This window comes from Lentzea alba (genome assembly GCF_011067745.1).
In the GTDB taxonomy this organism is placed as follows: domain Bacteria; phylum Actinomycetota; class Actinomycetes; order Mycobacteriales; family Pseudonocardiaceae; genus Lentzea; species Lentzea alba.
Window position 1 is genome coordinate 1 of sequence record NZ_JAAMPJ010000005.1, and the last position, 57671, is coordinate 57671.

Below are 57671 nucleotides of genomic sequence, written 5' to 3' on the forward strand. Positions count from 1 at the left end.
GATCGCTCCAGACGGAATATGTCTGGCAATCTGGTATTACTCTCAAAGGAACTACCTCGACGAGGAGGTAATTCATATATTACTGGCTGTGTTTCGGCACGCTGTTGAGTTCTCAAAGAACACGCGCTCACCGCAGTCACATCAGCTTTACGCTGACTTACTTCCGGGGCTTGTGTTGCTGAAGCTTATTTGGTCTCGCTAGCCGGTGTCAAATCGGCCTCTAGGAGGCTCTTCTACTCCGGCTTTTTGCCAGGCCCGTTCCGGTTTGTATTTCCGGCCCGCTTCGCTCTGACATGGAGAACATTACACGGGCCTGTTTCGATCTCCAAATCGGGGGGTCCTGGTAGCCGCGAAACGTGCGGCCACCAGGACAAATGCCCGCGTCAGGGTGCGGAGACCCCGACATCCGACGGAGTCAGCGGCTTCCGGGAAGCCATCGAGCTGTACTCGTCCGCCCCCACATCAGGCTTGCCGACACGGGACTGCGGGTCGAAGTCCTTCGTCACGTACGAGTACGTACCCGCAGACGTCTCGATCGCCGGGCTACCGGAGGCGAGGCGCAGCAGACCGTTCGAGTCGCGCACCAGCTTCGGGTCGACCGAGCGGTAGCCGGACGAGATGCCGGCGGTGCCACCCCAGATGATGTTGCCCTCGTACTTCACCGTCGAGCCGCTCATCATGTCGATGAACTTCGACGACGAGCCCTTGATGATGTTGTTCGCGAACACGCAGTCCTTGGGCGCGTAGGTACTGGTGTCGCTCTCGACCACGGCTCCCGTTCCGACCAAGGTGTTGAACGCGACGGTCACGCGGTCCGGCCGGTCGTGCAGCTTCGAGGTGGGGCCGCTGTCGGTCTCGGAGCCCTTGCCGAACACGATCGCCCGGTCACCCGAGTTCTCCACGTAGTTGTTGAACACCTTGTGGTCGTTCCCGTGGAACCGGATGCCGCTGCCGAACAGCAGGTTGCCCTCGACGACGGAGCGGTGGCCGTGACGCAGGACGATGTAGCCCTTGCTGTTGCGGATGGTGTTGAAGCGGATCGTGTTGTCCGAGGCCTTCACCGAGATGGCCTCGGAATCGCCGTTGGCCTTGTCGAAGAGGTTGTTCTCGATGACCGCGTAGGCGGAGAGCTGTTGCTTGTAGCTGTAGCCGAGCCGGATCGACTCGCCGCCGTTCAACCCGCTGTAGCTGTGGTTGTAGAAGTAGTTGTGGTGGACCTTCGTCCGTTGGGCGATCTTGCCGTCCGGACCGGCGATCTGCAGGAACACGCCCTCGGTCGTGCGGTTCGAGAACGTGTTGTGGTCGACCTCGACGTCGTTGGCGCTCACCGTGAGCGAAGCACCACCCTTGTCGCCGTTGAACGTGGTGCGGGTGATGCGGGTCGCCTCCGCCGTCACGTCCAGCTTGCTCGTGCCGTCGAAGACGAAGCCCTCGATGGTCACGTTCCGGACCTTCCCGAACTCGAAGCCACCAGTGCTGAACACCGTGCGGCCGGCGTTCTTGGCCGCAATGGTGATCTTCGACTTGGTGATCTTGATCGGCTTGTCGGCGCGATGCACGCCGTTCGCCAGCTCGATGCGCTGACCATCGCGTGCCGAGTTGATCGCGGCCTGCAGAGAGGCGACGTTCGGCACGTTGACGACCGCCGCGTACGCGGTCGGCTGGACGAAGGACGACAGCAGGGCGGCCGCACCCACTGCGGCCAGTGATCGGATCATTCGCCAACTCCTGTGGTGGCCCGTGGCGGCGGTGGACCGAAAGTACGGCGGAGTTGCGCAGGACGGGGCAGTTCGGTCACCGCCACTTGCCCCGTCCTGCGGAAATGAGTCCGATGTCTGCCCTCAGGGGCTACGGCGCCGAGACGCCGACGTCGGCCTTGGTCAGCGGCTTGCGCGTCGCAGAAGTGCTGTGTTCGTCCGCACCGACGTCCGGCTTGCCCGAACGCGCCTGCGGGTCGAAGTCGCGCGTCACGTAGGAGTACGTGCCGGCCGACGCGTCGATCGCCGGGCTGCCCGACGCGAGGCGCAGCAGGCCGTTGGCGTCCCGCACGAGCTTCGGGTCCGCCGACTTGTAGCCGGACGACGGCATGCTGCCGCCGGTGCCGCCCCAGATGACGTTGCCCTCGTACTTCACCGTCGACCCGCTGTGCATGGAGACGACGCCACCCGACGAGCCGCGGATGATGTTGTTCGCGAGCACGCAGTCCTTCGGCTTGAAGTCGCCGCCATCGCTGTCGACCACCGCGCCGGTGCCGATCAGCGTGTTGAACGCGACCGTCACGCGGTCCGGGCGGTCGTGCAGCTTCGAGGTCGGACCGCTGTCCGCTTCCTTGCCGGAACCGAACACCATCGCGCGGTCGCGGGTGTTCTCCACGTAGTTGTTGTAGATCTTGTGGTCGTTGCCGTGGAAGCGGATGCCGCTCTGGAACAGCAGGTTGCCCTCGACCGTGGTGCGGTGGCCGTGGCGCAGGACGATGTAGCCCTTGCTGTTGCGGATCGTGTTGTAGCGGACGATGTTGTCGGACGACTTGACCGAGATCGCCTCCGCGTCGCCGTCCGCCTTCTCGAACAGGTTGTACTCGACGATCGCGTTCGCCGACTTCGACTGCTTGTGGCTGTAGCCGAGCCGGATCGACTCGCCGCCGTTCGCGCCGGAGAACTGGTGGTTGTAGAAGTAGTTGTGGTGGATGTGCGTCCGCTTGGCGATCTCGCTGCCGGGGCCGGTGATCTGCAGGTACACGCCCTCGTTGGTGCGGTTCTGGAACGTGTTGTGGTCGACCTGCACGTCGTCGGCGCTCACGCTGAGCGAGGCGCCGCTCTTGTTCCCCGAGTAGGTGTTGCGGGTGATGCGGGTGGCCTGCGCCTCGGCCGGCACGTCCAGCTTGCTCGTGCCGTCGAAGACGAAGCCCTCGATGGTCACGTTCTGGACGTTGCCGAGCTGAAAGCCACCGCTGGTGAACACCGTGCCGCCGACGCTCTGCGCGGCAACGGTGATACCTGACTTGGTGATCTTGACGGGCTGGTCCGCCCGGTGCACGCCATCAGCGAGGACGAGGCGTTGACCTGGCCGGGCGGAGTCGATCGCGGCCTGGAGGGAGGACACGTTCGAGACGCCGACGACAGCCGCTTGGGCGGGGACGTGGACGAAGGACGACAGCAGGGCAACCGCGCCGACTGCGGTCAGTGATCGGATCATTCGCCAACTCCAGTGAAGGGTCGTCGGCGGCGGCGAACCGTAAGTTACCGCAAAATCCCGGCAGCTGGCGCAGTTCGGTACAAACCCAGGGCCGTATCGAGTGAGGGCACGCGCTCCAGTTGTCCGATGTCTGTGACAGGGAACCACTGCGCCAGATCGGTCGTGCCGCCTACTTCGTTCCGCAGCTCGCCACCCACGATCCGCACCTCGTACATGATCCGGAGAGCGTGGTAGTCGCGGTCGGGTTCCTCTCGGAGCTCCGAGTCGATGCCGAGCAGCCGGACCACCTCGACGTCGAAGCCGGTCTCCTCCTCGAACTCGCGGATGACCCCGTCGTACGGGTGCTCGCCGTGGTCGATGCCGCCGCCGGGGAGGATCCAGCGCTTGCCCTTGGGACCGAGCCAGCGGGCCAACAGGATCTCGTCGTTGTCGTTGATGCACACCCCGTACGCGGCCACACGCTGCTTCTTCGCCCTCATGCGGATCAGCCTAGCTGGCGATCACTCCGAAAAAGTGATATCACTTAGCTAGTAATTCGATAGGGGGTTCCGATGAGCGCAACGATCGACACGACAGTGCACATGCCGGCGCCTGCCGTGCGCGAGAAGCACGCACGGGAGCTGCCCGGTCTGCCGATGTTCTTCGCAGGACTGGTGGTGGTCGCGGTGAGCGTGTGGGTGTTCGTGCAGGGGATCATGGCCGCGGAGGCGGGCAACACCGACCCGTCGGCGGGGGTCCTCATCACCGCGTTGCTGTTGTTCCTGGCAGCGGCGCTGATCATGAGAGGGCTGTTCACCGTGGCGCCGGGTGAGGCGCGGGTCCTGCAGTTCCTCGGCCGTTACGTGGGCACGGTGCGCACGGACGGTCTGCGGTGGGCGAACCCGTTCACCACACGACAGAAGATCTCGACCCGGATCCGCAACCACGAGACGGCGACGCTCAAGGTCAACGACGCGGACGGCAACCCGATCGACATCGCAGCCGTGGTCGTGTGGCATGTCGATGACACTGCGCGCGCACGGTTCGAGGTGGACGACTTCGTGCGGTTCGTCGGCATCCAGACCGAGACCGCCGTACGGCACATCGCGAACAGCTACCCGTACGACAACCACGAGGAAACCGGGTTGTCGTTGCGGGAGAACGCCGACGAGATCACTGAGACGCTCGCGATCGAGATCTCGGCACGGGTGCAGTCCGCGGGCGTGACGGTGATCGAGTCGCGCCTCACCCACCTCGCGTACGCACCCGAGATCGCGCACGCGATGTTGCAGCGGCAGCAGGCGAACGCGGTCGTGGCGGCGCGGACGCGGATCGTCGAGGGCGCCGTCGGCATGGTCGAGCTCGCGCTGCACCGGCTCGCCGAGCACGACGTCGTCGAACTCGACGAGGAGCGCAAGGCGGCGATGGTGTCGAACCTGCTCGTCGTCCTGTGTGGTGATCGATCCACCCAGCCCGTGGTGAACGCCGGTTCGCTCTACACCTGATGGCTGAGCGTAAAAGCGTTCTGCTCAGGCTCGATCCGGCCGTGCACGACGCGTTGAGCAGGTGGGCGAACGACGAGTTGCGCAGCACCAACGCGCAGATCGAGTTCCTGCTGCGGCGTGCGCTGGCGGAGGCGGGCCGGTTGCCCGGCGAGGCGAAGAAGATGCCTCGCCGCGGCCGGCCGCCGAAAAAGCCCGTAGACGAACCGGATGCGTCTTAGAGCTCCGGCGGTGCCTGCAGGTCATGGGCGCGGAAGAGCACGGCGTGCTCCACGCCCATGGCCTTGCCGCTCATCGCGAGGAACTGCGGGATGAAGTCCGCCGGGGCCGGGTGATCCGGAAGCGCGGCCAGGTACGCGGCGTGTGCTTCGAGCGAGGCGACGCCGCGGCGCAGCGGGTCACCCGTCACGTCGACGCCGTGGGTCGCGCCGGAGTCGGCCAGCGCGGGGGTGATGTACCAGCGCGGGGAATGCGGTTCGAGGCCCTCGTCGTCGATCTGCTCCGGGAAGACCCAGCGGTTGCCCGCGTCGCGCAGCGCGTCGAGGGTCGCGAGCCCGGTCGCGCGGTGATCGGCCTGGTCGAACCCGTAGGGCGTCTCGACCTCGAAGCCGCAGCCGAACACGACGTCGGGCTTGAACCGGCGGATCTCCCGGCAGATGTCCCTCCTCAGGTCGAGGCCGTAGACGAGCACGCCGTCGGGATGTTCGAGCACGGTCAGGTGCCCGACGCCGACGACGGCGCAGGCGGCCTGCTGTTCGGCGACGCGCAGGCGGGCCGTCTCCTCGGGATGGTTCGGCATCCCGGCCTCGCCGCGGGTGAGCAACAGGTAACCGACCTCGATGCCGCGTTCGGTCCACCGGGCGACGGCAGCGGACGTGCCGTACTCCATGTCATCGGGGTGCGCGACGACGCAGAGCACGCGGTGGAACGTCTCCTCGGGGAGAGCAGGCAATGTCATGCGGCCATCTTTCTCCGCTTCGGAGCATGCCGCAGCCAAGTGGCTGAACAGGCGTTTCACCAGCATGAAACCGCTTCCACGGAGTTCCTCCGTTCGGGGGTGTCTTCGTCCGACTCCTCCACGCGATCGTGTGCGGCGGGCGCACGGGAACGTGTGGAGGAGTCTTGTCTTTGTTTTCCCGCAGGCGCGCCGGGCTCGGCGTGCTGGGCGTTGCTGTGGTGATCGCGTCGCTGACACCGGCCGGTGGTGTGGCCGCCGGCAAAGAGATCTATCTGGACCCTCGTGCGTCGACCGAGCGGCGGGTCGAGGACCTGCTGCGGAGAATGACGGTCGAGGAGAAGATCGGGCAGATGGCCCAGATCCGCGTCGGGAAGCTGCGCGGTGACTGCAACAACGCCAACGGGCCGTTGGTCGAGACCTGCCTGAAGGCGGTGCTCTCGGACGCGCACGTGGGCTCGATCCTGTCCGGTGGCGGCGACGCGCCGGTGGAGAACACGCCCAGGGCGTGGGCCGAGATGAACAACGCGATCCAGCGGTATGCGTTGGAGCACAACAGGTTGAGGATCCCGATCATCTACGGCGCCGATGGCGTGCACGGGCACAACAACGTCATCTCCGCGACGATGTTCCCGCATCAGATCGGTCTTGGCGCGACGTGGAACCCCGCGTTGCAGGAGCAGATCGGTGTGTCCGCGTCGAAGGCGTTGCGCGCGACTGGTGTGTTCTGGAACTTCGCGCCGGTCTCGGACATCGCGCGTGACACGCGTTGGGGCCGTTACTACGAGACGTACAGCGAGGACTCGTTCCTGGCCGGGCAACTGGCGGCGGCGAACGTGCGCGGGCAGCAGTCCGAGGTGGACGACACCGCGCAGCTGGCCGCCACCGCCAAGCACTTCGCGGGGTACTCGGCGCCGGCGAACGGGCACGACCGCGCCGCCGCGCAGATTCCGATCCGGCAGCTGCAGGACGTCGTGCTGCCGTCGTTCCAGGCGCAGTTCGACGCTGGTGTGCGCACTGTGATGATCAACTCCGGCTCGGTCAACGGGGTGCCGGTGCACGCGTCGAAGTACATGCTGCAGAAGCAGCTTCGGGACCGCATGGGCTTCAAGGGCGTCGCGGTCTCGGACTGGCAGGACATGAAGTACCTGGTGGACCGGCACAAGGTGGCGCCGGACTACAAGACGGCGATCGCGATGAGCGTCAACGCCGGTGTCGACATGGCGATGGAACCGTCCAACGCGGCCGAGTTCACGTCGTTGCTGCTGGCGAACGTTCGCGATGGTTCCGTGTCGCGGGGGCGGATCGACCAGGCCGTGCGGCGGGTGCTCAAGCTCAAGTTCGACCTCGGGCTGTTCGAGAAGCCGTACGTGGACCCGGCGAAGGCCGACGGCGCCGTGGTGAACGCGGATCGCTCGCTCGCACGTCGGGCGGCCGCCGACGGCACCGTGCTGCTGAAGAACGACGGCGTGCTGCCGTTGCCCACGTCGGCCAAGAAGATCGTCGTGACCGGTGAGACCGCGGACGACGTGCGCCGCCAGCTCGGTGGCTGGACGGTCGAGTGGCAGGGCGTGCCGGACGACTCGCCGCTGCCGCCGACCGCGACCGTGCTGACCGGTGTTCGCGAAGCTGTTCCGGGTGCGTCCGTGGTGCACGCCGCGACTCCTGCTGCTGCGGTGGCGGACGCTGCCGATGCAGATGCGGTCGTCGTCGTCCTGGGTGAGAAGCCCGGTGCGGAGGGGCCTGCCGACACGGAGAACCCAGTGCTGACCGCGGAGCAGCAGGCGTGGGTCGACGCGGTGCAGGCGACCGGCAAGCCGGTGGTCGTGGTGCTGCTGACCGCGCGTCCGCAGGTGCTCGGTGCGGTGGCGGACGCGAACGCGCTGGTCGCGGGCTGGCTGCCAGGCAGTGAGGGTGGGCGGGCGATCGCGGACGTGCTGTTCGGCGCGGTGAACCCGAGCGGCAAGCTGCCGGTGTCGTGGCCTCGGACGTTGGGTGACCCGACGCTCACCTACGACCAGCTGCCCGGCGCGAACACGTCGGCTTCCGCCAAGTACGACCCGCTCTATCCGTTCGGGCACGGGCTGTCGTACACGTCGTTCACGACCTCTGGGACGTCCGTGTCCGTTGATCGTCGTGACGGCGTGGTGAAGTTCACGGTGGCGAACACCGGTGCGCGCGCTGGCACCGTCGTGGTGCCGGTGTACGTGCGTCAGCCGGCCTCTCCCGTGCTCACGCCCGACGCACGGCTGGTCGGTTTCACACGCGTAGAACTCGCTGCGGGACAGTCGAAGCAGGTCGAGGTGTCGTTCAAGCTCTCGCAGCTGGCGCTGACCGTCGGCGACGTGGACGGCGACGGACGGTGTGAGGTCGCGCGCGGCGGTTACGAGGCGGTGGTGGGCGCCGAGAAGGCCGCCTTCACGGTGCGCTGAGCTGGCCTGATATCCTTCGTCGTCGTGAACGCGCGGCGCTCCGCCGTGGAGGAGAGCCGGCCCCTGGCCGGTGCCGACGAAGCGCGTCACGAACTCCGGTTTCGACAAGAAGGGTGATGTCGCATGGCGAACATCAAGTCCCAGCTCAAGCGGATCAAGACCAACGAGAAGGCGCGCCTGCGCAACAAGTCGGTCAAGTCGTCCCTCAAGACGGCCATCCGCAAGTTCCGCGAGGCTGCCGAGGCCGGTGACAAGGCGAAGGCCCTGGAGCTGCTGCAGGACGCGTCCCGCAAGCTCGACAAGGCCGCCACCAAGGGCGTCATCCACGCCAACCAGGCCGCCAACAAGAAGTCGGCGATGGCCCTGCGCGCGAACGCCCTCGAGGGCTGATTCGCTCGTTCAGAGCTGCTGAGAAGGGCCCGCTCCCCGTTGAGTGGGCCCTTTTCGCTGTTCTGGTGGAGGTGCGCGGCCGCGCGTGACAGTTTCCGGGCATGAAGCTGCCCTTCCTCGGCGACACCTTCGACTACCTGAGCTCACCGGTCGAGTGGGCGCGGCACCGTTATGAACAGCACGGGCCCGTCTCCGTGCTGCCGATGTTCGCCGTGCGGCGGATGGCCGTGGTGCTCGGGCCAGACGCCGTCGAGGAAGTGCTGCTCGACCGCGACAGGGCGCTCTCGAGCGGGGAGGGATGGGGCAAGTTCGTCGGGCCGTTCTTCCACCGCGGCCTGTTGCTGCTCGACGGTGACGAGCACCGGCACCACCGGCGGATCATGCAGCACGCGTTCCTGCCCGCCCGGATCAGCGCCTACCTGGAGCGGATGGCCCCCGCCATCACCCGCGAGCTGGCCTCCTGGCCCGACGACGGGACGTTCGCGATCTCCCCCGCGATCCAGTCGATGATCTTCACCATGACCTCCGAGGTGCTCACCGGCTCCGGTCTCGGGACCGCGGCCGACGAGGTGCACCGGATGTTCGAGGCCTGCCTGCAGGCGTCGTACTCACCGCTGCGGGTGCCCGTTCCAGGACTGCCCTGGTCCCGTGGCCTCGCCGCCCGCCGCCGCCTGGAGGAGATCTTCGGTGCGTGGGTGGCGGAACGGCGTGCGTCGGACGGGCCGGCCGACAACCTGCTCAGCATGCTCTGCGCGGCCGTGACCGACGACGGTGAGCAGTTCACGACCACTGACGTCGTGAACCACATGATCCTTCTGCTGCTGGCCGCCCGGGACACGTCGGCGAGCGCGCTGACCTCGATCATCTACCACCTGGCCAAGCACCCGGAATGGCAGCAGCGGTGCCGCGAGGACAGCACCGCACTGGATCTGGTGCGCAAGGAGTCGCTGCGCCTCATGCCGCCGTTGCCGCAGCTGTCCCGCCGCGTGGTGAAGCCGACCACGGTGCTGGGACATCCGCTCGACGTCGGCACGTACGTGATGCCCGTCCTGCAGTTCAACCACCACATGCCCGAACTGTGGTCCCGGCCGTCGATGTTCGACCCGCTGCGGTTCGCCCCCGACCGCGCCGAGGACAAGGTGCACCGGTACGCCTGGGTGCCGTTCGGCGGAGGTGTCCACCACTGCATCGGCATGCACTTCTCCACCGCCGTGGTGAACGAGGTCATGCGACAGCTGTTGGAGCGCAACGAGTGGTCCGTCGAACTCGGCTACGAGGTGCCGTGGAACCGCAGGGGTGTGCCCGCTCCGGCGGATGGACTGCCGGTCCGGTTGACCAGTAGGCATAGGAGTCATGGAATCGCTTCCGCGCATTGACTTCGTCGAGCTGCACGACCTCGACCGCACGCCGGCCGTGTTGCGGACCCTGCACACCGAGTCCATCGCGTTCATCTACCGACTCACGGACGCCGCGCGGGAGTACTCGCAGCCGCTGGCGCTGGCTCTGCGTTCGGGCGCCGACCACCGAATCGTCGATCTTTGCGCGGGGTCGGGCGGGCCGGTGCCGTTGATCCAGCGGCGGCTGCACCGCGACGGCGTCCACACCCAGGTGACGCTGACGGACCTGGTGCCGAACGTGCGCGCGTTCCAGCGCGTCCAAGCCGCGAATCGGCGCACGCTGCCCTCCGACTGCTGTTCCGTGGACTACGTGTCGTCGTCTGTGGACGCCACGGACTGCACGGTCGAAGGCACGCGGACGATCTACGGCGCGTTCCACCACTTCCCGCCGCCGCTGGCCCGGCAGATGTTGCAGAACGCGGTCGACACCCGGCAGCCGATGGTCGTCGTGGACACCAAACGGTCGTGGCTCTACGTCTTGCTGTTCCCGTTCTTCACCACGCTGGCCGTGCTGCTGTCGGCACCGTTCCAGCGCAATCCGCTGCCGCGCTACCTGTTGCGGCTGGCGTTGACCTACGTGGTGCCGGTGCTGCCGTTCATGATGTTCTTCGACAGCGTCGTGTCGTTCCTGCGCATGTACGGGCGCGCGGAACTGCGGCGGATGGTCGACGGACTGGCCGGCACCGAGACGTTCGCCTGGACGATCGGCGTCGTGCCCGGCTTCACAGGAGCCCAGTACCTGATCGGGATCCCCCGCCCTGACGCGACCTAGCGGCGGCCGTGCGCGGCCACGATCCTGAGCACCGCGCGCTCCAGCGCGTAGTCGGCGTCGGCCGCCACGCCCTTCACGTCCGCGTTCAGCCCCGCGACGACCTGCATCGCGTCGGCGAGACCGGACTGGTCCCAGCCGCGGGACTGGGCCTGCGCCTTCTTGATCTTCCACGGCGGCATGCCCAGCGGACCGGCCAGGCTGAACGGGTCGGCCCGGCCCACGGCGGACACCCGCGCGACCGTGCGCACCGCGTCCGCCAGCGCGTCCGCGACCAGCACGTGCGGCACGCCCAACTGCATGGCCCAGCGCAACGCCTCCATCGCGCCCGCCCGGTCACCGGTCACGGCCTTCTCGGCGACGGCGAACCCGGTCACCTCGGCCTTGCCCTGGTGGTAGCGGCGGATCTCCTCGACCGTCACCTTGCCGTCGGTGTCCGACACGAGCTGCGACGCCGCGGCGGCGAGCTCGCGCAGGTTCGTGCCCACGGCGTCGATGAGCGTGACGACGGCCTCGGCGTCGATCTTGCCGCCCGCCTGCCGCACCTCGTTGCGCACGAACGCCTCGCGATCACCGGCCTTGGTGACCTTGGCGCACTCGGTGACCGCGGCACCGGCCTTCTTCAGTTGTCCGGGCAGGTCCTTGGCCGCCTTGCTGCGGCCGCCGCCCTTGTGCACGACGACGAGCGTGACGCCGTCCGCAGGCACCTTGAGGTAGGAGAGCACCGTGTCGGCGACCTCTTTGCCGATGTCCTGCGCGTTCTCCAGGACGATCACGCGGCCCTCCGCGAACAACGACGGGCTCACCAGTTCGGCCAGCTCCGGAGGGGTGAGATCAGTCACCTGCACGCGGGTCAGGTCGGCGGTCGGATCGGCCTTTCGTGCCGCGTCGAGAGCCGCCCGAACAGCACGTTCGACCAGCAACTCCTCCTCGCCGACGACGAGGTGCAGTGACTCCGGTGCGCTCACGCTCCGCATCCTCCCACGTCCCGGATCGTGGACGTTGGTGGCTGAGAAACGGACAGGTGCCGTAGCTTGGTGGCCACAACTGAACACCGCTCATCCAGAGGGGCAGAGGGAACGGCCCGAAGAAGCCCCGGCAACCGGCGTCAACGCTATGTGCAGAGCTATGCGCAGACGATCACGGTGCCAATTCCGACCCGTTCGATTTCGCGGGAAAGATGAGGAGATACCTCGCGATGACTGCTGTCACTGTGCCCACGAGCACCAAGTTCGACCTCGGCCCCGCCCGTGCACTGCTGTGCCGGGAATGTGGGAATGAAACTCCTCTCGCTCCTGAGTACGCCTGTCTGGAGTGTTTCGGGCCGCTGGAAGTGGCCTACGACTTCGGGAAGATCCGGCGCGAGGACATCGAAGCCGGCCCCAGGTCGATCTGGCGCTACCGCGGCCTTCTCCCCGTTCCGTCCACTGTGGAACAGCACCCGAACACCGACCCCGGCGGCACCCGCCTGGTCGAGGCCCACAACCTCGCCAAGGCCCTGGGCGTCCGCAAGGTCTGGGTGAAGGACGACACCGGCAACCCCACCCACTCCTTCAAGGACCGCGTGGTCGGCGTCGCGCTCGCCGCGGCCCGCGAGCTCGGCTTCAAGGTGCTGGCCTGCCCGTCCACCGGCAACCTGGCGAACGCCGTCGCCGCGGCCGCCGCCCGCGCGGGCTGGCAGTCGGTCGTTCTCGTGCCCTCCAATCTCGAGCGCGCCAAGATCCTGATGAGCGCCGTCTACGAAGGCGCCCTGATCGCCGTCGACGGCAACTACGACGACGTGAACCGCCTCGCCCAGGAGCTCGCCGCGGAGAACGAGGACTGGGCGTTCGTGAACGTCAACGTCCGCCCGTACTACGCGGAGGGCTCGAAGACGCTCGGCTACGAGGTCGCCGAACAGCTCGGCTGGCGCCTGCCCGACCAGATCGTGGTGCCGATCGCGTCCGGCTCGCAGCTCACCAAGGTCGACAAGGCGTTCCGCGAGCTCGGCCAGCTCGACCTGGTCGAGGCCACCCCGTACAAGGTGTTCGGCGCCCAGGCCACCGGCTGCTCCCCGATCTCCGCCGCGTTCAAGGCGGGCCACGACGTCATCCGCCCGGTCCGCCCGGACACCATCGCCCGCTCACTGGCGATCGGCGCCCCGGCCGACGGCCCCTACGTGCTCGACGCGGTGCGCCGCACCAACGGCGCGATCGAGGACGTGACCGATGAAGAGGTTGTCGAGGGCATCAAGCTCCTCGCCCGCACCGAGGGCATCTTCGCCGAGACCGCCGGTGGCGTGACCGTGGCGACGGCGAAGAAGCTGATCGAGTCGGGCCAGCTCGACCCGGACGGCGAGACCGTGCTGCTAATCACCGGCGACGGCCTCAAGACCCTCGACGCGCTCGGCGACACGATCGGCCCGCGCGCGACGGTCCCGCCGTCGGCCGAGGCCGTCATCAAGGCGCTGGGTTAGTGGTGCGGTCCGGGAAGGTTGCCGGGGGAATTCGCGGTCAGACGGGTGCGAGGCGCCCTGCTGAGCGTGGATTACCTCGCCAACGTTCCGGGCCGCACCACTGGTCACCTGCTTCCGGCAGACGCGATCTCCTTGTCGCACAAGGAGATCGCGTCCGTCTTGAGCCAGCCGGTGCGCGGGAAGCGTTGCAGTCCCTCCAGCACGTGCGGCCCGACCGGTTCGATGTTCGCGCGCCACGCCACGATCCGTTGCGGCCACGGGGCTTCCGCCTTGAACATGTTGTAGTGGTAATCGTTCCAGACGTGCGGGGCGATCCGCAGGTCATCGTCGAACACGTACTCCGAGACGAGCGCGAAAGCCTCCTCCGGCGTCGTGGCCTTGGTCGGTAGCAGCACGTGCGTCGCCGTCGCCTTGTAGGTGAGAGCGCGGGTGCCGTCTTCGAGCGTTTCGCAGATGTAGTAACCGAAATCGGGTTTGAGCTCGTCGTGCGGCCAAGGTGCAGGCGCGTAGTTCATCTGCCACAGCGCCCACGCGAGTCCTGGCGTGCCACCGGGAATCGGGTAGCGCGCGTTGAACAGCCTGATCCAGACGTGGTCCATCTCTTCTCCTCCGTACGATTCGGTTGCCCGGCAACACCGCCAGGTCTCCGTCCAGGTCCGTGCGCAACACCAGCGCACCTCCCGCCCGCAACATGTCGATCACGTGCGGGCTCGGGTGCCCGTACTTGTTGTCCTTACCCACGCTCACCAGCGCCACTCTCGGCCGCACGGCCTTGAGGAACACGGGCAGCGAGTACCGCGAGCCGTGGTGCGGCACCTTGAGCACCTCGGCCGTCAGGTCCCGCTCCCCCAGCAACGCCGACTGGCCGGCCAGTTCGACATCGCCGGTGAGCAACACCCGACCTGCTCTCGTGTACGCCCTGAGCACGAGCGAGTAGTCGTTCACCGTCGTGTTCTCGGCTCCAGGAGCCGGTGGCCGTCGTGGGCCCAGCACCTCCAACTCCAGTCCTGGCAAGGCGAACCGTTCGCCTGCCTTCGGTTCCGTGACACGCACGCCGTTCCGGCGCGCTTGCTCGTTCACTTCCCTCCACGCCCACGAGGGCTCCTTGAGCGGGCCAGTCGCCACCGCACCCACCGCACGCCCGGTGAGCACCGCCGCGAGGCCGCCGACGTGATCCGCGTGCAGGTGCGTCAGCACCACCAGCGGAATCCTCTTGATTCCCAACGTCTTCAAGCACCGGTCGACCGCACCGGGATCGGGCCCGGTGTCGACCACGACGGCGCTGCCGGCGTCGTCCGTCGCGAGGACCAGCGCATCGCCCTGCCCGACGTCACAGCTGACGACCTTCCAGCCGTCCGGCGGCCAGGCCGGCGCCGCGATCTTGAGCGGCACCAGCACCACGAACCCGCCGACGAGCACCGCGACCACCAACGTCCGCGTCTTCTTGAGCCGCAGCAACAACACCGTCGCCGCCACCGCCGCGGTCAACGCGATCGCACCGACCCAGCCGTCGGGCCAGCCGACCGCCGCGCCGGGCACGGCCGCTGCCTGCCGCCCCACCTGGATCAGCCAGGTGATCGCGGGCCCCGCGACGTGGGTGAGCACTTCGGCCGCGCTGGGCCACAACGGCGCGACCACCGCCGCGAGCACGCCCAGCACCGTCGCCGGCGCGACCACCGGCCCGGCAACCAGGTTGGCGACCACCGAGACCAGGCTCACCTGCCCGGACAGCCCCGCCACCACCGGAGCCGTGGCCAGACTCGCGGCCGTCGGCACCACGATCGCCTCGGCCACCCCGCTCGGCACGCCCCGTTGTTTGAGCGCCCGCGCCCACCTCGGCGCGACGAGCACCAACGCCGCCGTCGCCACCACCGACAACGCGAAGCCCGGATCGCCACCCAGTGCCGGGTCGATCAGGACCAGCACGAGCACGGCGGCCGCGAGGCTCGGCACGGCGGACCGTTCCCGCCCCAGCACCAACGCCAGCAGCGCGACGGCACCCATGACCGCAGCCCGCAGGACACTGGGCTCCGGTCCGGCCAGAACTACGAAGCCAACCAGCGCCACCATCGCCGCGATGGCTGCCTGGCGTGGCCCGAGCCGCCGTAGCAGCAGGTAGACCGCGCCGCAGACGATGGCGAGGTTCGCGCCGCTCACCGTCAGCAGGTGGGCAAGACCCGCGGTCCGGAACTCGTCCACGATGCGCGGCACCATCTGCTCGGTGTCGCCCACCACGAGTGCCGGCAGCAGTCCGGCCTCTTCGTCGTCGAGGACCGCACTGGCTTTGGCCAGACCGTCACGGTGCCCGTCGGCCCAGCTCTGCCAGGTCGGGGGTGGCTGAGGGTCGATCGGCGGGCCGCGGACCCTCAGCAACGCCGACGCCAGGTCGCCGCCTCGGGGTGGCGCGAGCGTGCCTTTCACCGTGACCTTCTGGCCTGGCAACAGGTTTCGCCACTTGTCCGCCGGTGCCAGCAGCACGAGCTGGGCGCCGTTCACCTTGGCGGTGATCACGACGTTGTCGACGCCTGCTTGGTGGCCGCCGAAGCCCGCGGCCCGGATGCCCTTGGGCCTGGTGGTGAGTTCGACGGTCAGGGTGGTGGTCTTGCCTTCGTTGGCGGCCAGGCGAAGGGGGTGGGTCTCGGCTCTCAGGACGTGGCCGCCCACCCAGGCGGCCGCCACCGGGCCGGAGATCAGGAGGGCTATCGCGCAGGTTCTGGTCCACCACGCTCTTCGCCAGGCCACAAGACCGATGGCTCCCGCCGCCAGGCCGGCGAGGACTGCTGCCTGCCAGCTCAGGAAGAGGCCGGCGAGGGCGGTCGTCCAGACCGCGGCCGCGGCTGGGACGAGGCGGAAGTCCTGGGTCAGCGAGTGTTTGCGGACCACCGCGACCTCCCCTGCTCGGTGGGAGGCCGGGGTTCACTGGTGGGGCTGCCTTGGCGAGGACGGGGCAGCCTGGAACTCGCGGCGGGGTGCCGGAGGGCAGTCGACTCTGGACGGACGAGTGGCCACCGGGTCGCGGGGTCGTGCCGGGCGATGTCGACACGAGGCCGATGTGCTTCACGGGTGATGCGGACTGATCGCACGGGTTCCTCCACGACTGGACGGTGACTGCGGTGAGGGGTGGACGACTGCCGCGCACAGGCGGCAGGGCGGCTTCTTCGCCACCGGTGGCGAAGGCGTTTGTGGCGCTGGTGCGCGGTCGGCCAGCAGGCGGCGGATGGCCGTGGTCAGCAGGCGTGGGCGCGGCCGGCGTCGAGGGGCCTGACTGCGGTGGACGGCGAAGACCACGTGCAGGGGGCGTTGGTGGTGGTTGTGGTCGGCGGCGAGGGCGGCCGCGGGGTTGGTCAGGACGCGGTACTGGGCTTTGGCACGGTGGTAGAGGGCCAGGGCCGCGGTGGTGAAGGTCATGTGCGCACCAGGTCGGCCAGCTTGGCGAGCTTGGCGTCGCCGATGCCTTCCACCTGGCGGAGTTGGTCGACCGAGGCGAAGGGGCCCTTGCGGGTGCGGTGGTCGACGATGCGCTGGGCGGTCACCGGGCCCACGCCGGGCAGGGCGTCCAGCTCCCCGGCCGTGGCGGAGTTCAGGTCCAGTTTGGACGGAACGGCGCCGGCAGCGGCCGGGGGCGGGATGCCCACGGCTATCTGTTCGCCGTCGGAGACCTTGCGGGCCAGATTCAGGTTCTGGAGGTCGGTGTTCGGCTGCACGCCACCGGCCAGGCGCAGCGCGTCGGCCACGCGGGCACCGGACGTCACCGTCACCAGGCCGGGGGTCGCCACCGCGCCGACGACGTTCACGACCAGTTCGGGGGCCGGCGCCGAGGTGCTCACCAGCGCGAGGTCGACGGCGGGTTCGGCGGCCGGGCTCTGCCACCAGCTGCCCAGGCCGATCACCGTGCACGCGACGGCGATGCCGAGGGCCAGCAGACCTCGGCGCGGAAGCCGGGGCAGGCGGAACCGGCGGCGGGGCGGACCGTGTTCGTCCGAGTCCTCTGATCGCGCGTAGACCAGGGTCGGATCGGCTCGCACCTTCTCGGCCAGGGCGGCCAGGCGTTCGCTCGGGCGGTCGTCCGGATGGGGGCGGGGGAACATGCGGGCGACGTTACGGAGCGGGGCGGGTGGGGAGGTGGGGTGAACTCCGGGGCTGTGGATTACTCGCGGGTTGTGGACAGGTCGCGATCACTCGCGCCTCGGAGACCGGGAATTGTCGGGGGTCTATGGGAGACTGTCGGGTCCTCCCGGCAGCACCACAACGCCCAGCACGCCTGGGCCCGTGTGCGCGCCGATCACCGCGCCCACCTCCGAGATCACGCATCCCGTCGAGCCGGGCAGGCGTTCGTCCAGGCGGGTCGCCAGTTCAGCGGCCCGTTCCGGAGCTGCCAGGTGGTGCACGGCAAGACCGACGGGGCCGTCGCCCGCCGCGGCCGCCGCCAGGTCGACCAGACGGCCCACGGCACGGCTCATCGTGCGCACCTTCTCCAACGGCACGATCCGGCCGTCGTCCATGTGCAGCAACGGCTTCACAGCCAGCGCGGTCCCCACCAGCGCCGCCGCCGTACCGATCCGGCCGCCCCGGCGCAGGTGCTCCAGCGTCTCCAGGCAGAAGAACATCCGGGTCTGCTGAGCGGCGGACGTGGCGGCGTCCTCCACTTCGGTGTGTGAGCGTCCGGCCGCAACGGCCGCGCACGCGCGCAACACCGCGAACCCGAGCCCCATCCCCGTCGAGCGCGAGTCCACCACGCGAATGCGAGAAGGATCGATCTCCTCGGCCGCCAGCCGTGCCGCCTCCCACGTGCCGGACAGCTCGCGAGAGAGGTGCACGGACACGACCGCGTCCGACGACGACAGCACGTCCTGGTAGACAGCGGCCATCTCGCCAGGTGTGGGGCGAGACGTGGTCACCCGGCGGTGCTCGGCGAGGGCACCGGCGAGTTCGAAAGGACCGAAGTCGACGCCGTCGAGGCGTCCGGCACCGTCCACCGCGACGTGCAACGGCACCACGGTGATCGAATGGCGCTTCGCGAACCCCTCGGGCAGATATGCCGTGGAGTCGGTGACGATGGTGATGCGCACGAGCGACGAGCCTACGGGGCTCACTCCTCCGAGGGACTCAACGCCACGGACGAGATCACTGAGGCCATCGCCTCAGCCACCAGCTCGTGGCCCTCCCAGCCCCAATGCATCCCGTCCGGATTTCCGGCCCCGGACCGCACGTGTTCCCCGATCACAGTCGGCAGGTCCACCAACGGCACCTCCGCACCTGAGGCCCAGCCACGCACAGCGGCAACCGCAGCCGCGTGTCCGCCGTGCACGAACCCGTACGAAGGTGCCCGATGCACAGACGGCACGATCCCGACCGCCGGCATCGTGTACTGAAGATTGCGCACAGACTGCAACGAGTCGCGCAGGTATCGCGCTGTCAACGCAGGAGGCAGCGCCACACGCGCGTAGGGCGCCAACCGCGGTTGAGCCGCCGTGTAGCCCTTGCGCACCCACCGCCGTAGCCAGTCCGGCCGCACATAACGCAGCCCCTCACGCAGATACGTGGGCAACGGCGAGGGCAACGTGTCCATGCTGCCCACGGCGAACACCAGCACGTCCGTACGAGGCAGCAACGACCAGATCCGAGGGTCTCCGGTCAACGCCCACCAGGCGTCCCGGGCGGTCCACCCGAACCCGGCCGCCAGCTCCGCCGAACCACCCAACGAGGCAGCACAGAGGTTGTGCCACAGCCGCGGGTTGTCAGCGGGCAACGGCCCTTCCGGACCGAAGAACGACAGCGAGTCCCCGAGGACGAGCAGTCTCAACGCGTAGTGCCCGCGTTGTACGACGTCAGCCGCCACCGGTCGTTGCGCCGTGTGAACACGGTCCAGTGGCAGTTCGAGATGCCGCCGAGCTGCGACCAGCTCTGCACCGGCAGGTCGAGCAGCCGCCCGGTCAACGCGCTGATCAGGCCACCGTGCGCACACAACATGACGGTCCCGGAGAACTCCGCGTCCACCTCGCGCACGACCTCGATGGCCCGCTCGGCCACCTCGACCCGCGACTCGCCGTCCGGCGGCGTGTAGGTCGGATCGGTGCGCCACACGGTGACCGCACCGGGCCACTCCTGGTCGACCTCGGCCGTGGTCAGACCCTGCCACTTGCCGAGATGCGTCTCGCGCAGCCGTTCGTCGATCCGCAACGGGATGTCCGTCGACGACGTGAACACGCCGGCGGTGTTGCGCGCGCGTTGCAGGTCGGAGGCGACCACGATCTCCGGTTCGAACCCGGCGAGCACCGGTACGGCGAACCTGGCCTGGTTCAAGCCGGTCTCGGTGAGCGCCGAGTCGAGATGACCCTGCAGACGACCTGTCGCGTTGTAGTCGGTCTCACCGTGCCGCCACAGCACGAGCCGGCTCAGGGCCATCGCTACCTCATTCAGCCGTGGAGTCGGCGGGGACGTCCGCTTCGAACTCGATGCGCGGGCAGTCCTTCCACAACCGCTCCAGGCCGTAGAAGCTGCGCTCCTCGACGTGCTGCACGTGCACCACGACGTCGACGAAGTCCAGCAGCACCCACCGGCCCTCACGGGCTCCCTCGCGGCGCACCGGCTTCGTGCCGGCCTCCCGCAGCTTCTCCTCGATGTTGTCGACGATCGCGCCGACCTGCCGCTCGTTGGGAGCGGACGCGATCACGAACACGTCCGTGATCACGAGCTGGTCGGAGACGTCGAGCACCATCACGTCGTGCGCCTTCTTGTCGGCCGCTGCGTTCGCCGCGACCAGCGCCAGCCGTCGTGCCTCGTCGGTGGCTGCCACGTCACTCCTCTGACTTCCGGCGGGCGTCGATACGCCCACACGAGTTACTGAGGGTACCGGCGCGCGCCAACGGGTACTTCGCGTGCTTGCATGACGAAGGCCACCTCAGCGCCCTGAGGTGGCCTTCACCTGCGCCGAAGCTTAAAGCGGGCGGACCTGCTGGGCCTGCGGCCCCTTCTGGCCCTGACCGACCTCGAACTCGACCTTCTGGTTTTCCTCGAGCGAGCGGAAACCCTTGGACTGGATCTCCGAGTAGTGCACGAAGACGTCAGCCGAGCCGTCGTCGGGCGCGATGAAGCCGAAGCCCTTCTCGGCGTTGAACCACTTCACGGTGCCTGTAGCCAAAGTCTTGCCTTCCACGAACCAGCAACAACCCGATGATTGTTGCTCCCCGCGCCCACGGATGCACGCAAAATCCACTCGAACGTGGTTACGACTCGGAGTACAAGCCTGTTTTCGCGATGTACTGGACCACCCCGTCGGGGACGAGGTACCAAACCGGCTGACCGGATGCCGTCCTGTCGCGGCACCCGGTGGACGAGATGGCCATGGCCGGGACCTCGACGAGCGACACCACCCCTGGCGGCAGGTGATGATCATCAAGCGTGTAGCCCGGACGGGTGACCCCGATGAAGTGGGCCAGCTCGAACGCGTCCGCGGCGCGCTTCCAGGACAGGATCTGCTCCAGCGCGTCGGCGCCGGTGATGAAGAACAGGTCGGCGTCCGGGTACTGCTTCTTCAGGTCGGTGAGCGTGTCCACGGTGTAGGTGGGGCCGTCCCGGTCGATGTCGACGCGGCTGACCGAGAACCGCGGGTTCGACGCGGTGGCTATGACCGTCATCAGATAGCGGTCCTCCGCGGGTGAGACCTCCCGCGACGCCTTCTGCCAGGGCTGACCCGTCGGCACGAAGATCACGCGGTCCAGGTCGAACCTGGCCTGCACCTCGCTGGCGGCCACGAGGTGGCCGTGGTGGACGGGGTCGAACGTGCCACCCATGACGCCGATGCGCATCGAAACAGCGTAGACCGGCGTCGGGCCGCTCCCGTGGCCTGACGCCGGTCGTGCTGATCACACCGCACGGCCCAGGGGGAGGACGGGCCGTTCGGGTCGCGGCCCACCCCGAAGCAGAGCCGCGTACTGGAGGAACGCACGCGCGCGTCCCCCGTGACGCGGTTCCGTGAAGATTTTTCTCACCAGGCGACGACGAGCTTCAAAGGTCCCCTGACCAGCGATCCCTTGCGGAACTCGACGGGTTCCGCCAGCCGCAGACCCGGCATCCGGCGCAGCAACGTCCCCAGCGCGACCTGCAGCTCCATTCGCGCGAGCTGCGAGCCGAGGCAGAAGTGGATGCCGTGCCCGAACTGCAGGTGCTGGCCCACCTCGCGGTCGAGGTCCAGCTCTGCGCTGTTCGGGTACACCGACTCGTCGTGGTTCGCCGACGACACGACCACCAGCACGGCGTCACCTTCCTTCACCAGCGCATTTCCGACCTGGACGTCCTCGGTCGCGATGCGGGTGAAGCCGGCGCCGCTGCCCAGCGGGACGAACCGCAGCAGCTCCTCGATGGCGTTCGGCAGCGTCTCGGGGTGGTCCTGCAGCCGTTTCATGGCGTCCGGGTGCTCGAACAGCGTGACGACGCTGTTCGCGAGCATGTTCGCCGTCGTCTCGTGTCCCGCGACCAACAACGTGATGCCGAACCGCACGAGCTCGTCTTCACTCAGCCGGTCGTCGTTGTCACGGGCGGCGACGAGCGCGCCCATCAGATCGTCCGTGGGATGCGCACGGCGGTTCGCCACGAGTTCGGTGAAGTAGGCGAACAGCTTCAACATGCCGTTCATCGCCTCTTCAGGCGTGTAGCCACCAACGGTGGACAGCACCTGGTTCGACCACATGCGGAACTCGTCGCGGTCCTCGAACGGGACGCCGAGCAGCTCGCAGATGACCGTGATCGGGAACGGCATGGTGAAGCCCTCGACCAGGTCACCTGGGTTGTCCAGGCGGTCGAGCAGCTCGTCGGTGATCTGCTGGGCGCGCGGCCGCAGTTCCTCGATGCGGCGCACCGTGAACGCCTTGGACACCAGGCGGCGCATGCGCGAGTGGTCCTCGCCGTCGTGCGTGAGGATGGACCCGCCCGGTGCGATCAGGGGCTGCATCCTCGGCACGTCCTGCTCGACCGTTCGCGCTCGGCTGAACCTCGGGTCACCCAGGACGAACTTCGTCTCTTCGTAGGAAGTGACGAGCCAGCCCTCGCCGCCGTACGGGTACGTCACGCGCGTGACGGGCTCTTCACGCCGTAGACGTTCGTAGGTCGGATCGAGGGCCAGGCCGTCAGGTTCGGAGAACGGGTAGGTGGGAGCCATGTCTCCGAAGGTAGAGCTACGACTTCGGGCGCGTGTGACCTTCGCCCCAGACGACCCATTTAGAGGAAGTCAGCTCGGAAAGGCCCATCGGTCCGCGGGCGTGCAGCTTCTGCGTGGAGATGCCGATCTCCGCACCCATGCCGAACTCGGCACCGTCGGTGAACGCCGTGGAAGCGTTCACGAACACCGCCGCCGCGTCCACGCGCGTGGTGAACTTCCGCGCTGCCGCGACGTCGTTCGTCACGATGGCCTCGCTGTGGCCGGAGCCGTACGTCGCGATGTGCTTCACCGCTTCGTCGAGCGAGTCGACGACCTTCGCGGCGATGTCGAGGCTCTGGTACTCGGTGCCCCAGTCGTCGTCGGTCGCCTTTTCGACGTTCGGCTGCTGGGCGAACTGCTCGTCGCCGTGGATCGTCACGCTCTCCTGCTGCAGCGCCTTGGTGATGCGCGGGACGAACTCCGCTGCGATGTCCTTGTGCACCAAGAGGGACTCCGCTGCGTTGCACACGCTCGTGCGCCGCGTCTTGGCGTTGAGGACGATGGCCTCGGCCATGTCGAAGTCGGCGTGCGCGTCCACGTAGACGTGGCAGTTGCCGACGCCGGTCTCGATCGTGGGAACCGTCGCCTGCTCGACGACAGCGTTGATCAGACCCGCGCCACCGCGCGGAATGACCAGGTCGACGAGGCCGCGCGCGGTGATGAGGTGCGTGACGGACGCGCGGTCGTGGCACGGCAGCAGCTGCACGCAGTCGGCCGGCAGGTTCACGCTTTCGAGTGCATCTCGCAGGACGGCGACGAGCGTGGCGTTGGAGTGCTCGGCGGTCGACGAACCCCTGAGCAGCGCGGCGTTGCCCGACTTCAGGGCGAGACCGGCGGCGTCGACCGTGACGTTCGGGCGGGCCTCGTAGACCATGCCGACGACGCCCATCGGGACGCGGACCTGCTTGAGCTCCAGGCCGTTCGGGAGGATGCCGCCGTTGAGCACCTGGCCGACCGGATCCGCCAGGCCCGCAACGGTTTCCAGGCCCTCGGCCACGCCCTCGATGCGGGCTTCGGTGAGCGCGAGGCGGTCCAGGATGTTCTCCGGAAGGCCGGCTGCCCTGCCCGCTTCGAGGTCCTTCTGGTTGGCCTCGATGATCTCTGGCGCGCGCTGGCGGAGCGCGGCGGCCATCTCGTGCAGCGCGGCGTCCTTGCGCTCACGGGTGGCGAGGACGAGTTCGTCGGCGGCGACGCGGGCGCGGCGGGCTGCGTCGTGCACCTGGTCGCGCAGGTCATCAGTCACGCCACACAGCTTACGACCTGCGACAATCACAATTGTCGTACCCGCCTGGCAAGCTTGCTCCCCATGGACGACATCGCGCTGCGGGAACTGGCCGAGGAACGGCTCCGGGCACTGGCTGGCCCGGAAGCGGTGCTGCGCGAGGACCAGTGGACGGCGATCCACACCCTCGTGGCTCAGCGCCGCCGTGCTCTTGTCGTCCAGCGCACGGGCTGGGGCAAGTCGGCCGTGTACTTCATCGCGACGGCGTTGCTGCGCCAGCTCGGTGAGGGCCCCACGGTCATCGTGTCGCCCCTGCTCGCGTTGATGCGCAACCAGGTCGACGCCGCGGCACGGGCAGGCGTGCACGCGGTGACGATCAACTCGGCGAACACCGACGAGTGGGACGCCGTGCAGGGGCAGGTCGCGGCCGGCGACGTGGACGTGCTCCTGGTCAGTCCGGAACGGCTGAACAACCCCGACTTCCGAGACGCGGTGCTGCCCTCGCTGACGGCGTCCGCGGGCATGCTCGTCGTCGACGAGGCGCACTGCATCTCGGACTGGGGCCACGACTTCCGCCCGGACTACCGCAGGCTGCGCACGTTGCTGACCGAACTGCCATCGGGCGTTCCGGTGCTGGCGACGACGGCGACGGCCAACGACAGGGTGGTCCACGACGTCACCGAGCAGCTGGGACTCGGCGCCGACGAGGGCACGCTGGTCCTGCGCGGCCCCCTCGACCGCGACAGCCTGCGGTTGCACGTCGCGCGGCTGCCGACCGCCGAGTCCCGCCTGGGCTGGCTCGCGGAGCAACTCGACCGGCTGCCGGGTTCCGGCATCATCTACACGCTCACGGTGGCGGCGGCGGACGACATCGCGGCGTTCCTGTCCTCACGCGGCTTCTCCGTGGCCGCGTACTCGGGCAAGACCGAACCCGCCGAACGCGAACGCGCCGAAGAAGACCTGCTGAACAACCGGGTCAAAGCGCTGGTCGCCACCTCCGCCCTGGGCATGGGTTTCGACAAGCCTGACCTGGGCTTCGTCGTGCACGTGGGCGCGCCTTCGTCCCCGATCGCCTACTACCAGCAGATCGGCCGTGCGGGCCGCGGCGTCGAACGCGCCGAGGTGATCCTGCTGCCGGGCCACGAGGACCGCGACATCTGGGCGTACTTCGCGTCCCTGGCGTTCCCGGCCGAGGTCGTGGTGCGCCAGGTGCTCTCCGCCCTCGACGGCGCGGGCAAACCGCTCTCGACGGCCGCCCTGGAACCGCTGGTCGAGCTCTCGCGCAGCAGGCTGGAGGTGGTGCTGAAGGTGCTCGACGTCGACGGCGCGGTCCGGCGGGTGCGCGGCGGCTGGGAGTCGACCGGCCGCCCGTGGGAGTACGACGGCGACCGGTACGCGCGCATCGCCGCGGCGCGCAAGGCCGAGCAACAGGTGATGATCGAGTACCAGAACACGTCGGCCTGCCGGATGAAGTTCCTGCAGGACCAACTCGACGATCCCACGGCCCACGACTGCGGCCGCTGCGACAACTGCACCGGCGACCGGCTCTCCGTCGAGGTGTCCGAGGTGGCGGCGAGCGCGGCCCGCGAACGCCTGCTGCGCCCCGGCCTGGACGTGGCCCCGCGCAAGATGTGGCCGACCGGCATGTCCGCGATCGGCGTCCAGCTCTCCGGCAAGATCCCACCGTCGGAGATCGCCGCGACCGGCCGGGCGCTCGGCCGCCTGACCGACATCGGCTGGGGCACCAGACTGCGCGACCTGCTGGCCGACGGCACCGACCGCGAAATCCCCGAGGACGTCTTCGCGGCCTGCGTGAAGGTGCTGACGGCATGGAACTGGGACGCCCGCCCGGTCGGCGTGGTGACCGTGGGCTCCCGCAGACGCCCAACCCTGGTGGGCAGCTTCGGCCACCAGATCGCCACCATCGGCCGCCTGCCGTTCCTCGGCACGGTGTGGCTGGGCGAGTCGACCCACCGTGCCAACAGCGCCCAACGCCTGGCCGGCCTCGTCCGCGCCGGCGAGGCACCCGACGTGTCCGGCGTGGACGGCCCGGTCCTGCTGGTCGACGACCACATCGACACCGGCTGGACGATGACCGTGGCGGCCCGCATGCTCAGGAAGGAGGGCGTGCCCGCAGTGCTGCCGTTCGCGCTGGCCGTGACCAACTGACCGTCACGCGCCCGGCCGGACAGCACGGCGCGCACCGCAGGGGTCGCGAGCCGGTCGGGGCACGGCCCTGACAGGTAGGGCCGCGTGGTGATGTGGCGATGCCCTGGTGGGCGACGCCGCCGGGGTGCGAGGGCGCGTCGCGGCCGATGCCGTGACGCGTGCGTCCGCGTGGCAATGCCGGGCTGGGCGAGACGCGGACGGGCACGTCGTGGCGTTGCCGCGATGGGTTCACCCTGGGGTGACGCCTCGATGGGCGAGACGCGGAGGGGCTGTCAGCGGAGCTGGCCGCGCCCGGCGAGACACGGAGGGGCGGGCAGCCAAGCGAGCCGCGCCCGGCAAGACGCGCATGGGCTGATAGCGGAGCTGGCTGCGCTCAGCGAGACGCGAATGGGCTGGCAGACGTGGTTGCCGCGCGGGGTAAACGCGGTGACTGCAGGAGCGCTCGTCGCGCTGCACGACACGCGGATGGGCTGACAAGAGCGCATGCCGCGATGGTCAACACGCGGATGGGGTTGGCAAGGGCGCATGCCGCGCTGGGATGGCAGGAGCGCATGCCGCGTTGGGTGAGAATCGGCTGGGTAGCGGTGACGCACCCACGCGTCGCGATTGGGGCTTTACCTTGAGGGGGCGGGATGCTTCCCTCGTGGGCTCGGCCGGGGCGCTTTCACCCCGGCTTTTGAGACCGATTCAGCATCCCGACAGAGGCTCGAGGTCAATCCCCAAACGCAATCGTCGCGAAGCGGCGATGCACTCCCACGTCCTCGGTAAGGCCCGCCCGACCACCCGAGCAAGGTGACGACCCGCATACCAGGCGACCACCCTGCTGGAACACGACCCCTCGCACGCAAACCGACCCGCACGGCGCCAACGCCACCACCCCGCAAAGCGATCCGACGCACGGCACGCGACCCCTCCGCTGGAACGCGACCAGCCCCACGCAAGGCGACCACCCCGCTGGAACGCGACCAGCCCACGCCAGCCGACCCGCACGGTGCCAACGCGCCGCACCCAACTTGAAAACCCCAGACCACCAGCGAGAAACTCCGCGCATGGTGATGCCAACCGCCCCTCGCACCCGCAAGTCCTGGCTGCGGATGTTCCTCATGGGGCTGGCCCTCTGGGTAGCAACAGTCGCGATCACGTACCTCACCGAAAACGCCAACCTGATCCCCACGATCGTGCTCCTGGGCAGCTTCCTGGTCCCGGCGACGTTCGTGGTCTGGGCGTTCGAGCACGGCCACTCCGGTGAGGTGACCGGCGAGATCGTGTTCCGGACGTTCGCGGTCGGCGGCGTTCTCGGTGTCCTCGGCGCGTCGTTGCTGGAGACCTATCTGCTTCACCCGTCACCGTGGCTGTTCGTGGGGGTCGGGCTGATCGAGGAGGCGGTCAAGCTGGCCGCGCTGGCTCTGTTGACCCGGCATCTGACGCACAAGTCCACAAGGGACGGTCTGGTGCTCGGCGCCGGCGTCGGGTTCGGGTTCGCGGCGTTCGAGTCGGCCGGGTATGCGCTCACGGCCACGTTGACCGAGAACGGGCTGTCGTTGATGGACCTGGTGACCACGGAGTTGTTGCGCGGGCTGCTTGCGCCGTTCGGGCACGGGTTGTGGACGGCGATTCTTGGTGGGGTGTTGTTTTCGCGCAGTGTTCGCGAGCACTTCATGCTCACCCGGCGGCTGCTTTGGGCTTATCTCGGGGTGTCGTTGTTGCATGCGTTGTGGGATTCGATGAACAGCATCGCTGTCGTCATCACCGTTGTGGTGACCGGCGAGCCGTGGCAGGAGCACGCGGAATTGTTCACCGTCTTCACGTGGCTCGGGCTGGCGCTGATCTCGATGACGGGCTTGGTCTGGCTGAGGCGCCTGGTGCGGGCGTCGCGCCGGGAGTTCGCGCCGGTGCGCGGGTATGCCCTGCGCACCGACGCGCGGTGGTGGCCGGCTGGTCGGCCGCCACAGTGAGGCGGGGTGTTCAGCGAGGGCGGAGCAGGCCTGCCTGCGACTGGATGGTGTGGGTGGCGGCGTTCAGGTCGTGTGGTTCGGCGATCGTGGTGTTGTCCTCGTAGGTGACGCCTTCTGGGACGTCGTTGCTTCCCAACGGGTCGGCGTCCCAGAGGTTGGCTCGGTAGACGACGTTCTCCAGTGGCGGCGTGACGTGCAGGATGGCCGTGTTGTCGGAGCGCATGACGACGTTGTTCTCGACGGTCACCCAGGAGGCGCCGTAGTCGGTGTAAAGGCCGAAGTTGTAGGGGGTGTGGGTGTCCTTGATGACGTTGCCGCGGATGAGCGCGCCGTTGTCGGGGCCGTCGCCTTGGGGGCTGGACAGGTAGATGCCGCCTCCGTCGGCCAGGGTCTTCATGGTGTCCGTGACGAGGTTGTGCAGGATGCGGGTGCCGCGTGAAGGTCCGCCGACGATGCCGCAGTGCGGGACGTCCGCGACGTGGTTGCGGGTCACGGTGCAGTCTTGGGCGCCGCTGATCGCTATGCCGGGGGAACCGGAGTAGTCCAGACCGATGTGGTGGACGAGGTTGTCCTCGATCAGCACGTCCGTGCTGCCGGTGACCGTGATGCCGGAGGCCGCGAGGGTGTCGAAGTCGCAGCCGCGCACGGTGAGGTTCGCGCTCTTGGTGAGCCCGAGTCCGGTGGCGCCCAGCCGGGTGAAACGGCAGCTTTCGAAGCGCACGTCCGTGCTGTCGTCGACGCGGACGGAGGCGGGGATCACGGACGTCTCCGTGGGGACGGTCACCCACGACTGGCCCTCCACGATGGTGACCGTCTCGACCGGGCCGCCCAGGTAGTAGTCGCCGCCGTGGTAGTGCAGGAAACCTTCGGCGCTGGGGCGCAGCCAGGTGGCGTCGGCGAAGACCAGGCCGCGGAACACGGCGCCGGTGACACCGGTGATGCGCAGCAACGTCTCCAGCACGGGGGCGATCACCAGGGTTTGGTCGGGATTTTCGCCGGGGCGTGGCAGGTAGCGCAGGACGTGGTGGCGGGGGTGGGAGCGCTCCAGGACGAAGGTGCCGGGGTCGGTGAGGAAGGCGGGGTCGTTCTCCAGCCGAGTGGGGATGCCCAGGCCTCCGGGCGAGGTTTGCCATTCCCAGGCGTAGTTGTACAGGTCACGGGCGCGGGCGAAAGTGGGCTGCGCCATGGTGATGACCGTGGAGCCGTTGGCGGTGTCAGCAGAGGCCACCGCGCAGCGGGCCTCGGTCCACGGGTACACGCCCCGGTAGACGAACTCCACGTCGGCCGGACTGTGCCAGTCGAGCGTGACGTCCGTGACGTAACCTGTCTCGGTGCTGGTCACGGTGCCTGAGAGCGCGTCAATGGCCGCACGCTCGGCCCTGCGGCCGTCGACATGAAGCTGGCGAGTGTCCAACTCGCCCACATCGGCCAGCCAGGCACCGTCGTGCACATGCCAGCCGGTGATGCATCGGCCGCCGCTGACGACGGCCTCCTCCTGTTCGGCGGTCCCGTACCCGTAAGCCTGGAAGACGACGTTTCCCGTGCTGACTTCGAGGGTTTCGGCAAGGACGTGCCGGCCGGCTCTCAGCTGAACGACGACTGTGCCGGTGGCCTCCTGTGCGGCCTGCACTGCCCGGCTGAGCGTGGCGAACGGCTGGCGCTCGGTACCCGGCCAGAAGTCGTCACCATCCGGATCGACGAAGAACTCTGGCATGGAGTCACCCTTTCTTCGTGTTTATGGCGTACACAAGATATAACACCATAGACGAGCGGAGTGGTGATGAAGGACGACAGGGCGGAGGACCCCGATCACGGGGTGGAGTTGCTGTGGCGGGAGCGTGAGCAGGAGCCGCGACCGGGATTGAGCCTGGACAGGATCGTGCGCGCCGCCATCGAACTGGCCGACGCCGACGGCCTGGACGGGCTGTCGATGCGCAAGGTCGCCGAACGGCTCGGCTTCACCACCATGTCGCTCTACCGCCACGTGCCCGGACGCGCTCAGCTCATCGACCTCATGCTCGACGCCGCGATCGGCGAGGCCGCACCTCCAGCCGCCACCGAAGACGGCTGGAGGGCGCGACTGGAGTCGTGCGCCCGCCGCGGCTGGGAACTGCGCAAGCGTCACCCCTGGATGGCCGAGGTGCGCGGCAGCCGCCACCTGCCCGGCCCCAACGGCGTCGCCGCCTACGACCACATGCTGAGCACGGTCGCGGACACAGGCCTCTCCCCCGCGCAAGTGATCGCCGCGGTCAACCTGGTCGGCAGCTTCGTCGACGCCGAGGCCCTGACGCTGGTGGAGACCGCACGACAGGAACGGCACAGCGGGGTGAGCGAGCAGGAGTGGTGGGGCGCCCGCGACACGCTCTATCAACGACTCGACCGCTACCCCACGATCACCGCCCTGTGGGAAACAGGCGGCTACGACGAACCGGAGAACTCGTTCGAGTTCGGGTTGGCCCGCGTGCTCGACGGCATCGAGATGCTCATCGCAACTAAACGTGATGAAAGTTGTGATGAAACCTGCCCGGTGTGCGGAAGGCCGATGACGCAACCCGCCTCCGGCAGGCCGCGTGTCTACTGCTCACGCGCCTGCCAACAGCGCGCCTACCGGAAGCGAATCAACGGGTGACGACCGGTCGCGGTGTGGCACTGTCTTGGCCATGATTCCGGACGTCGTGCGGTTCCGGCAGGCAGATCTCCTCGGCGCCCTGCACCGGAGGTTCGGGCCCGTGGTGCGGATGGGGCCGTACACCTACCTGCTCGGACCGGAGGCGAATCGGTTCGTGTTCGCCAACTCCGAACTGTTCGAGGTGGAGCGGGCGTTCCAGGTCCTGGTGCCGGTGGACGGGCCCACCTCGTTGATCGTCAGCGACGGCGAGGACCACAAACGACGGCGCCGGCACGTCCAGCCCGCGTTGGCGCACCGGCAGATCGTGAACCACGTGCCGGTCATGCGAGCCAACGCCGAGGCCACGCTCGACGCCTGGAGGCCGGGCGAGACGGTGGACGTCTACCAGGAGTTCCGGCGGGCCATCCGGCGCAGCACGATCCACGCGTTGTTCGGCGAGAAGCTGGCTCAGGACGCGGAGTTCTTCGGCGCGCACCTGCAGGTGTTGATCAACCTGATCGACCGCAACCCGGCGGTGGTCACGTTGCTGCGAAAGACAAAGGCACCGGCTTGGCGCAACGCGATGAGAGCGCGCAGAGCCGTTGACGCGCGTGTCTACAAGGCGATCGAAGAAACGCGTCAGGGCAACACGGCTGGGGACGTGCTCACCTCTCTTGTGCAAAGCGACGGGCTGAGCGACCTCGAAGTGCGCGACCAGGTCGTCACACTGATCGCCGCGGGCTACGAAACGACCAGTGGCGCGATGGCGTGGGCGGTGTTCAACCTGTTGCGGCACAACGGGGTTTGGGAGCGTGCAAAAGAGGACGATGACTACCTCGCCAACGTCGTCAACGAGACGCTACGGCTGTATCCGCCCGCGGTGGTTTCGGCACGGGTGGCGGCGCAGCCGTTCGAGTTCGCCGGCAAGAAGATCAAGGAAGGCACGTTCCTGCTGTACAGCCCTTACGTTACGCATCGACTGGCCGAGGTGTGGCCGGATCCGCTGCGGTTCGATCCGGATCGGTGGGAGCACAAGCCGGCGCCGCACGAGTTCCTGCCGTTCGGTGGCGGACCGCACCGGTGCATCGGAGCCGGACTCGCGACGACGGAGTTGACCGTGATGCTGAAAGCGTTGCTGCAGCGGCCGAAACCCGAACTGCTCGCCCAGCGCCTCACACCTACCAGCGTCGCCGCGATGCGGCCGAAGCACGGCCTCAGAATCCGAGCAGGAGGATGACCGTCGAGCCGAGGCACGCGACGGCACGCACGTGGTTCCAGAGCGTCCACTTGCGCAGGTACTCGGGCCAGTAGGCGTCGTCGGTGCGTTCGAGGCGGTTGTTCATCGGCACGTTGACGAACATCGTGAGCACGAAACAACCGACGATGTAGAGCAGTCCGCCCACGATCCTGCCCGTGAAGACCTCGATGCCGCACAGCACGACGTTGCCGGAGAACACCAGCAGGAACAGCGGGTTCTGGATGCGGACGTTGATCCGGCGCATCGCCCCGCGGGCGTACTCGGCCGGCAGATCGGCGAGACCCGGCATGACGGCGGTGGAGAAAGCGAAGAACACGCCGGCCATCAGGCCGGACACAGCGACTGCGATCAGCGTGATTATCCCCATGGCGTAACTGTGACCTGCGGACGCCGGACCCTCAATGACATTTCATCGCGCACGCTTGCTCATTCGTCCAAACTGGGTACATGACGGACGCGTTGGGCGAGGCACTGCACCTGTTGAGGATGTCCGGCACGTTCTACTGCCGGAACGAGCTCACCGAGCCGTGGGGCCTGACGATGCCCGACATGACCGACTGCCTGTGGTTCCACGTCCTCACCAGCGGCCGTTGCGACATCGAGGTCGACGGCGAGATCACGCGGCTCGAACCCGGCGACGTGCTGCTCGTGCCCGGCGGGCAAGGCCACCGGCTCTTCCACGGCGAGACGGAATCGCCGGTCGTCACGACGCTGCCGCACGAGTTCGAGACGGACAACTACGCGATCCTGCGACACGGTGGCGGCGGTGCCGTGACGCACCTCGTGTGTGGTGCGATCCGCTTCGACCACCCGGCGGCGAAGCACCTCATCAACGTGTTGCCGAACGTGCTGTACGTGCGGCACGCCGACGACATGCGCGCCACCATCGATCTGATGGCCGCCGAGGCCCGCAAACTGCGTCCCGGCGGCGAAGCGGTCATCACCAGGCTCGCGGACGTGTTGGTGATCCAGACGATCCGCTCGTGGCTCGCCAACGACCCGGCGGCGCGCACCGGCTGGTTGGGTGCGTTGCAGGACCAGCAGATCGGGCAGGCACTGGCGTTGATCCACCGCGACCCCGCACAACCGTGGACCGTTGAACGCCTCGCGCACCAAACAGCGATGTCGCGGTCGGCGTTCGCGGCACGCTTCACGGATCTGGTCGGCGAACCGGCGATGCGATACGTCACGCGGTGGCGCATGCACGTCGCGATGAACCGCCTCAAAGACCGCGACACCACGGTCAGCGAGATCGCACGCGGCCTCGGTTACGAGTCGGAGGCCGCGTTCAGCCGCGCGTTCAAACGGATCGTCGGGGTCTCCCCCGGTCAGGCGCGGGTGGGCTGAAGCAGGTCCCAGCGGTTGCCGTAGAGGTCCTCGAACACGGCCACGCGGCCGTAGACCTCGTCGCGGGGCGTCTCCAGGAAGCGCACGCCGAACGCCGTCATCCGGGCGTGGTCGCGATCGAAGTCGTCGGTGTTGAGGAAGAACCCGACGCGGCCACCGGTCTGGTCACCGACCCGTGCCTTCTCCTCCTCCGAGGAGGCCTGTGCCAACAACAAAGACGCCCCGCCACCTGCGGAAACCACAACCCAGCGCTTGCCCTCCTGAGGCAAGTCCTCCAGCAACGTGAACCCGAGACCGTCCACGTAGAAGCGGATCGCCTCGTCGTAGTCGCGGACAACCAAGGTCACCAAACCCATAGATCGCACGCCACTGAGTGTGTCAGGGTGCGTTCATGGCGGTTACATCGGAGACGCATCGACTGCCCGTACGCACGCTCGTCGCCTCAAGCGCGGGCAACGCGGTCGAGTGGTTCGACTGGGGTATTTACACCGCGTTCAGCATCTACTTCGCGACGCAGATCTTCCCCGCCGGCAACGAAACCGCGGCGCTGCTGAGCACGTTCGCCACGTTCGCACTCGCCTTCTTCTTCCGCCCGCTCGGCGGTTACCTGCTCGGCCGGTTCGCAGACCTCAAGGGCCGCCGGACCGCGATGCTGCTGACGATCGTGCTGATGTCCGGCGGTTCGGTCGCGATCGGACTGCTGCCGACGTTCGAGCAGGTCGGCTGGCTCTCCCCGGTGCTGCTGGTGCTCGCCCGCATCGCGCAGGGCATGGCGCTCGGCGGCGAGGTGTCGAACGCGTCGGCGTACCTCGCCGAGATCGCGCCCGCCGACCACCGCGGCCGCTACTCGTCGTTCTTCTACATCTCGACCGGTGCGGCGGTGCTGATCGCGTCGCTGCTCGGGTTCTTCCTGTCCCGCAACCTCGACAAGGCGGCGATGGCCTCCTACGGCTGGCGCGTGCCGTTCCTGATCGGCGGCGTGCTCGGCCTGATCGGGTTGTGGCTGCGGAGGGAACTGAAGGAGACCGAGCAGTTCGAGGAGAACAAGGCGAAGGCCGAGAGCCTGCGCAACCCGTTGCTGATGACGCTCAAGGAACACCCGAAGGCCGTCGGACAGCTCATCGGCATCACGCTGCTGTCGACACTGAGCTTCTACACGTTCTTCTCGGCGCTGACGCCGTTCGCGGTGAAGACCAAGGGCGCCAACGACATCGACGTGTTCCTCGCGTTGTCGATCGGCACGGTGGGGTTCATCGCGCTGCAGTACCCGATGGGATGGATGGCCGACCGCTACGGCCGCAAACCGCAGATGCTCGTGTGGTCGGCCGCGATGGCACTGCTGGTCGTGCCACTGTCCACCCTGGTCAAACCCGGCCTGGCGAACCTCGTGATCGTGTTCTGCGTCGGGCTCGGCCTGTACACGGCGCTCACGTCGATCGCGCCCGCGATCATGAGCGAGCTGTTTCCGACCGAACTGCGCGGACTCGGCATCGGCGCTTGGTACAACCTCACGGTCGCGCTGTTCGGCGGGACCGCGCCGCTGGTCATCCAGGCCGTCGGCGGCACGGTCTTCTTCTGGTACGTCACGGTGGCCGCGGTGATCACGTTCCTGGTGGTCCTCACACTTCCGGAGACAAAGGGTGTTCCGTTGAGCTGAGGCAGAACTCGTTGCCTTCGGGGTCGGCCAGCACGAACCAGACGCCGTCGCGGCTCACCACCGACGCACCCAAGCCGACGAGCCGCGCCACCTCGGCCTCGACGTCGTCGCACCAGAGGTCGACGTGCATGCGGTTCTTGACGGTCTTCGGCTCCGGCACTCGGTTGAAGAAGAACCGAGGCGACCCGTTCAGCAACACCGACGGGTCGTCCTCCGGGTCGTCGATCCCCATGGCGCGCAACCGGGTCAGCTCCGGTTCGTCGTACGGCGCGAGCACGTGGTCGTCGAGCGCCTGCGCCCAGAACCGGGCGAGCGACGCGGGATGGGCGCAGTCGATGACGACATCGTGCATCCGGGCCATGCGGCCGAGATTAGCGGTGCAGCGGCACCAGGTCATCGGCGTGCACGACCTCGCGGCGCTGTTCCTCCGGTAGGTCGTGGCTCTTGCGGCCGATCAACGACGGCAGCTCCGCCGAGTCGTAGCCGACCACGCCGCGGGCCACGACCTCGCCCGCCAGACTGACGAGCTCCACGACGTCGCCTGCCTCGAAGTCGCCGTCCACGCCCGTGATTCCGGCCGCCAGCAACGACCTGCGCCGGCCGACCACCGCGGCGACCGCGCCGTCGTCGAGGTGCAGGCGGCCGTTCGCGTCGGTGGCGTAGCCGAGCCAGAAGCGGCGCGCGGTGAGGCGTGAGCCCGTGGCGGCGAAGGCGGTGCCGACGTCGGCGGTCGAGAGTGCGCGCTGTGCTTCGGCGGCTCCGGTCAGCAGCACCGGGATGCCCGCGGACGAAGCCAGCCGGGCGGCCGCCAGTTTCGAGGCCATGCCGCCGGTGCCCAACCCCGAAGCGCCAACGGTGCCGGCCTTCACACCGTCCACATCGGACGCCGAGGCGACCTCCGAGATGCGGACCGCGCCGGGTTTGCGCGGGTCCCCGGAGTAGAGGGCGTCCACGTCGGACAGCAGGAACAACGCGTCGGCGCCGACCAGGTGCGCCACCAGGGCAGCGAGCCGGTCGTTGTCGCCGAAGCGGATTTCCTCGGTGGCCACGGTGTCGTTCTCGTTCACGACCGGGACCGCGCCCAAGGCCAGCAAACGCGAGAACGTGCGCTGAGCGTTGCGGTAATGGGCGCGGCGCACCACGTCGTCGGCCGTCAGCAGAACCTGGCCGACGGTCAGGGAGTAGCGGCCGAACGAGTTCGCGTAAGCGTGCGCCAACGTCAGCTGTCCGACGCTCGCCGCGGCCTGCTGGGTGGCGAGGTCGCGCGGGCGCCGGGACAGCCTCAACGGCGCCAGGCCCGCGGCGATCGCGCCGGACGAGACCAGCACGACCTGGCTGCCGGCGGCGCACCGCGCGGCCAGGGCGTCGACCAGCGCGTCGAGACGCGCCGGGTCGAGGCCGCCCTCGGCCGTCGTCAGAGAAGAAGAACCGACCTTCACCACGATGCGGTTCGCCGAGGCGATCGCGTTGCGAGCTTGTGAGACCACGGGGGCCGTCACGGGATTTACTCCTCGTCGAAGTCGTCGCCGTAGTCACCGGGCGCGCGGCGGGCCTTCTTCAGGGCCTTGCGCTCGTGGGCGCCGATGCGGTCGTTGCGCTCGAGACGGGCGTCCGTGCCACGTCCGGTCATCGTCATCGCGATACCGGCCGGCGTGGTCGGCTCCCAGTCGAACACCAGGTCGCCGATGGTGACCTGACAGCCGGGAACGGCGCCCATCTTCACGAGCTTGTCCTCGACACCCAGCCTGCTCAGGCGGTCCGCGAGGTAACCGACGGCTTCGTCGTTGGAGAAGTCGGTCTGGCGGATCCAGCGCTCGGGGCGGTCGCCCTTGACGATGAAGCCACCCTCGACCGAGGGGTCCTCGGTCACGGTGAACCCTTCGTCGTCCACGGCGGTCGGCCGCAGCACGATGCGGGTCGATTCCTTCTTCGGCTGGGCGGCGCGGTACTCGCGCACCACCTCGGCGAGCTTGAAGGACAGTTCGCGCAGTCCCTCGCGGGACACCGTCGACACCTCGAACACCGGCAGGCCGCGGGCCTCGATCTCCGGGCGGACGATGTCGGCCAGGTCCTTGGCGTCCGGGATGTCGATCTTGTTCAGGATCACCACGCGCGGCCGGTCGGCCAGGTTGCCGCCGAGCGACGGGGTGTACTGCGCCAGCTCGTTCTCCAGCGCGTCGATGTCCGCGATCGGGTCGCGGCCGGGCTCGTAGGTCGCGCAGTCGACGACGTGGGCGAGCACGGCGGTGCGCTCGATGTGGCGCAGGAAGTCGAGGCCGAGGCCCTTGCCCTGCGACGCGCCGGGGATCAGGCCGGGGACGTCAGCCATCGTGAAGATGGTCTCGCCCGCGGTGATCACGCCGAGGTTCGGCACCAGCGTGGTGAACGGGTAGTCGGCGATCTTCGGCTTCGCGGCGGAGAGCACCGAGATCAGCGACGACTTGCCGGCCGACGGGAACCCGAGCAGGCCGACGTCCGCGACGGACTTGAGCTCCAGCACCAGGTCCCGCGTCTCGCCCGGCTCACCGAGCAACGCGAAACCGGGGGCCTTGCGAGCCTTGGACGCGAGCGAGGCGTTGCCGAGGCCACCACGGCCACCGGCGGCGGCGATGAGCTGGGTGCCCTCGCCGACGAGGTCCGCGACGATCTCGCCGTCCTCGGTCAGCACGACGGTGCCGTCCGGGACGCGCAGGATCAGGTCCTCGCCGTTCGCGCCGTCGCGGTTCGCACCCGCGCCCGCCTTGCCGCTGGTGGCGGAGGCGTGCGGGCGGAAGTGGAAGTCCAGCAGGGTGTGCACCTGCGAGTCGACGACGAGCACGACGTTGCCGCCGCTGCCGCCGTTGCCGCCGTCCGGGCCGCCCAGCGGCTTGAACTTCTCGCGGTGCACGGAAGCGCAGCCGTTGCCCCCGTTGCCGGCGGCAGCGTGGATCACCACCCGGTCAACAAAACGAGCCACGGAACTACTTCCTCTCAAAAGTCTTGAACAAGCAACGAGGGGCGGTGCCGGAAGACCGGTCCCGCCCCTCGCTGAGGTCTAGCTACGTCGCGGAACGGTCTCTCAGACCGCAACCGGGACGATGTTGACGGTCTTGCGACCGCGCTTCGTACCGAACTCCACCGCACCCGGCAGCAGGGCGAACAACGTGTCGTCCTTGCCGATGCCGACGCCGACGCCGGGGTGGAACTTGGTGCCGCGCTGGCGGATCAGGATCTCGCCGGCCTTGACGACCTGACCGCCGAACCGCTTCACACCCAGGTACTGGGGGTTGGAGTCACGGCCGTTGCGGGAACTGGACGCACCCTTTTTGTGTGCCATGAGAAGTCAGGTCCTCACTTACCGGTGATGCCGGTGACCTCGACGCGGGTCAACTTCTGACGGTGACCCTGACGCTTGTGGTAGCCGGTCTTGTTCTTGAACTTGTGGATGCGAATCTTCGGGCCCTTGGTGTGCTCGACCAGCTTGCCGGTAACCGAGAACTTCGCCAGGGCGGCCGCGTCAGCGGTGACGTCAGTGCCGTCGACCACGAGCAGCGCCTGGAGGGAGATTTCGGTGCCCGGCTCGCCCTCGAGCTTCTCGACCTCGACGATGTCGCCGACAGCGACCTTGTACTGCTTGCCGCCGGTCTTGACGATCGCGTACATCAGGACGGAAGTCTCCTGCTACTCGATGGTGACGGGCCATGCGCCAACCCGTCTGCGAATAATCAACAGAGGGGGCACACGACAGGACCCGTCGGATGGCGGGCCGTCGACAAGGTTACGGGAGTGGGTACAGCACAAGCAAACTGGGGTGCCCCGAGGACGTTTCCGCTGGCTGTGCCGTCTCTCACAAAGCAAAACCGGGGCCGCTCGGAAGCGACCCCGGTCTCACCTCTTGCTCGCGATCAGCCCTCGTTGACCGGCGGTCCCGCGGGCCGCGACACGGCGCGGCGCCTGCGGGTGGTGGTGACCACCGGTGCGGGCATCTGGACCTCGGGCTGCTTCGGCACCTCGACCGTCACCGCGGCGGGCACCTCGTGCGCGACCGGTGCACCGGCGGCGCGCTTGGCGGCACGACGGCGCGGACGAGCCGCAGGAGCCTCGGCGACGGGAGCGGCGGGCTCCTCGGTCACCTCGGCCGTCTCCACGACCGCGACGGCCTCAGCGGCGATCTCGGCCACCTCAGCGGCTTCCTCCGCGACCTCGGCGGACTCCTCCTCGACCACCTCGGCCAGGGTCACCGGCTCGACGAGCTCCGCGGCGGTTTCGTCGACGACCTCGGCGGCAGGCTCCTCCGCCGAGATCTCGACCGCGGCGGGCTCGACGACCGGCTCGACCTCGATCGGGGCCGGGTCCTCCGCGACCTCATGCGGCACGTGACCGTTGAGCGCCTGCTCCTCGACCACAACCGCGTCGACGGTCGCCTGCGGCTCCTTGTCGCGACCACGACGACGGCGACGGCGGCGGCCGTGAGCCTCGTGCTCCTGGTCCGCGGCGACCGCGTCCTCGGAGGTGTCCTCGGGCTCACCCGGCTCCGCCACGACCGGCTCGACGACCTCGGGCTCGGCCTCGACCACCTCGGCCGCCTGCTCGCCGCCACCCTTGTTGCGGCGCGACTTGCGGCCACCGCCCTGCGGCTGTTGCTGCTGCTGGCCACCACCGTTGCCACCGCCGTGCGAGTGCACGGGCTCGGTGGACACGACGACGCCACGGCCGCGGCAGTGCTCACACGTCTGGCTGAACGCCTCCAGCAGGCCGGTGCCGACCCGCTTGCGGGTCATCTGCACGAGACCCAGCGAGGTGACCTCGGCGACCTGGTGACGCGTGCGGTCGCGGCCCAGGCACTCGGTCAGGCGGCGCAGCACCAGGTCGCGGTTCGACTCCAGGACCATGTCGATGAAGTCGATGACGATGATGCCGCCGATGTCGCGCAGCCGGAGCTGGCGGACGATCTCCTCGGCGGACTCCAGGTTGTTCCTGGTGACCGTCTCTTCGAGGTTTCCGCCCGATCCGGTGAACTTGCCGGTGTTGACGTCGATGACCGTCATCGCCTCGGTGCGGTCGATGATCAGGTAACCACCCGACGGCAGCCAGACCTTGCGGTCGAGCGCCTTCATCAGCTGCTCGTCGATGCGGTACTCGACGAACGCGTCGTTGTTGCCGACGTGCTTCTTCAGGCGGTCCTGCAGGTCCGGCGCCACGTGACGGACGTACCCGTCGATCACGTCCCACGCCTCGTCGCCCTGGACGACGAGGTGGGCGAAGTCCTCGGTGAACAGGTCGCGGACGACCTTCACCAGCAGGTCCGGCTCCTCGTAGAGCAGCGTCGGCGCCTTGGTGGAGGTGCTGTCCGACTTCTCCTTGATGACCTTCCACTGCGCCTGCAGACGCGTGACGTCGCGGCCCAGCTCCTCCTCGGAGATGCCCTCCGAGGCGGTACGAATGATCACGCCGGCGTCCTCGGGGACGACCCTCTTCAGGATGTCCTTGAGGCGCTTGCGCTCGTTGTCCGGCAGCTTGCGGCTGATGCCGGTGGCACCGCCGCCCGGCACGTAGACCAGGAAGCGGCCGGGGAGGCTGATCTGGGTGGTCAGGCGGGCGCCCTTGTGGCCGACCGGGTCCTTGGTGACCTGGACGAGCACCGAGTCGCCGCTCGACAACGCCTGCTCGATCTTGCGGGACTTGCCCTCGAGACCGGCGGCGTCCCAGTCGACCTCACCGGCGTACAGCACGGCGTTGCGGCCGCGGCCGATGTCGATGAACGCGGCCTCCATGCTCGGCAGCACGTTCTGCACGCGGCCGAGGTACACGTTGCCCACGATCGAGCCGCTGCCCGACGACGTGACGAAGTGCTCGACCAGCACGCCGTCCTCGAGGACGCCGATCTGGGTGCGGTCGCCGCGCTCGCGGACGACCATCGTGCGGGCCACGGCCTCGCGGCGGGCCAGGAACTCGGCCTCGGTCAGCACCGGGGCACGGCGGCGGCCGGCCTCGCGACCGTCACGGCGGCGCTGGCGCTTGGCCTCCAGGCGCGTCGAGCCGCGGATGCTGCGCACCTCGCTCTGCGCGGCCTCGGAGTCGGCCTTGTCGTCGCGCGCGTCGCGGGACTCGCGGACGTGCACGACCGTGTTCGGCGGGTCGTCCTCGGACGACACGTCGTCCTCGGTGCCGGTCTTGCGACGGCGGCGCCGGCGGCGGCGACGGGTCGAGCCCTCGTCACCCTCGTCGTCGGCTTCCTCGGCCTCGGCCTCCGCACCCTCGGCGGGAGCCTCGGCGTCCTCGGCCGGGGTCTCGTCGGTCTCCTCGGAGTCCGACTCGGCGTCGGTGCCCTTGCCGCGGCCACGGCCACGACGGCCACGACGGCGGCGACGACGGCCTTCGCCCTCGTCGTCACCATCGGTCTCGGTCTCGGTCTCGGCTTCGGCGGCGTCGAGCTCGTCCGCGGCGATCTCGCCGATCGACTTCTCGTCCTCGGCTGCGGGCTCCTCGACGACGAACGGCGACGCCGCCGCCTTGGGCCGCTCGATCGGCTGCGGCGGCATGAACACCGCTGTCGGGGCCGCGAAGAGCGGCGCGAGCGCCGGCGCCTCGAACGCGGGGACCGCCGGGGCCTCGTAGTCCTCGGTGACCTCACCGGTGACGACGTCGTCCCAGTCCACCAGCGTCTCGGCGACCTTGAGCGCGACGTCGCGGCTGACGCTCGACTGCGCACTGCGGGCGACCTCACCGAGGTCGGCCAGCGCCGTCATCACGTCCTTGCTGCTGACGTCCAGCAGCTTCGCCAGTGCGTGGACCCGCAGCTTCTCCGGCAGGTCCGCCAGTTCAGGGCGTGCGGCAACCACGCCCTGCCCGCCGGTGACACCGGCAGGCTTGTCCTTGTTCGACATGCAGCTCCTCCACCCCCGGGCGCGTCCCGTGAGGACGCGGCCGCGCAGGGGCCTCTCTTGTCTCTCTCCACCGCTGCTCGCGGCGGGAATCCTTGCCTCGCGCGCAGCGGCGTGGCGCCTCACTGGGCGCACGCTTGCGCAGGTCCCACGACGACGCTGCTGTCAGCGCCGCTCCTCCTGTTTGCGTCGCAGCTGAGCGTTCCGGCGCTCCTGCGTCAGGACTCCTTGTCCTGTTGGAGCGGGTCCACCAGCGTGCCCTCGCCGTCCAGCCGTCCCTGCGCCATCCGGGTTGCTCTCGCAGGTACCGGCGGCACGAGATCGGCCACGACGCGAAGCGCATTCAGCACGTCGTCGGGTCGGACGGTAGGCGTTACCTGCCGAACGACCGTCATGAGTATCCCACACGGTTGTGACAATGCGGTCTTATCGTGTCCGGCGTCGCTCGAACGTGGTTCGACCAGCGCCGACACGACGGCGGGCCGCACGTCGAGGGTCTTCGTCCCGTTCTTGGTGAGGCGGTCGACCTCGACGACCTCGGCCGCCAGGAAGGCGCTCACCGCCTCGGCGAGCTTCTCGGGTTCGACCCCGTCGAGCTCGATCCGCCACTCGCTCGCGTCGATGCGCTCGGTGAGGTTGCCACCGTGCGCCTGCACGACCTCGATCACGTCGATGCCCGGCGGCAGGGCCTCGTCCAGCGCGATCTTCAGCGCCTCCGGGTCGACCCGTTCGACCACCGACACCTCGACGTACTCCGCCTCGCTGGCGACGCCGGTCGGCGCGGCGCCGACCCACGACACCTTCGGGTGAGGGCTGAAGCCCTGCGAGTACGCCATGGGTACGCCGGCCCTGCGCAGCGCGCGCTCGAACGTCCGAGCGATGTCGCGGTGCGAAGTGAAACGCAACCTCCCCCGCTTGGTGTAGCGGAGGCGCAGTTTCTGCACGGCCGCGGCCGACGGGTTGTTGGGCAGATGGCGGCTCAGTGGTGCTCCCATGGGTGTTCCGACGGGTGAGCGATCCCATCGGCGCAGGCTGTTCGTACGGAAGGACGGTACCGTGAACCCGATTCAGAACGTTCAGCTTGTCTAGATCGTTGCGCGTGGCTACGGTCCGGCTGTCTGGACGCCTTGCCAACCTGGAGGTCCCTGGTGCCTCTGCTCCACCGCGCACGGGCAGTGGCGATGTCCGCCCTGCTCGCGGCCGGGTGTCTGGCGGTGTCCCTGCCCGCAGGTGCTGAGCCGAACATCTCCACGTGCATCCAGCCGGGTCCCCTGCTGCGCTACCTGGTGGTGTTCTCGCAGCTCACGACCCCTGAGGTCGCGAACGCGGAGATCACCGGCGCCTGCGGAACCACGACGGTCTACTACCCCGAGATCGGGGTCGCGGTGGCCACGTCGCCGGACCCGTCGTTCCTCAAGCTGATCGGCCCGCAGCGCGCGTACAGCGCCCAGGCCGAGAGCGTCGCCAAGCGGTCGGTGAAGCGGAAGAAGGACGACACCGAGCTGTTCCGGCCGTCCGGGGTGCGCTCCGGCGAGCAGTGGGACATGGATCTCATCAAGGCCCCGGCCGCGCACGAGATCACGACGGGCTCCAAGTCCGTGGTCGTGGGCGTGCTGGACTCCGGCGTCGACGCCCACCACCCCGACCTGGCCCAGGCGCTGGCACCCGAGCTGTCCGCGGGGTGTTTGACCGGTAAGCCCGACACGTCACCTTCCGCGTGGATCCCGACGACGTCCGCGCACGGCACCCACGTCGCCGGCACCATCGCCGCGGCTGACGACGATCGTGGCACCACGGGCGTCGCACCGGGCGTGCGCATCGCGTCCGTGAAGGTCGTCGACGACGACGGCTTCATCTACCCCGAGTACGCGGTGTGCGGCTTCATGTGGGCCGCCGCGCAGGGCATGACCATCACCAACAACAGCTACTTCATCGACCCGTACCTGTTCACGTGCCAGAGCGAACCGGGTCAGCGCGTGATCTACGAGGCGGTGCGTCGCGCGGTCGACTACGCCACCTCTCGCAACGTGCTGACCGTCGCCGCCGCGGGGAACGCCGCGGCGGACCTGTCCCGCCCCGGCCGCGACTCGATGTCACCGACGAACGGTGAGGCGCAGACCCGTCCGGTCGACTCGACCTGCGTGGTGCTGCCGGCGCAGGTCAAGAACGTGGTCGGCGTGTCGGCCGTCGACTCGACCGAGACCAAGGCCGGGTACAGCTCGTACGGGCTGGGCGCGATCGACGTGACGGCGCCGGGTGGTGACACGCGGACGCCCACGGGTTGTGTGCTCTCCACCGTGCCGTCCGGCTACGACTACTCGTGCGGTACCTCGATGGCGACTCCGCACGTGGCCGGGGTGGCGGCGTTGATCGCGTCGGTGCATCCGGACACGGACGCGGTGTCGCTGGGCCGCATGCTGAACGCCCAGGCGCAGACCCTGCCGTGCCCCGCCGACTACGACCTCAACGGGACCGGCGTGCAGGACGCGTTCTGCACGGGCTACTCCGAGTACAACTCGTTCTACGGCCACGGCATGGTGGACGCGCTCGCCGCAGTCTCCAAGTGATCGTCAACGCCTGCCTGCGAGACGGTCGCGGCGGCAGTCCGACGCTCGTGGTGGACGACGGCGATTTCAGCGATGCCGAACGCCGGGAGATGCCGGTTCGGCACGGCACCTCGCACGCCGTGTTCATCGGGCCCGGTGGCGCGTTGAGGTTCTTCACGTCCGCCGGTGAGCTGCCGGGCTGCGGGCACGGAACCGTTGCCGCGCTTGCGGTGCTGGCCGCCGACGGAGAACGCGAGTTCGTGCTTCGCGCGGGTGGACGGACGTTCAGCGGCACGGCGACCCGCGTGCCGGGCGGGGTCGAGGCCTTCTTCGACCCGGGCCCGATCCAGGTCCGGCCCGCCACCGCGGCCGAACACGACGCCGTCGTGCGGGCACTGGGCACCGACGGGTCCTGCGTGATCGCGACGCTGGGACGGCCGAGGATGCTCGTCGAGGTGCCCGACGGCGTCGCGGCACTGGCTCCGGATTTCGACCTGCTGCGTGCCGCGACCGACGAGCTCGGACTGCTGGGCTGCTACGCCTACAGCTCAGGGCGCGACCGGTACGTGGCGCGGATGTTCGCTCCGTCCATCGGCGTGCCCGAGGACATCGCGAACGCCAACAGCACGGCGTGTCTCGCGGCTCATCTGGCCGCGGACATCGCCGTCGACATGGGTGACTCGCTCGGCCAGCCCGCCACCGTCACCGCCACGGCGGCGGGACGGGTGGGCGGGCTGGCTGCCGTCAGGGCGTGAGCGCGGGGTTCTTCACGGGCGAGCCGACGCCGACCGGGGAGATCGGCAGCAGCTTGCGACCGGTGGGCCCGACCTCGATGTCCGTGCCCATCGCCGGGCAGACACCGCAGTCGAAGCACGGGGTCCAGCGGCAGTCGTCCTGCTCGCGTTCGTCCAGCGCGTCCTGCCAGTCGGCCCAGAGCCATTCCTTGTCGAGGCCGGAGTCGAGGTGGTCCCAGGGCAGGACCTCCAGCTCCTCGCGCTCGCGGGTGGTGAACCAGGCGAGGTCGACACCGAGCGGTTCCAGCGCCTCCGCGGCCTTGGCGGTCCAGCGGTCGTAGGAGAAGTGCTCGGTCCAGCCGTCGAACCGGCCGCCGTCGCGCCACACCGCCTCGATGACCTTGCCGATGCGCCGGTCACCCCGGCTGAGCAGGCCTTCGATGAGGCTCGGCTTGCCGTCGTGGTAGCGCATGCCGATGTTGCGACCGAGGCTGCGGTCGGCGTTGACGGCCTCGCGCAGCTTGCGCAGCCGGTCGTCGACCGTGTCCGGGTCGCACTGCGCGGCCCACTGGAACGGCGTGTGCGGCTTGGGCACGAACCCGCCGATCGAGATGGTGCAGCGGACGTCGTTGCGGCCGCTCGCCTGCCGGCCCGCGCGGATGACGTTCTTCGCCATCTCCGCGATCTGCAGGACGTCCTCGTCCTCCTCCGTCGGCAGGCCGCACATGAAGTACAGCTTCACCTGCCGCCAGCCGTTGGAGAACGCGGCCGACACCGTCCGGATGAGGTCCTCTTCGGACACCATCTTGTTGATGACGCGGCGCATCCGCTCGCTGCCGCCCTCGGGCGCGAAGGTGAGACCCGAGCGCCTTCCGTTGCGGGACAACTCGTTCGCGAGATCGATGTTGAACGCGTCGACGCGCGTGCTGGGCAGGCTCAGGCCCGTGTTCGTGCCCTCGTAGCGGTCCGCGAGACCCTTGGTGATCTCCGCGATCTCACTGTGGTCGGCACTCGACAGGGACAGCAGGCCGACCTCTTCGAAGCCGGTCGCCGCCAGTCCCTTCTGGACCATCGCGCCGATGCCCTCGATGGACCGCTCGCGCACCGGCCGGGTGATCATGCCCGCCTGGCAGAACCGGCAGCCGCGGGTGCAGCCGCGGAAGATCTCGACGCTCATCCGCTCGTGCACGCTCTCGGCGAGCGGCACCAGTGGCTGCTTCGGGTACGGCCACGCGTCGAGGTCCATCGTGGTCCGCTTGAACACGCGGTACGGCACCCGGTCGCGGTTCGGCACGACGCGCTGGATGCGGCCGTCCGGCAGGTACTCCACGTCGTAGAAGCGCGGGATGTACACGCCACCGGTCTCGGCGAGCCTGGTCAGCACCTCGTCGCGGCCACCGGGGCAGCCCTCGGCCTTCCAGGCCTTCACGATCTCGGTGATCTCGAGAACGGCCTCTTCGCCGTCGCCGAGCACCGCCGCGTCCACGAAGTCCGCGATCGGCTCCGGGTTGAACGCCGCGTGCCCACCGGCCACCACGATCGGGTGGTCCTCGGTGCGGTCCGCCGCGTGCAGCGGGATGCCCGCGAGGTCCAGAGCCGTGAGCATGTTCGTGTAGCCCAGCTCCGTGGCGAAGCTGATGCCGAACAGGTCGAACGCCTTGACGGGCCGGTGCGCGTCCACCGTGAACTGCGGAACCTCGTGCTCACGCATGAGCGCCTCGAGGTCCGGCCACACGGCGTAGGTGCGCTCGGCGAGCACGTCCGGCAGCTCGTTGAGGATCTCGTAGAGGATCATGACGCCCTGGTTGGGCAGGCCGACCTCGTACGCGTCGGGGTACATCAAGGCCCAGCGCACGGACGCCGCGTCCCAGTCCTTGACGGTCGCGTTGAGCTCCCCGCCGACGTACTGCACCGGCTTGGAGATCCGCGGCAGCAGAGGCTCCAACCTGGGGAAAACAGACTCGACACTCACGCTTCCAGAGTAACGGGCCCTGTGCTAAGCGCCGAATCGCGGTCAGTCCAGCAACAACGTCCCCAGTCGACGCGCCGCCACCACGGTCCCCACGGCCGCCATGACCGCGAAATAGGCGACGTGACCGAGCATCCCCCAGCCGACCACGCCCAGCGTGAGCCCGCGCATGAGTTCGATCGCGTGGTAGAGCGGCGTCCACGACACGACCGCCTGCAACCAGCCCGGGTAGACCGACAGCGGGTAGAACGTCGTCGAGAACAGGAACAGCGGCAGCACCGCGAGTTGCACCAGGTCGAAGTCCTGCCAGGACCGCATGAACGTCGTCGCCGCCATGCCCACCGCCGCGAACGCGAACGCCACGAGCAGCGCCACCGGCAACGCGAGCAACGCCCACGGCGAGACGATGAGCCCCATCCCGAGCATCACCGCGAGGAACCCGGCCGAGTACAGCCCGCCCCGCAGCAACGCCCAGGCGATCTCGCCCATCGCGATGTCCATCGGCCCCATCGGCGTCGTGAGCATCGCGTCGTACAACTTCACGTACTTGAACTTGAAGAACACGTTGAACGTCGCGTCGTACACGGCCCCGTTCATCGCGGACGCCGCCAGCAATGCGGGCGCCACGAACGCCGCATAGCTGATCGGCTGCCCGTCCGGGCCGGCCACCGAGCTCACCATCTGCCCGAACCCGAGCCCCAGCGACCACAGGAACAACAGGGGCTCGAACGCCCCGCCGACCAGCACGAACCAGGCCCGCCGGTTCACCAGCGCCGCCCGTTCGACGAGCTTGCTGGCCTTCCCGCCGTAAAGCCCTGGCGGAATCACCCGCCACAACAACCCGACGCTCGCGGGCGCGGCCTTCTCTCGATCGAGGGTCTGCGTCATACCGCCAGCCTCCGGTTGAAGAACTTCACACCGAGCGCGATGCCGCCGGCCGTCAACGCGGCGAGGTACGCGATGTGCCCCAACGCCGGTAAGAGGCCGATGGTGCCGAACGTCGTACCTCTGGCCAGCTCGATCCCGTGCCACGACGGCGTCAGCCACACCAGCGGCACCAGCCAGTCCGGCAGCTGGCTGACCGGGAAAAATGCCCCGGTGAACAGCGTCATCGGCATCAACACGAACCGGAAGATCGTGGTGAAGCCGTCCGGCTTCTCCAACGTGGCGCTGTAAGCCACCAACGGCGCGCTGAACGCCAACGCGGCCAACGTCGCGAACACGACGGACAGCAAAATCCCAGGCCCGGCGGCGGCGCCGAGCACCACCGCGATGATCACGAACACCACCGACCGCACGGCCAGCTGCGACCCGACCCACATCATCTGCCCGTAGAGCACCTGCGCCGGTGTGATCGGCGTGGCCACCATCGCGATGAAGGACTTCTGCCACATGAACTGCGACAACACCGGGTAGGTCGACTCGAACGTGGCCCCCTGGATGGCCGTGACCACGACCAACGCGGGCGCGAGGTACTCCAGGTACGAAACGCCACCGATCAACGCCGTCGACTGCACCTGTGACCCGAACCCGAACCCGAGCGCGAGCAAGAACAACACCGGCGTCAAGAAACTCGACACCGCAGTGGACCGCCAGTTGCGCCGATACCACGTCCAGAACTTCTCGAAGGTGAACCAGGACCCCTTGAACGTGTGCATCAGTCCACCAACGTCCGACCCGTGAGCCGGAGGAACACGTCCTCCAGCGAACTGCGCCGAACCAGACTCTGCACCGGCCGCACCCCGTGCTCGTGCACCTTCGCCAGCGTGTGCTCACCGTCCTGCGTGTACAACAGCAGCCGATCAGGCAACACCTCGACCCGCTCCGCGAACCGCTCGAGATCCGGCTTCTCGGCCCCCGGCTGGAACCGCAACTCCAGCACTTCCCTGGTCGAGTACCGCCCGATCAACTCACTGGGCGACCCCTCAGCAGCAATCCGCCCGCCGTCCATCACCACGAGCCGATCGCACAACTGCTCGGCCTCGTCCATGTAATGGGTCGTGATGATGAGCGTGACCCCGTCCTGCTTCAACCGGAACAGCCTGTCCCACAACAGATGCCGAGCCTGCGGGTCCAACCCGGTCGTCGGCTCGTCCAACAACAGCAACTCCGGGTCGTTCACGAGGGACCTGGCGATCGTCAGCCTGCGCTTCATCCCGCCTGACAACGGCTCGACCTCGTGATCCGCCCGGTCCGAAAGCTGCGCGAACTCCAACAGCTCAGCCGCTTTCTCCCGGCACTTCTGCCGCGACATCCCGAAGTACCTGCCGTAAATCTGCAGGTTCTGCCGAACCGTGAGCTCCGTATCAAGGTTGTCGAGCTGCGGCACGACCCCCAACCGCGCGCGAATCCTGGGCCCGTCGGTGCCCGGATCCATGCCGAGGACCTTCAACTCCCCACCCGTCCGCCCGGACACGCACGAGATCATCCGCATGGTCGACGACTTCCCGGCCCCGTTGGGCCCCAGAAACCCGAACGCCTCCCCCTTGCGCACCTCGACGTCGATGCCGCGCACGGCCTCGAACGTCCCAAAATGCTTGGTCAGCGCCTTGGCCTCGACGAGGTTCTCCACCCGCCCCACGTTAACGACCAGGTCCGACAATTCTCGACGCAATTACGATCCCCGCATGTCAGAGATCGAACTGCGATGGCTGACCGAAGCCACCGACCAGCAGCGCACCGAGATCCACACCGTCGTACACGACGTAGTCGCAGCAGGCGGCGCAGTCGGCTACCACGAGCCCCCCACGCTCGACCGCATCTCGACGTGGCTAGACGGTGTGTTGAAGCAGGTCCGCGACAACGACGCCGCCTTCGTGACCGCGCTGGTGGACGGTGAGGTCAAGGCCGTCGGTCTCTGGCGACGCGGCGGCACCGCCGTCTTCCAGCACCGCGCCGAAATCCAGCAGATCATGGCCGCCCCTTCAGCCCGTGGCCTGGGCCTGGGACGGCGGGTGGTGCAGGGCCTGATCGACCACGCCCGAGAAGCAGGCATCGAAATCGTCATGCTCGGCACGCGAGGCAACAACCACGGCGCGATCGAGCTCTACGAAAGCCTCGGCTTCCGGGAATGCGGCCGGATGCCCAACGCCATCGCCGTGGGCAACGAACGCTGGGACGACGTGTGGATGTACCTACCGCTCGGCTACCCGGAGGGCACGATCCTCAACGGCGCCAAGCCCGGCGGTCTGGGAAGCAGTCCACGCAGGACGGTTTGACGCAAAGGCGACGGCGGAGCCGAGCTGCCTTGGCGACGCCGGAGGCGAGCTGCTCTTCCCACCCGCCCGCTCGCGCCCCCACCCAGAGCCTGACCCGCCAACAAAAAAAGGGGGGACGCCACGGACAGAGCGCGCACACCGCACGCTTCCGCAAGCGTCCCCCCCGAACTCGGAACCCCTACAACTCAACCTGCTCAGGGGGTCCGACAAGATCGGAAAAGGCCGAAAAGCCGAGCCCGCAAACCTCAGAGGTTCGGGAACCAGATCTTGATCTCGCGCTCAGCCGACTCCGCCGAGTCCGACCCGTGCACCAGGTTGTACTGGACCTCAATCCCGAAGTCCCCACGAATCGTCCCCGGCGTCGCCTTCTCCACCGGGTCGGTCCCACCAGCGAGCTGACGGAACGCCGGAATGGCCCGAGTGCCCTCGACCACCAGCGCCACCAACGGCCCACCGGTGATGAAGTCGACCAGGTCGTTGTAGAACGACTTGCCATCGTGCTCCGCGTAGTGCTGCTCGGCGGTGGCGCGGTCCGCCGTCCGCAGCTCCAGGGCAGCGAGCTTGAGCCCCTTGCGCTCGATCCGGGCGATCACCTCGCCAACGAGACCACGCTCGACGCCATCGGGCTTAACCAGAACCAGGGTGCGCTCGGACACGACGGTGTGACTCCTCAAAACAGGTCAAAACAGGTACGGGAAGTGCCGACAAGCGTAACCGCGCACACCCCGGCCGTTTCCGGAGGGCTGTGACCACGGTTACCGGCCACTAGTGCACCAGAACAGGCTGACCGTCCCGGGAAACCGTGACCTGCCGCAGCACGAACACCGCCAGCCCCAGTGCCACCGCCACGAGCACCGCGGAAATCCAGAACGCCAGGTGGAAGCCCGAGGTCAGCGCCTCCAGCCGGCCGACACCGGACGCCAGCAGCGACGTCGTGTACGTGGTCGAGGTCGTGGCCAGCACGGCCAAGCCGAGAGCGCCACCCACCTGCGCGGTCGTGTTCACCAAGCCCGAAGCCAGGCCGGCTTCGTCGGGCGAGGCACCGGACATGGCCAGCGTCATCAGCGCCGGGAACGACAGGCCCAGGCCGATGCCCAGCGGTGCCACCGCGGGCAGGATGTCCGCGAAGTACGAGCCGTCGACCGGCACCTGCGTGAACACCACCATGCCGACCAGCATGAAGAGCAGGCCGACGATCAGCATGTTCCGCTCGCCGAACCGGGTGTTCAGACGTGCCGACAACGACACCGAGAACACCGCGATCGCGCCGGCGACGGGCATGAACGCCAGACCGATCTGCAACGGCGTGTACTGCAGCACCAGTTGCATGTAGAGCGTGCCGAGGAAGAACAACCCGAACATGCCGGCGACCATCGAGATCTGCACGAGGTTCGCACCCGTCACGTTGCGAGACTTGAACACCCGCAACGGCAGCAACGGCTTCGCGGCGGTTCGTTGGCGCACAACGAATCCCACCAACAACGCCAACGCGACGGCGCCCAGACCAAGTGTCTGGAAAGAGCCGAAGCCGTAGTGCTCCGCCTTGACGATCGTGTACACGCCGAGCATCACCGCGGCGACGATCAGCAGCGCGCCCAGCACGTCCGCGCCTTCGCGCAAGCCGAGCCCCACCGACGAAGGCACCAGCCGCACCGCCGCGACCGCCGCCACGATGCCGATCGGGATGTTCACGAAGAAGATCCAGTGCCACGACATGGCGTCGGTCAGCACGCCGCCGAGCAGCAGACCGATGGACGCGCCCGCCGCCGCGACGAAGCTGAACACGCCGATGGCGCGCCGCTGCTCCTCGGGCTTCGGGAACATCGTCACGACCATGCCCAGCGTCACGGACGTGGCCAGCGCACCGCCCGCACCCTGCACGAACCTGGAAACGATCAACATCTCGGAGCTGACCGACACCCCGCACAGCAGCGAGGCGACGGTGAAGACGCCGAGGCCGATCAGGAACACCTTCTTGTGCCCGATCAGGTCGCCGAGGCGTCCGGCGAGCAACAGCAGACCGCCGTAGGCGATCAGGTACGCGTTCACGACCCAGGCCAGGCCGGCCTGGCCGAACTTGAGGTCTTCTTCGATCGCGGGCAGCGCGACGTTCACGATCGTCTGGTCCAGCACGATCATCAACATCCCTGCGCACAGCACGATCAGCGCGAGCCAGCGCGAATCCGTCTTCGGTCCCCCTGAGTTCATAAGAGGGACCGTAACAGATAGTTTTGTACGGGACTATCTCTTACCCAACGGCATGACGCAGAGCACGTTTGCGCGGCGGCTTCTCACACGGCATCGGCGTGCTCAACCGGCCTTCCATCAGCCTCGTCAGGCCCTTGACCAGGCCATCTCGCTCGTCATCCGGCAACGAGCCAAGCACACTGCCGACGATCTCCCGGTACAGGTCGTCAGCCTTCGCCACGATCTCGCGGCCCGACCCGGTCACCACCACGACGCGCGCACGACGGTCCGTCGGCGACGGCTGGCGCTCGGCGTGACCAGCGGCTTCGAGCGCGTCCAACGTGACGACCATGGTCGTCTTGTCGATGCCGATCCGGTCGGCGATCTCGATCTGCGTGAGCCCCGCGTCCAGCGCGGTGGACAACACGCAACGGGCTCGCGGAGTCAGTCCGATCTCCGCGAGCCTCGCCGTCAGTTCGGTCTCCAGCGCATGCCCCGTCCGATGCAGCAGCATCATCAGGTCGATACACCCCGTCGCGCCCATGAGCACTACGGTACCAAACTAATCTGGAACAAAACTGTTTCTCAGCGGGACTATCGCTCCAGCACGACGACCGAACGCGCGGCTCCCACCTTCTTCTCGCTGGTCAGCGGCCTCCAGTCGCCCGTGGGCAGGGCAACGGCCTGGTCGGTCGGGTACGGGTTGATCACCACGAGCACGCCACGCCGAGCACCGTCCACGTCCGGTCCGACCGTGTCGTCGACGTGCATGACGATCACGCCCGGCGCCGCGGCCGGGAAGGAGACCTTCTGCTGCACCAGGTCCGCCGAGCCGAGTGAGAACAACGGCGACGACTGGCGGATCCGCAGCAGCTCCAAGGTCGCGTCCAGCGATGCCTTCATGTCCGCCGACGACGGCTTAGCCATGCCCAGCAACGGCTTCGCGTACGGCCACTTCGACTCGTTGTCGGCCTTGGGCGGCAACCCGCGACCGAAACCGTTGTCGCGCAACGACGGGTCGTACGGGTTGAACCAGTCACCCGAGTCGTAGCTGTTGCGGTCCAACGACTTCGAGCGCAGGAACTCCGTGCCCGCGTGCACGAACGGCCGCCCTTGGCCGAGCAACGCCGGTGCCAGCGCGACGGTCTGCATCCTCACGCGATCGGCGGCGGAGGTCGAAGGCTTCAGCTTGTACGTCAACGCGTCGAACAACGTCTCGTTGTCGTGTGCGTCGACGTACGTGATCGCCTCCAACGGCTGACCGGTGTACCCAGCAGCAGACCCGTTGTACTTGACGTCACGACCGGAAACCACAGGACCGGCCGTCGACTGGAAGCGATAGGAAGCCATGTTTCCGGCCATGCCGAGCTTCACCAGGTCGCTGTAGTTCTCCAGTCGTGCGGCGACATCACCGTTGGCGGGCGACGAGTTCACGTCTCCGGCCAGTCCGGAGCCGATGCCCTGCACGCGCGGGTCGTCGTCGAACGGCCCACCGCCGCGAACGGCGTCGCGCAGCCGGTCGCTGAACGTCCCGATGCCCGTACCGGCCATGTTGGCCTGGGTCGCCTGCTCGAACCGGGCGTTGCCGGCGACCTCACCGAAGTCCCAGCCCTCGCCGTAGAGGCCGATCTTGCGCCCGTCCACGCCGTCCTTCGCCACGGTCAGCGCGTCCAGTGCCGCCCGCACCGCGAGGATGTTCGCCTTCGGGTGGTGACCCATCAGGTCGAACCGGAACCCGTCGACCTTGTAGTTGCGCGCCCAGCGCACCACCGAGTCCACGACGAGCTTGCCCATCATGGCGTTCTCGGTCGCGGTGTTCGCGCAGCACGTGGAGTTCGCGACCGAGCCGTCGAGGTTGAGCCGCTGGTAGTAGCCGGGCACGACCTTGTCGAGCACCGACGTCGGTGCGTCGCCGAACGCGGCCGTGTGGTTGTAGACCACGTCCACCACCACGCGGTTGCCGTTGTCGTGCAGCGACTTCACCATCTCGCGGTACTGCTTCGTGCGTGCCCAACCGTTCTGCGCGTCCGCCGTGGCGTACGAGCCCTCGGGCACGTCGTAGTGGAACGGGTCGTAACCCCAGTTGAAGCCATCACGACCTGCGACCGCACCGACACACGCCTGCTGCTGGTCCGAATCCGGTGCCATCGAGGGCAGGTCGCAAGCCGGAGTTGCCTGTTCAGAGCGCTTCTCGGGGATCGTCGCGATGTCGAACGTCGGCAACAGGTGCACGGTGTCCATGCCCGCCGCGGCCAATGTCTTCAGGTGCTTCATGCCCACGGAGTCGCGGTGCGTGAACGCCTTGTAGGTGCCGCGTTCCGCCGCCGGGACGGACTGGTCGTTGATCGAGAAGTCCCTCACGTGCAGTTCGGTGATCGCGCCGCCCATCCCGCGAGCGACGTCACGGGACCAGCCCTGCGGCATCGACCGGCTGTCCTTGAGGTCCGCGAACTGCGAATGCGTCGAGTTCACCGACAGCGCGACGGAGTACGGGTCCGTGACCACGACCGTGCGCTGCCAGTTGCTGACCTCGAACTGGTAGTACTTGTTCTTCCAGTCACCGGCGCCGGCCCACGATCCCGAGGCGTCGTCGCGCTTGAGCTGCACGACCTTCTTCGGCTCACCGGTCGGCCCGTCGAACAGCCGCAGCTTCACGTTCGTCGCGGTCGGTGCCCACAGCCGGATCGACGCGCGGCCGTGGTCGAACGTCGGCCCGAACGTCAGTTTCGTTGCCGCGGCAGCGAACCGGTCGTCCAGCACGCCCGCGATCTGCACGCTCGTGCGGTGCCGGATCGCGCCACCCGCGTCGACGTGCACGGCGGAAAGCTTGTCCCGCAACGCTTCGTCGACGAACCCGCGCACGGCGAACACCGGCTTGCCCTTGAGGTGCGGGAACTGCGCCGGCACCTCTTCGGTAGTGGGCGAGAGCCGCAACACGCGCGAGCCGTATTCGAGCCGGTAGCCGTCGGACTGCACGGAAGGCACGTCCCAGACGACCTTGTCCTTCGAGATCCAGATCGCCTTGGCCCTGGTCAGGTCGTCATCGGCGGCCGGGCCGGTGTTCGGCGGCAGGAGGTAGGTCTCGTCGCCCTGCAACTGCCACACCTCGTTCCCCTTCTGCCCCAGGTCGAGGAACTGGTCAGGGCCGGGGTCCTTGGTGTCACCGCGGTGGACGATGTAACTCAAGCCCGCCGCACCGGCCGCAAGCGGCACCGACCAGTACACGCCGAACGCGTCCCGCCCGTCCGGCACCCGCGACTGGTTCCAGCCCGGCGACGGCTCCGCGGACCCCGTCCAGTGGTACATCGTCCAGTCGGTGTAGTCGCCGTCCGCGCGGTTGTAGTGGATCACCGCCCGGTTCTCGGCGGCGGCCTTCGTAGCGTGCACCTTCCCGCCCGCGACCCACGAGTGGCCGCTCGTGAACTTGCCCGAAGCCTCCACGGTCGTCCCGCGCACGACGGAGAAGTCCGTGGTCGGCGGCAGTTCGGCAACACCGTTCGTGAACGGCACGTCAGCCCGTCCGGCCACGCGCACGACGGCTCCGGTGGCGTCACCGACGTAGTGCACGACCGCCTTGCCCGTGGCGGCCTGCTCCGACTGGTGCACCGGCACCTGGCCCTGCTTCAGCCACACCTCGGGCGTCACGCTCGGGTCGACGAACCGGTCGGCCGAGGTGTCCTTCTCGTCGCCCTTGTGCGCGATGATCCCGACGGATTTCGCGCCCGGCTTCAGCTTGATCCACGCGAACCGCCCGTAGCCGTCCTCACCCGCGAACGGCAGCGGCGCGTTCCACTCGGTCGGCGTCGCGACGTCACCCCAGACGTGCAGGCCCCAGCCGTCGTAGTTGTCGCGCTGGTAGTGCACGACCAGCCAGTCCGGGTTCTTCGTGCCGGGGTCCGGGACGGGCGGAGCGGCCACGAGATTCACGAACGCACCGTCCGCGCCGATCTCCCCCGACTTCGCGACCACCCGCAGCTCGACGCGCTTGCCGACCGCCGCGCCCGGCAGTGCCGACAGATCCGCGAAGACCCGGTAGGGAGCGGCGTCGTCGGTGCCCAGGACCGTCCAGTCCTGACCCTCGACGCGCGCGGCGAACGTAGCCGCCGCGTTGGGCGCGCTGATGCCGTCCGCGCGGAGCTCGACCCGCTCGTCCAGCACGGTCCCGGTGGCCGGCGCGACCAGCACCGGAACCGGTTTCGACGTCGTGACGTCGCTGGTTCCCTTGAGCACCAACGTCGACAGCGCGGGCACGGTCACCGTGACGCGGCCGTTCTGGACCTGCGCGTTCTCGAAAGCCGTAGAAGACACCGGCACGGTCACGGTGGCGGGCTGCGTTCCGGCGTTGGCGACGACGAGGTGCTCGCGGCCGAGGATGCGGCTGAACGCGAACACGTCGCCGTCGGCGTACCGGAGCACCTGGTTGCCATCACGCCACACGGGATCGCGGTCGACCTGCTCGGCCAGGGCTTTGAGCTGCTGGTACAGCGGGTGCGCCGTGTTGTAGTTGTCGACGGCGCCGGTGCGGTCGGAGCCGATCAGCTTCTCCGCCACGTACTCCGGCGTCTTGGACGCGAACATGTCCTGGCGCGCCAGCTTGTCGCCGCCGGTGCCCGCGAAACCCTGCTCGTCGCCGTAGTAGACGACCAGGTTGCCGCGCCACAGGTACATCAGCTGGTTGCCGAGCTTGAGGCGTTCCAGCAGTTCGGCGTCGGTGATGCCCGGCCGGTCGTTGCGGATCATCCACGCGACGCGGCCCATGTCGTGGTTGCCGAGGAACGTGGGCAGCGAGGAGGCGTTGGAGTCGGCGTCGGTGTAGCGGTCGTCGTCCAGCAGCACCTCGCCGAGGCGCTGGGAACCCTTGCCGGACAGGAAGCTCAGCGCGCTGCTCTGGAACGGGAAGTCCAGCGTGGCCTGCATCTTGCCGGTGGTCGTGTACTTCGAGGTGTTCTCCGGTGAGGAGTCGAAGACCTCGCCGAACACGAAGAAGTCCTTCTTGCCCTTGCGGTTCGCGTACTGCTTCACGTGCGGTGCGAGAGCCTGCCAGAACTCCAGGTTGACGTGCTTGACGGTGTCGACGCGGTAGCCGTCGATGTCGAGCGTGTCGATCCAGCTGGTGAAGATGTCCTTCATGCCGTTGACCACGCGCGGGTGCTCGGTCATCAGGTCGTCGAGACCGGAGAAGTCGCCCTGCTCGCTCGATTCACCGGAGAACGTCGAGTCGCCGCGGTTGTGGTAGAGCGTGGAGTCGTTGAGCCACAACGGAAGCTTGGTCGGCCCGTCCTTGACCGGGGTGTACGGGAAGGACTTCTTCGGGTCGAGCTTCGGGAAGTCTTTGCGACCCGCGTAGTCGGCGATGTCGAACGGCTTGCCGTCGGCGTCGAGGTAGGGCTGCGCGCCCGTGCTGACGTACTGGGTCTTGTTCTCGGCGTACTTGATCACGTCGGCGGTGTGGTTCGCGACGATGTCGAAGAACACCTTGATGCCGCGCCGGTGCGCGTCCCTGATCAGGTCGCGCATCTCCTGCGTGGTGCCGAAGTGCGGGTCCAGCTTGGTGAAGTCGATCGTCCAGTAGCCGTGGTAGCCAGCTGAATCGCCCTGCACCCAGCGGTTGAGGAACATCGGCGTCATCCAGATCGCCGTGATGCCCATGCCGTCGAGGTAGTCGAGC

General features: G+C 68.3%; 51 protein-coding genes and 1 riboswitch (1 of these 52 running past the window's edge). Of the genes, 16 read left to right on the forward strand and 35 right to left on the reverse strand.

Features of this window, described 5'->3' with window-relative positions:
* Positions 1-383: 383 nt before the first annotated feature.
* From G7043_RS18935 to G7043_RS18945, 3 genes are all read right to left on the reverse strand, one after another.
* Positions 384-1718 (reverse strand): polysaccharide lyase 6 family protein, encoded by a 1335-nt coding sequence (locus G7043_RS18935; protein ID WP_166047141.1) that lies wholly within the window; start codon positions 1716-1718, stop codon positions 384-386.
* Positions 1719-1848: 130 nt separating this feature from the next.
* A complete protein-coding gene (locus G7043_RS18940; protein ID WP_166047143.1) occupies positions 1849-3195 on the reverse strand; it encodes a polysaccharide lyase 6 family protein in 1347 nt (448 codons plus the stop codon).
* 44 nt (positions 3196-3239) lie between these two features.
* On the reverse strand, positions 3240-3674 hold the full coding sequence (locus G7043_RS18945; protein WP_166047145.1) for an NUDIX hydrolase: 435 nt from the start codon (positions 3672-3674) through the stop codon (positions 3240-3242).
* 72 nt (positions 3675-3746) lie between these two features.
* Here G7043_RS18945 and G7043_RS18950 point away from each other — a divergent pair, with 72 nt between their 5' ends.
* Positions 3747-4679 (forward strand): SPFH domain-containing protein, encoded by a 933-nt coding sequence (locus G7043_RS18950; RefSeq protein ID WP_166047147.1) that lies wholly within the window; start codon positions 3747-3749, stop codon positions 4677-4679.
* Entirely contained in the window at positions 4679-4897 is a 219-nt protein-coding gene (locus G7043_RS18955) for a hypothetical protein (RefSeq protein WP_166047149.1), read from the forward strand. Before G7043_RS18950 ends, G7043_RS18955 begins: the two co-directional genes overlap by 1 nt.
* Here the strand turns inward: G7043_RS18955 and G7043_RS18960 are convergent.
* Positions 4894-5634, reverse strand: a complete 741-nt coding sequence (locus tag G7043_RS18960) for a PIG-L deacetylase family protein (protein ID WP_166047151.1) — start codon at positions 5632-5634, stop codon at positions 4894-4896. The genes G7043_RS18955 and G7043_RS18960 overlap by 4 nt on opposite strands.
* Positions 5635-5798: 164 nt before the next feature.
* On the opposite strand from G7043_RS18960, the gene G7043_RS18965 reads away from it, so the two are divergent.
* The 4 genes from G7043_RS18965 to G7043_RS18980 all read left to right on the forward strand — a co-directional run bounded on the left by G7043_RS18965 (position 5799) and on the right by G7043_RS18980 (position 10622).
* The gene (locus tag G7043_RS18965) at positions 5799-8063 is read left to right on the forward strand and encodes a glycoside hydrolase family 3 N-terminal domain-containing protein (protein WP_166047153.1); all 2265 of its coding nucleotides are present in this window, start codon (positions 5799-5801) and stop codon (positions 8061-8063) included.
* 123 nt (positions 8064-8186) lie between these two features.
* On the forward strand, positions 8187-8453 hold the full coding sequence (gene rpsT, locus G7043_RS18970) for a 30S ribosomal protein S20 (RefSeq protein WP_166047155.1): 267 nt from the start codon (positions 8187-8189) through the stop codon (positions 8451-8453).
* A gap of 101 nt (positions 8454-8554) precedes the next feature.
* Positions 8555-9829 carry a cytochrome P450 gene (locus G7043_RS18975; RefSeq protein WP_166047157.1) on the forward strand — a complete coding sequence of 425 codons (1275 nt, stop codon included), beginning with the start codon at positions 8555-8557 and terminating at the stop codon, positions 9827-9829.
* Positions 9807-10622, forward strand: coding sequence for a class I SAM-dependent methyltransferase (locus tag G7043_RS18980; protein ID WP_166047159.1), 816 nt, complete (start codon positions 9807-9809; stop codon positions 10620-10622). Before G7043_RS18975 ends, G7043_RS18980 begins: the two co-directional genes overlap by 23 nt.
* Here G7043_RS18980 and holA read toward each other — a convergent pair.
* The gene (gene holA, locus G7043_RS18985; RefSeq protein WP_166047161.1) at positions 10619-11596 is read right to left on the reverse strand and encodes a DNA polymerase III subunit delta; all 978 of its coding nucleotides are present in this window, start codon (positions 11594-11596) and stop codon (positions 10619-10621) included. The genes G7043_RS18980 and holA overlap by 4 nt on opposite strands.
* A gap of 78 nt (positions 11597-11674) precedes the next feature.
* Positions 11675-11806, forward strand: a riboswitch (SAM riboswitch).
* 11 nt (positions 11807-11817) lie between these two features.
* Between holA and thrC the strand changes: the two genes are divergently transcribed.
* Positions 11818-13074, forward strand: a complete 1257-nt coding sequence (thrC, locus tag G7043_RS18990) for a threonine synthase (RefSeq protein WP_166047163.1) — start codon at positions 11818-11820, stop codon at positions 13072-13074.
* Between the two features lie 104 nt (positions 13075-13178).
* On the opposite strand, the gene G7043_RS18995 is transcribed toward thrC, so the two are convergent.
* From G7043_RS18995 to G7043_RS19050, 12 genes are all read right to left on the reverse strand, one after another.
* Positions 13179-13409, reverse strand: coding sequence for a hypothetical protein (locus tag G7043_RS18995; protein ID WP_166047165.1), 231 nt, complete (start codon positions 13407-13409; stop codon positions 13179-13181).
* Positions 13396-15957 carry a DNA internalization-related competence protein ComEC/Rec2 gene (locus G7043_RS19000; RefSeq protein ID WP_313887963.1) on the reverse strand — a complete coding sequence of 854 codons (2562 nt, stop codon included), beginning with the start codon at positions 15955-15957 and terminating at the stop codon, positions 13396-13398. Before G7043_RS19000 ends, G7043_RS18995 begins: the two co-directional genes overlap by 14 nt.
* Positions 15958-16131: 174 nt before the next feature.
* On the reverse strand, positions 16132-16482 hold the full coding sequence (locus G7043_RS19005; protein ID WP_166047167.1) for a hypothetical protein: 351 nt from the start codon (positions 16480-16482) through the stop codon (positions 16132-16134).
* Positions 16479-17162, reverse strand: a complete 684-nt coding sequence (locus G7043_RS19010) for a helix-hairpin-helix domain-containing protein (RefSeq protein ID WP_166047170.1) — start codon at positions 17160-17162, stop codon at positions 16479-16481. The genes G7043_RS19005 and G7043_RS19010 overlap by 4 nt, the downstream gene beginning before the upstream one ends.
* A gap of 123 nt (positions 17163-17285) precedes the next feature.
* Positions 17286-18143: a DegV family protein gene (locus G7043_RS19015; RefSeq protein WP_166047172.1), complete on the reverse strand. Its 858-nt coding sequence runs from the start codon at positions 18141-18143 to the stop codon at positions 17286-17288.
* 20 nt (positions 18144-18163) lie between these two features.
* Positions 18164-18877, reverse strand: coding sequence for a diglucosylglycerate octanoyltransferase (octT, locus tag G7043_RS19020; protein ID WP_166047174.1), 714 nt, complete (start codon positions 18875-18877; stop codon positions 18164-18166).
* On the reverse strand, positions 18874-19479 hold the full coding sequence (locus tag G7043_RS19025) for a histidine phosphatase family protein (RefSeq protein ID WP_166047176.1): 606 nt from the start codon (positions 19477-19479) through the stop codon (positions 18874-18876). Before G7043_RS19025 ends, octT begins: the two co-directional genes overlap by 4 nt.
* Before the next feature lie 7 nt (positions 19480-19486).
* Positions 19487-19870, reverse strand: coding sequence for a ribosome silencing factor (gene rsfS / locus G7043_RS19030; protein WP_166047178.1), 384 nt, complete (start codon positions 19868-19870; stop codon positions 19487-19489).
* A 141-nt stretch (positions 19871-20011) separates the two neighbouring features.
* Complete coding sequence (gene cspE / locus G7043_RS19035) at positions 20012-20215, reverse strand: transcription antiterminator/RNA stability regulator CspE (RefSeq protein ID WP_030468099.1); 204 nt, start codon at positions 20213-20215, stop codon at positions 20012-20014.
* A gap of 85 nt (positions 20216-20300) precedes the next feature.
* Entirely contained in the window at positions 20301-20882 is a 582-nt protein-coding gene (gene nadD / locus G7043_RS19040) for a nicotinate-nucleotide adenylyltransferase (RefSeq protein WP_166047180.1), read from the reverse strand.
* A gap of 179 nt (positions 20883-21061) precedes the next feature.
* Positions 21062-22231: a cytochrome P450 gene (locus G7043_RS19045; RefSeq protein WP_166047182.1), complete on the reverse strand. Its 1170-nt coding sequence runs from the start codon at positions 22229-22231 to the stop codon at positions 21062-21064.
* Between the two features lie 16 nt (positions 22232-22247).
* Positions 22248-23513 (reverse strand): glutamate-5-semialdehyde dehydrogenase, encoded by a 1266-nt coding sequence (locus G7043_RS19050; protein ID WP_313887964.1) that lies wholly within the window; start codon positions 23511-23513, stop codon positions 22248-22250.
* Between the two features lie 63 nt (positions 23514-23576).
* Between G7043_RS19050 and G7043_RS19055 the strand changes: the two genes are divergently transcribed.
* Both G7043_RS19055 and G7043_RS19060 read left to right on the forward strand, forming a co-directional pair.
* Positions 23577-25661: a RecQ family ATP-dependent DNA helicase gene (locus G7043_RS19055; RefSeq protein WP_166047186.1), complete on the forward strand. Its 2085-nt coding sequence runs from the start codon at positions 23577-23579 to the stop codon at positions 25659-25661.
* 1049 nt (positions 25662-26710) lie between these two features.
* Complete coding sequence (locus G7043_RS19060) at positions 26711-27616, forward strand: PrsW family intramembrane metalloprotease (protein ID WP_166047188.1); 906 nt, start codon at positions 26711-26713, stop codon at positions 27614-27616.
* Between the two features lie 10 nt (positions 27617-27626).
* On the opposite strand, the gene G7043_RS19065 is transcribed toward G7043_RS19060, so the two are convergent.
* The gene (locus tag G7043_RS19065; protein ID WP_166047190.1) at positions 27627-29330 is read right to left on the reverse strand and encodes a right-handed parallel beta-helix repeat-containing protein; all 1704 of its coding nucleotides are present in this window, start codon (positions 29328-29330) and stop codon (positions 27627-27629) included.
* 66 nt (positions 29331-29396) lie between these two features.
* Here G7043_RS19065 and G7043_RS19070 point away from each other — a divergent pair, with 66 nt between their 5' ends.
* Both G7043_RS19070 and G7043_RS19075 read left to right on the forward strand, forming a co-directional pair.
* Positions 29397-30245, forward strand: coding sequence for a TetR/AcrR family transcriptional regulator (locus G7043_RS19070; RefSeq protein ID WP_166047192.1), 849 nt, complete (start codon positions 29397-29399; stop codon positions 30243-30245).
* Positions 30246-30276: 31 nt separating this feature from the next.
* Positions 30277-31461 (forward strand): cytochrome P450, encoded by a 1185-nt coding sequence (locus G7043_RS19075; protein ID WP_166047194.1) that lies wholly within the window; start codon positions 30277-30279, stop codon positions 31459-31461.
* Here the strand turns inward: G7043_RS19075 and G7043_RS19080 are convergent.
* On the reverse strand, positions 31439-31849 hold the full coding sequence (locus G7043_RS19080) for an anthrone oxygenase family protein (protein WP_166047196.1): 411 nt from the start codon (positions 31847-31849) through the stop codon (positions 31439-31441). The two genes, G7043_RS19075 and G7043_RS19080, sit on opposite strands and share 23 nt — an antisense overlap.
* Before the next feature lie 80 nt (positions 31850-31929).
* Between G7043_RS19080 and G7043_RS19085 the strand changes: the two genes are divergently transcribed.
* Positions 31930-32829, forward strand: coding sequence for an AraC family transcriptional regulator (locus G7043_RS19085; RefSeq protein ID WP_166047198.1), 900 nt, complete (start codon positions 31930-31932; stop codon positions 32827-32829).
* On the opposite strand, the gene G7043_RS19090 is transcribed toward G7043_RS19085, so the two are convergent.
* Positions 32811-33185, reverse strand: a complete 375-nt coding sequence (locus tag G7043_RS19090; protein WP_207311412.1) for a VOC family protein — start codon at positions 33183-33185, stop codon at positions 32811-32813. The genes G7043_RS19085 and G7043_RS19090 overlap by 19 nt on opposite strands.
* Before the next feature lie 35 nt (positions 33186-33220).
* Between G7043_RS19090 and G7043_RS19095 the strand changes: the two genes are divergently transcribed.
* Positions 33221-34486 (forward strand): MFS transporter, encoded by a 1266-nt coding sequence (locus G7043_RS19095; protein ID WP_166047201.1) that lies wholly within the window; start codon positions 33221-33223, stop codon positions 34484-34486.
* Here the strand turns inward: G7043_RS19095 and G7043_RS19100 are convergent.
* From G7043_RS19100 to G7043_RS19130, 7 genes are all read right to left on the reverse strand, one after another.
* Positions 34449-34847 carry a VOC family protein gene (locus G7043_RS19100; protein WP_166047203.1) on the reverse strand — a complete coding sequence of 133 codons (399 nt, stop codon included), beginning with the start codon at positions 34845-34847 and terminating at the stop codon, positions 34449-34451. The two genes, G7043_RS19095 and G7043_RS19100, sit on opposite strands and share 38 nt — an antisense overlap.
* 10 nt (positions 34848-34857) lie before the next feature.
* On the reverse strand, positions 34858-35985 hold the full coding sequence (proB, locus tag G7043_RS19105; RefSeq protein WP_166047204.1) for a glutamate 5-kinase: 1128 nt from the start codon (positions 35983-35985) through the stop codon (positions 34858-34860).
* Positions 35986-35990: 5 nt separating this feature from the next.
* A complete protein-coding gene (obgE, locus tag G7043_RS19110; protein ID WP_166047206.1) occupies positions 35991-37442 on the reverse strand; it encodes a GTPase ObgE in 1452 nt (483 codons plus the stop codon).
* Positions 37443-37544: 102 nt separating this feature from the next.
* Positions 37545-37802, reverse strand: a complete 258-nt coding sequence (rpmA, locus tag G7043_RS19115) for a 50S ribosomal protein L27 (protein ID WP_053735607.1) — start codon at positions 37800-37802, stop codon at positions 37545-37547.
* 14 nt (positions 37803-37816) lie between these two features.
* Positions 37817-38128 carry a 50S ribosomal protein L21 gene (gene rplU, locus G7043_RS19120; protein WP_030479431.1) on the reverse strand — a complete coding sequence of 104 codons (312 nt, stop codon included), beginning with the start codon at positions 38126-38128 and terminating at the stop codon, positions 37817-37819.
* A gap of 242 nt (positions 38129-38370) precedes the next feature.
* Positions 38371-41352 carry a translation initiation factor IF-2 N-terminal domain-containing protein gene (locus G7043_RS19125; protein ID WP_166047208.1) on the reverse strand — a complete coding sequence of 994 codons (2982 nt, stop codon included), beginning with the start codon at positions 41350-41352 and terminating at the stop codon, positions 38371-38373.
* A gap of 215 nt (positions 41353-41567) precedes the next feature.
* The gene (locus G7043_RS19130) at positions 41568-42344 is read right to left on the reverse strand and encodes a TIGR03936 family radical SAM-associated protein (protein WP_207311414.1); all 777 of its coding nucleotides are present in this window, start codon (positions 42342-42344) and stop codon (positions 41568-41570) included.
* A 153-nt stretch (positions 42345-42497) separates the two neighbouring features.
* Between G7043_RS19130 and G7043_RS19135 the strand changes: the two genes are divergently transcribed.
* Complete coding sequence (locus G7043_RS19135) at positions 42498-43916, forward strand: S8 family peptidase (RefSeq protein ID WP_313887965.1); 1419 nt, start codon at positions 42498-42500, stop codon at positions 43914-43916.
* Positions 43913-44650 (forward strand): PhzF family phenazine biosynthesis protein, encoded by a 738-nt coding sequence (locus G7043_RS19140; RefSeq protein ID WP_313887966.1) that lies wholly within the window; start codon positions 43913-43915, stop codon positions 44648-44650. Before G7043_RS19135 ends, G7043_RS19140 begins: the two co-directional genes overlap by 4 nt.
* Here G7043_RS19140 and G7043_RS19145 read toward each other — a convergent pair.
* From G7043_RS19145 to G7043_RS19160, 4 genes are read right to left on the reverse strand one after another with little or no spacing between them, the layout of a single operon-like run.
* A complete protein-coding gene (locus G7043_RS19145) occupies positions 44640-46601 on the reverse strand; it encodes a TIGR03960 family B12-binding radical SAM protein (RefSeq protein WP_166047210.1) in 1962 nt (653 codons plus the stop codon). The two genes, G7043_RS19140 and G7043_RS19145, sit on opposite strands and share 11 nt — an antisense overlap.
* A gap of 42 nt (positions 46602-46643) precedes the next feature.
* On the reverse strand, positions 46644-47486 hold the full coding sequence (locus G7043_RS19150; protein ID WP_166047212.1) for an ABC transporter permease: 843 nt from the start codon (positions 47484-47486) through the stop codon (positions 46644-46646).
* Positions 47483-48256 (reverse strand): ABC transporter permease, encoded by a 774-nt coding sequence (locus G7043_RS19155; protein ID WP_166047215.1) that lies wholly within the window; start codon positions 48254-48256, stop codon positions 47483-47485. The genes G7043_RS19150 and G7043_RS19155 overlap by 4 nt, the downstream gene beginning before the upstream one ends.
* On the reverse strand, positions 48256-49170 hold the full coding sequence (locus G7043_RS19160) for an ABC transporter ATP-binding protein (protein ID WP_313887967.1): 915 nt from the start codon (positions 49168-49170) through the stop codon (positions 48256-48258). The genes G7043_RS19155 and G7043_RS19160 overlap by 1 nt, the downstream gene beginning before the upstream one ends.
* Before the next feature lie 55 nt (positions 49171-49225).
* Here G7043_RS19160 and G7043_RS19165 point away from each other — a divergent pair, with 55 nt between their 5' ends.
* Positions 49226-49816 (forward strand): GNAT family N-acetyltransferase, encoded by a 591-nt coding sequence (locus G7043_RS19165; RefSeq protein ID WP_166047219.1) that lies wholly within the window; start codon positions 49226-49228, stop codon positions 49814-49816.
* Positions 49817-50061: 245 nt separating this feature from the next.
* Here the strand turns inward: G7043_RS19165 and ndk are convergent, their stop codons facing one another.
* The 4 genes from ndk to pulA all read right to left on the reverse strand — a co-directional run.
* Entirely contained in the window at positions 50062-50472 is a 411-nt protein-coding gene (ndk, locus tag G7043_RS19170) for a nucleoside-diphosphate kinase (RefSeq protein ID WP_166047221.1), read from the reverse strand.
* Between the two features lie 109 nt (positions 50473-50581).
* Entirely contained in the window at positions 50582-52024 is a 1443-nt protein-coding gene (locus G7043_RS19175; RefSeq protein WP_166047223.1) for a DHA2 family efflux MFS transporter permease subunit, read from the reverse strand.
* Between the two features lie 40 nt (positions 52025-52064).
* Complete coding sequence (locus G7043_RS19180) at positions 52065-52547, reverse strand: MarR family winged helix-turn-helix transcriptional regulator (RefSeq protein ID WP_207311416.1); 483 nt, start codon at positions 52545-52547, stop codon at positions 52065-52067.
* 50 nt (positions 52548-52597) lie between these two features.
* A protein-coding gene (gene pulA, locus G7043_RS19185; RefSeq protein WP_166047225.1) for a pullulanase-type alpha-1,6-glucosidase crosses the window boundary here: on the reverse strand, positions 52598-57671 show its 3' portion. The gene runs 323 nt beyond the window's last position; the window shows 5074 of its 5397 coding nt (coding positions 324-5397); its start codon lies off the right edge, out of view — the gene reads right to left on this strand; its stop codon occupies positions 52598-52600.

What these genes read in the sequence shown, in the direction of transcription:
- G7043_RS19095 (WP_166047201.1), top strand. Translation starts at nt 33,221, where the DNA reads ATGGCGGTTACATCGGAGACGCATCGACTGCCCGTACGCACGCTCGTC.
- G7043_RS19165 (WP_166047219.1), top strand. Translation starts at nt 49,226, where the DNA reads ATGTCAGAGATCGAACTGCGATGGCTGACCGAAGCCACCGACCAGCAG.
- G7043_RS19080 (WP_166047196.1), bottom strand. Translation starts at nt 31,849, where the DNA reads ATGGGGATAATCACGCTGATCGCAGTCGCTGTGTCCGGCCTGATGGCC.
- G7043_RS19125 (WP_166047208.1), bottom strand. Translation starts at nt 41,352, where the DNA reads ATGTCGAACAAGGACAAGCCTGCCGGTGTCACCGGCGGGCAGGGCGTG.
- thrC (WP_166047163.1), top strand. Translation starts at nt 11,818, where the DNA reads ATGACTGCTGTCACTGTGCCCACGAGCACCAAGTTCGACCTCGGCCCC.
- G7043_RS18940 (WP_166047143.1), bottom strand. Translation starts at nt 3,195, where the DNA reads ATGATCCGATCACTGACCGCAGTCGGCGCGGTTGCCCTGCTGTCGTCC.
- G7043_RS19010 (WP_166047170.1), bottom strand. Translation starts at nt 17,162, where the DNA reads ATGTTCCCCCGCCCCCATCCGGACGACCGCCCGAGCGAACGCCTGGCC.
- G7043_RS19025 (WP_166047176.1), bottom strand. Translation starts at nt 19,479, where the DNA reads ATGGCCCTGAGCCGGCTCGTGCTGTGGCGGCACGGTGAGACCGACTAC.
- G7043_RS19175 (WP_166047223.1), bottom strand. Translation starts at nt 52,024, where the DNA reads ATGAACTCAGGGGGACCGAAGACGGATTCGCGCTGGCTCGCGCTGATC.
- G7043_RS19005 (WP_166047167.1), bottom strand. Translation starts at nt 16,482, where the DNA reads ATGACCTTCACCACCGCGGCCCTGGCCCTCTACCACCGTGCCAAAGCC.
- G7043_RS19075 (WP_166047194.1), top strand. Translation starts at nt 30,277, where the DNA reads ATGATTCCGGACGTCGTGCGGTTCCGGCAGGCAGATCTCCTCGGCGCC.
- G7043_RS18975 (WP_166047157.1), top strand. Translation starts at nt 8,555, where the DNA reads ATGAAGCTGCCCTTCCTCGGCGACACCTTCGACTACCTGAGCTCACCG.
- rpsT (WP_166047155.1), top strand. Translation starts at nt 8,187, where the DNA reads ATGGCGAACATCAAGTCCCAGCTCAAGCGGATCAAGACCAACGAGAAG.
- G7043_RS19100 (WP_166047203.1), bottom strand. Translation starts at nt 34,847, where the DNA reads ATGGCCCGGATGCACGATGTCGTCATCGACTGCGCCCATCCCGCGTCG.
- holA (WP_166047161.1), bottom strand. Translation starts at nt 11,596, where the DNA reads ATGCGGAGCGTGAGCGCACCGGAGTCACTGCACCTCGTCGTCGGCGAG.
- G7043_RS18945 (WP_166047145.1), bottom strand. Translation starts at nt 3,674, where the DNA reads ATGAGGGCGAAGAAGCAGCGTGTGGCCGCGTACGGGGTGTGCATCAAC.
- G7043_RS18980 (WP_166047159.1), top strand. Translation starts at nt 9,807, where the DNA reads ATGGAATCGCTTCCGCGCATTGACTTCGTCGAGCTGCACGACCTCGAC.
- G7043_RS19150 (WP_166047212.1), bottom strand. Translation starts at nt 47,486, where the DNA reads ATGACGCAGACCCTCGATCGAGAGAAGGCCGCGCCCGCGAGCGTCGGG.
- G7043_RS19060 (WP_166047188.1), top strand. Translation starts at nt 26,711, where the DNA reads ATGGTGATGCCAACCGCCCCTCGCACCCGCAAGTCCTGGCTGCGGATG.
- G7043_RS19180 (WP_207311416.1), bottom strand. Translation starts at nt 52,547, where the DNA reads ATGGGCGCGACGGGGTGTATCGACCTGATGATGCTGCTGCATCGGACG.
- G7043_RS19155 (WP_166047215.1), bottom strand. Translation starts at nt 48,256, where the DNA reads ATGCACACGTTCAAGGGGTCCTGGTTCACCTTCGAGAAGTTCTGGACG.
- G7043_RS19065 (WP_166047190.1), bottom strand. Translation starts at nt 29,330, where the DNA reads ATGCCAGAGTTCTTCGTCGATCCGGATGGTGACGACTTCTGGCCGGGT.
- G7043_RS19090 (WP_207311412.1), bottom strand. Translation starts at nt 33,185, where the DNA reads ATGGGTTTGGTGACCTTGGTTGTCCGCGACTACGACGAGGCGATCCGC.
- G7043_RS19070 (WP_166047192.1), top strand. Translation starts at nt 29,397, where the DNA reads ATGAAGGACGACAGGGCGGAGGACCCCGATCACGGGGTGGAGTTGCTG.
- rpmA (WP_053735607.1), bottom strand. Translation starts at nt 37,802, where the DNA reads ATGGCACACAAAAAGGGTGCGTCCAGTTCCCGCAACGGCCGTGACTCC.
- G7043_RS19045 (WP_166047182.1), bottom strand. Translation starts at nt 22,231, where the DNA reads ATGGCTCCCACCTACCCGTTCTCCGAACCTGACGGCCTGGCCCTCGAT.
- G7043_RS18950 (WP_166047147.1), top strand. Translation starts at nt 3,747, where the DNA reads ATGAGCGCAACGATCGACACGACAGTGCACATGCCGGCGCCTGCCGTG.
- G7043_RS18955 (WP_166047149.1), top strand. Translation starts at nt 4,679, where the DNA reads ATGGCTGAGCGTAAAAGCGTTCTGCTCAGGCTCGATCCGGCCGTGCAC.
- rplU (WP_030479431.1), bottom strand. Translation starts at nt 38,128, where the DNA reads ATGTACGCGATCGTCAAGACCGGCGGCAAGCAGTACAAGGTCGCTGTC.
- G7043_RS19130 (WP_207311414.1), bottom strand. Translation starts at nt 42,344, where the DNA reads ATGGGAGCACCACTGAGCCGCCATCTGCCCAACAACCCGTCGGCCGCG.
- G7043_RS18935 (WP_166047141.1), bottom strand. Translation starts at nt 1,718, where the DNA reads ATGATCCGATCACTGGCCGCAGTGGGTGCGGCCGCCCTGCTGTCGTCC.
- nadD (WP_166047180.1), bottom strand. Translation starts at nt 20,882, where the DNA reads ATGCGCATCGGCGTCATGGGTGGCACGTTCGACCCCGTCCACCACGGC.
- G7043_RS19085 (WP_166047198.1), top strand. Translation starts at nt 31,930, where the DNA reads ATGACGGACGCGTTGGGCGAGGCACTGCACCTGTTGAGGATGTCCGGC.
- G7043_RS19055 (WP_166047186.1), top strand. Translation starts at nt 23,577, where the DNA reads ATGGACGACATCGCGCTGCGGGAACTGGCCGAGGAACGGCTCCGGGCA.
- G7043_RS18960 (WP_166047151.1), bottom strand. Translation starts at nt 5,634, where the DNA reads ATGACATTGCCTGCTCTCCCCGAGGAGACGTTCCACCGCGTGCTCTGC.